This window comes from Pseudomonas sp. WS 5410, assembly GCF_012985645.1.
Lineage (GTDB): Bacteria > Pseudomonadota > Gammaproteobacteria > Pseudomonadales > Pseudomonadaceae > Aquipseudomonas > Aquipseudomonas shahriarae.
Window position 1 is genome coordinate 1 of the sequence record NZ_JAAQWS010000002.1, and the last position, 55456, is coordinate 55456.

Consider the following 55456-nt stretch of genomic DNA (forward strand, 5'->3'; position numbering starts at 1 on the left):
CCGATGGTAGTGTGGGGTTTCCCCATGTGAGAGTAGGTCATCGTCAAGATTAAATTCCGAAACCCCAATTGCGAAAGCAGTTGGGGTTTTGTTTTGGGCGGTCGAAAAGGTTCTGGCCTATCGCCATTGCATAGAAAGCAAGCTGTCCCTGCGCTCTCGCCATAAGCCAGCTTGCTTTCTATGCAATGGCTCTGCGCATGGCTATCATGCGTGCCTCATTGTGAGGCGAGACTTGCATGCTGACGTTGTTAAAACTTCTGAAAGATGGCCGATTCCACTCGGGTGAAGCGCTAGGCGCCGCCCTGGGCGTCAGTCGTAGTGCTGTGTGGAAGCAACTCCAGCATCTGGAGATCGAGCTGGATCTGACAATTCACAAGGTCAGGGGGAGGGGCTATCAATTGGCGTCCCCGCTGGTTCTATTGAGCGCTGATGAGATCGCCCTCAAGTCGCAGGTCTGCGCAGGTTCAGTTTTTATATCCGAGACCATCGGCTCCACTAATGCCGAGGCTTTGCGCCTTATTGAGGCGGGGCAGGTGGCGCCGTTCCTTGTTCTCTCAGAACAGCAGACCGCAGGAAGGGGGCGTCGAGGGCGTAAATGGGTTAGTCCATTTGCACAGAATGTTTACTACAGCCTTGTGCTTCGTATCGATGGCGGTTTACGACAGCTAGAAGGGCTGAGTCTCGTCGTGGGCTTGGCGGTGATGCAAACGTTGCGCGACTTTGGTGTCCACGGTTCGGGTTTGAAGTGGCCTAATGACGTGCTCGTTGGTTCGAAGAAGATAGCTGGCATCCTTCTTGAATTGGTAGGGGACCCTGCTGACGTATGCCATGTAGTGCTCGGTATTGGTATCAATGCGAACATGCAGAGCGCCGCGGAAGTGGATCAGCAGTGGACATCAATACAGCTCGAAACAGGTCGTGCGGTAGACCGAAATCATCTGGTCGCACACCTGAGTCAGGCGTTACAAGGTTATCTCGATCATCATAGAGATTCCGGCTTTTCGGTAATTCGCCAGGAGTGGGAGCAAAACCATCTATGGCAGGGAAAGGCGGTGTCATTGATCGCAGGTGTTAACCAGGTGGACGGGGTTGTGCTGGGTATTGATGATCAAGGCGCTCTACGTCTCGAAGTAAACGGTGTTGAGAAAATATACAGTGGTGGTGAGTTAAGCCTGAGGTTGCGTGATGATTCTTGAGCTCGACTGTGGGAATAGTTTCATCAAATGGCGAGTACTCGAGGCAAGCCACGCAGCCGTTTTTGCTGAAGGGGTTGTTGATTCCGATGTGGCGTTGCTGGGTAGCCTTCATTCGTTGACTGGACTGTCGCTGCAGCATTGCAGATTGGTCAGCGTTCGCGCCCAGGAAGAGACGAACCGCCTGGCGGGTGTGTTGGTTGCGGCCTTTGGTGTTTCTATCAGCTGTGCTGCGCCGTCGCGTGAAATGGCCGGCGTGCGCAATGGGTATGAAGACTACGCCCGTCTAGGGCTGGATCGTTGGCTGGCGATGCTTGGAGGCTTCCAGCTAGCCTCGGGAGCATGCCTGGTGCTTGATTTTGGTACGGCGGCCACTGCCGATTTCATCACGGCTGATGGCGAGCATCTTGGAGGATTTATCTGCCCGGGCATGCCCCTGATGCGCAATCAGCTGCGAACCCATACCCGTAAAATACGGTATGACGATGTTGCTGCTGAGCGTGCGTTGGAAAGCCTGGTGCCTGGCCGTACCACTGCCCAAGCCGTTGAACGAGGTTGCACGCTCATGCTCCGCGGTTTTGCTCAGTCACAACTGGAACTGGCCCGCAGTTATTGGGGGGAAGACTTCTCGGTGTTTCTTACGGGGGGGGATGCGGAGTTGGTCGCTGACGCCTTGCCGGGCGCTCGCTTCGTTCCGGACCTGGTATTTGTTGGCTTGGCGATGGCGTGCCCTTTGTCCTGAGGTTTTTATGCGTTGGTTGTTTCTGTTGCTGCTGGTCCTCAATGTTTTTTATTACGTCTGGCACCAGCAAGAGGCTCCGCTGCGTGCGAAGGATGTCACTCCGTTGGCGCTGTACCGGGGCTCCCAGCAGGATATTCAGCTGCTGAGCGAGTCGGCGGACTCTGTGTCGCGGCGTGACAAGGCCAGGGCTCCGGAGGCGCCTGCTGGCTGCTTGTATATCGGAGGGTTTTCGAGTCATGAGCAAGCGCAGTTCCTGGAGCAGCGGCTTATCAGTCTGGATATCAGGGTCCGGATCCAGTCGTTGGTCTCAGCGGGTGCGCCTTCTTTCTGGTTGCGTGTAGCGCCTGAAAGCCGCCGTCTGGCTGACGATCTGCCTTTTGAAAGCCTTGCTAATGAATTCAATGAGTTAAAACATAAAATAATGCCGTGCGAAGGCATTGCAACTGTCGAATAGTTTGCATAGAATGGCGCCCGCTCCACAGTGATGACCCTCTTGGGAAGTTGGTGTGAAGCGATCGTCACGCAGCTAACCTCATATTTTTAATGAGAAAATGCTTGACAGAAGGTCGGCGTAATGTAAAATGCCGGCTCGCTTAGGAGGGGTTCCCGAGCGGCCAAAGGGATCAGACTGTAAATCTGACGTCTACGACTTCGAAGGTTCGAATCCTTCCCCCTCCACCATTTTTAGCGTGAGCTGCAAGCTCCGCGGGTATAGTTTAGTGGTAGAACCTCAGCCTTCCAAGCTGATGATGCGGGTTCGATTCCCGCTACCCGCTCCAAGTTTGCAGGTTGTGCAAGGTGTTTCGCTCTTGTAGCTCAGTTGGTAGAGCACACCCTTGGTAAGGGTGAGGTCAGCGGTTCAAATCCGCTCAAGAGCTCCATATAACAAGGCAGATATGAAAATATCTGCCTTTGTTTTAACAGCTGCCTCGGCTTGATCTTGTTTTGCCTGGTGTTATCGGGTTGTTTCAAGTCTATTGGGGTTGGTTGTTGTAAAGTCTTTTTCAGGCCTGCATAATGGTCGGCCTGATTTTGTTTTAGGTCAGTAGCTCAATTGGCAGAGCGACGGTCTCCAAAACCGTAGGTTGGGGGTTCGATTCCCTCCTGACCTGCCAGATTCACGTGGTGTATCTGGCTTTCTTTTCACAGGATCTTCATAGATGACTCCTAAGGCTGAAGCTCAAAGCTCTCGTTTCGATCTGGTTAAGTGGCTCGCTGTCGTCGCTTTGGTGGTCGTAGGCGTTGTTGGCAATCAGTATTATTCTGCTTCGCCGATCCTGTACCGCGTACTCGTATTGCTTGCTCTTGCTGCTGTGGCCGTTTTCATTGGTCTGCAGACAGTAAAGGGTAAGTCTTTCGCTGTGCTGGTAAAGGAAGCTCGCACCGAAATACGTAAAGTCGTTTGGCCAACTCGCCAAGAAACCACGCAGACCACGCTGATTGTTGTGGCTGTTGTTCTGGTTATGGCGTTGCTGTTGTGGGGTCTTGATTCCCTGCTCGGCTGGCTTGTTTCCTTGATTGTTGGCTAAGGGTGTCCCGTGGCTAAGCGTTGGTACGTTGTGCATGCTTACTCGGGTTACGAGAAGCATGTTATGCGCTCTTTGCTAGAGCGCGTAAAGCTGGCAGGCATGGAAGATGGCTTCGGCGAAATTCTGGTTCCCACTGAAGAAGTGGTTGAAATGCGTAATGGCCAGAAACGCAAAAGCGAGCGCAAGTTCTTCCCTGGCTACGTGCTGGTACAGATGGACATGAATGAGGGTACTTGGCACTTGGTCAAGGACACTCCTCGCGTCATGGGCTTCATCGGCGGTACCGCTGATAAGCCTGCACCGATCACTGACAAGGAGGCAGAAGCGATTCTGCGTCGTGTTGCTGACGGTAGCGACAAGCCGAAGCCGAAGACGTTGTTCGAGCCGGGTGAGGTTGTTCGTGTCACTGATGGTCCGTTTGCTGATTTCAACGGTACTGTCGAAGAAGTTAACTACGAAAAGAGCCGGATCCAAGTGGCGGTGCTCATTTTCGGTCGCTCTACTCCGGTAGAGTTGGAGTTCAGCCAGGTCGAAAAGGTCTAGCTGACAAAGCATCCCAACCCCGCAGCCTTAGGCTGTGGGGTTTTGTCGTCACTGGGATAAACGCGCAAGTAACCGGGGAGCCTTTCGAGGCGCTTGAACCCGTAATTGGAGTGCCTCATGGCCAAGAAGATTACCGCTTACATCAAGCTGCAAGTGAAGGCCGCTCAGGCCAACCCTAGCCCACCCGTCGGTCCAGCTCTGGGTCAGCACGGCGTGAACATCATGGAATTCTGCAAGGCCTTCAACGCCCGTACCCAGGGTATTGAGCCAGGTCTGCCGACTCCAGTGATCATCACTGTATACAGCGACCGTAGCTTCACTTTCGAAACCAAGTCGACCCCGGCTTCGGTTCTGTTGAAGAAAGCTGCTGGTCTGACTAGCGGTTCCGCTCGTCCGAACACCGTTAAGGTTGGCACCGTAACTCGTGCTCAGCTGGAAGAAATCGCGAAAACCAAAAACGCGGATCTGACTGCAGCTGATATGGATGCAGCCGTGCGTACCATCGCCGGTTCTGCTCGTAGCATGGGCCTTAACGTGGAGGGTGTGTAATGGCTAAGCTGACCAAGCGCCAAAAGGCTATCGCCGGCAAAATCGAAGCGGGCAAGTCCTACAACTTTGTAGATGCTGCTGCTCTGCTGACCGAGCTGTCGACTGTCAAGTTCAGCGAGTCCGTTGACGTTGCTGTAAACCTGGGTGTTGACCCACGTAAATCCGACCAGGTCGTTCGTAGCGCTACTGTGCTGCCACACGGTACTGGCAAGACTGTACGTGTTGCTGTCTTCACCCAAGGCCCGGCAGCTGAAGCTGCTCTGGCCGCTGGCGCTGATCGCGTTGGCATGGACGACCTGGCTGCCGAAATGAAAGGCGGCGACCTGAACTACGACGTAGTTATTGCTTCCCCGGATGCAATGCGCGTTGTAGGTCAGTTGGGTCAGATCCTGGGTCCACGTGGTCTGATGCCTAACCCGAAAGTCGGTACCGTAACTCCAGACGTAGCTACCGCGGTTAAAAACGCCAAGGCTGGTCAGGTTCGTTATCGCACCGACAAAAACGGCATCATTCACACTTCCGTTGGCAAGGTCGGCTTCGACGCCGTCAAGCTGAAGGAAAACGTTGAAGCCCTGATCGCTGATCTGAAGCGTATCAAGCCAGCTTCTTCGAAAGGTATCTACGTCAAGCGCGTTACCCTGAGCACCACTATGGGCCCAGGTCTGGTCATCGACCAGGGTTCGCTGGACGTATAAGACACAGGTTGGCGCAAGTGATTGCGCCAATTGAAAAATTGGGGTCCCTGCCTGGCGGGGGCTATCCAAGACCGTAGGCGACGCAAGTCTTAAACCATCAAGCCTACGCAGATGGTGCTCCCGGTTCCTTACCGAATCAGACACCAAAACGACATCCGGCCTAGGCCAGATGAAACGGTAACAAGCAGGAGTTAAACCCGTGGCAATTAATCTCGAAGACAAGAAGGCCATCGTCGCTGAAGTCAACGAGGCTGCCAAAGCTGCTCTGTCCGCTGTCGTGGCTGATGCCCGTGGTGTGACAGTAGGCGCTATGACCGGACTCCGTAAAGAGGCTCGTGAAGCTGGCGTATACGTACGTGTTGTACGTAACACCCTGCTCAAGCGCGCTGTTGCTGACACTGAATACAGTGTCCTCAACGACGTGTTCACCGGCCCGACTCTGATCGCGTTCTCCAAGGACCATCCAGGCGCTGCTGCCCGTTTGTTCAAGGAATTCGCCAAGAGTCAGGATAAGTTCGAGATCAAGGCAGCTGCGTTCGAGGGCAAGTTCCTCGCAGCTAACCAAATCGACGTACTGGCAACACTGCCGACCCGTAACGAAGCTATTTCGCAGCTGATGAGCGTGATTCAAGGCGCTACCAGCAAGCTGGCTCGTACTCTGGCCGCAGTTCGCGAGCAAAAAGAAGCTGCAGCAGCCTAAGGCTGAGCAACGTCTCTCGCGTTTTTTTGTTTATTTCGATGGCCGCGTAGGCCGTCCCCCAATTCAGGAAATACAGCAATGTCTATCTCCCAAGACGATATCCTCAACGCCGTAGCTGAAATGTCGGTTCTGCAGGTTGTTGAGCTGATCAAAGCTTTCGAAGAAAAATTCGGCGTTTCCGCTGCCGCTGCTTCCGCTGGCCCAGCTGTTGCTGCTGTTGCTGCTGAAGAGCAAACCGAATTCAACGTCATGCTGCTGGAAGCTGGCGAGAAGAAAGTAAACGTGATCAAGGCAGTACGTGAACTGACCGGTCTGGGCCTGAAAGAAGCCAAGGCTGTAGTTGACGGCGCTCCTGCCCAGGTTCTGGAAGCTGTGTCCAAAGACGCTGCTGACAAAGCCAAAGCAGTACTGGAAGAAGCAGGCGCTAAAGTCGAGCTGAAGTAAGCATCGACCTTGCGTTTCCAGCCCAAGCGTTAAGCTGAAGGCTGATGGCTGGTGGCTCTTGCCACCGGCCTTTTTCCGTTCTTGGCTGTCGACTCGGTCGCCGCCACTAACGCGCTGTAGCCACCCGATGCGGTGGTGCAAACCAAGGGGTTTGCAAGATTTTCTGGCTGCTCCCGTCGGGGGGGCCAAACAAGCAGGTGACCAAGCTGGGGAACGCTGATGGCTTACTCATATACTGAGAAAAAACGTATCCGCAAGGACTTTAGCAAGTTGCCGGACGTCATGGATGTCCCGTACCTTCTGGCTATCCAGCTGGATTCGTATCGTGAATTCTTGCAGGCGGGAGCGACCAAAGATCAGTTCCGCGACGTGGGCCTGCATGCGGCCTTCAAATCCGTTTTCCCGATCATCAGCTACTCCGGCAATGCTGCGCTGGAGTACGTCGGTTATCGCCTGGGCGAACCGGCATTTGATGTCAAAGAATGCGTGTTGCGCGGTGTTACGTACGCCGTACCTTTGCGGGTAAAAGTTCGTCTGATCATTTTCGACAAAGAATCGTCGAACAAAGCGATCAAGGACATCAAAGAGCAAGAAGTCTACATGGGCGAAATCCCATTGATGACTGAGAACGGTACCTTCGTTATCAACGGTACCGAGCGTGTAATCGTTTCCCAGCTGCACCGTTCCCCGGGCGTGTTCTTCGACCACGACCGCGGCAAGACGCACAGCTCCGGTAAGCTCCTGTACTCCGCGCGGATCATTCCGTACCGTGGTTCGTGGTTGGACTTCGAGTTCGACCCTAAAGACTGCGTGTTCGTGCGTATCGACCGTCGTCGAAAGCTGCCGGCCTCGGTACTGCTGCGCGCGCTCGGCTATACCACTGAGCAAGTGCTGGACGCTTTCTACACCACCAACGTATTCAGCCTGAAGGATGAAACCCTCAGCCTGGAACTGATTGCTTCGCGTCTGCGTGGTGAAATTGCCGTCCTGGACATCCAGGATGAGAAGGGCAAGGTCATTGTTGAGGCTGGCCGTCGTATTACTGCGCGCCACATCAACCAGATCGAAAAAGCCGGTATCAAGTCGCTGGACGTGCCTCTGGACTACGTCCTGGGCCGCACTACCGCCAAGGTTATCGTTCACCCGGCGACAGGCGAGATCCTGGCTGAGTGCAACACCGAGCTGAACACCGAGATCCTGGCAAAAATCGCCAAGGCCCAGGTTGTTCGCATCGAGACCCTGTACACCAACGATATCGACTGCGGTCCGTTCGTCTCCGACACCCTGAAGATCGACTCCACCAGCAACCAATTGGAAGCGCTGGTCGAAATCTATCGCATGATGCGTCCTGGCGAGCCACCAACCAAAGACGCTGCCGAAACCCTGTTCAACAACCTGTTCTTCAGCCCTGAGCGCTATGACCTGTCTGCGGTCGGCCGGATGAAGTTCAACCGTCGTATCGGTCGTACCGAGATCGAAGGTTCGGGCGTGCTGTGCAAGGAAGACATCGTTGCGGTCCTGAAGACTCTGGTCGACATCCGTAACGGTAAAGGCATCGTCGATGACATCGACCACCTGGGTAACCGTCGTGTTCGCTGCGTAGGCGAAATGGCCGAGAACCAGTTCCGCGTTGGCCTGGTACGTGTTGAGCGTGCGGTCAAAGAGCGTCTGTCGATGGCCGAAAGCGAAGGCCTGATGCCGCAAGACCTGATCAACGCCAAGCCAGTGGCTGCGGCGGTGAAAGAGTTCTTCGGCTCCAGCCAGCTCTCGCAGTTCATGGACCAGAACAACCCGCTCTCCGAGATCACCCACAAGCGCCGTGTTTCTGCACTGGGCCCGGGCGGTCTGACCCGTGAGCGTGCTGGCTTTGAGGTTCGTGACGTACACCCGACGCACTACGGTCGTGTTTGCCCGATCGAAACGCCGGAAGGTCCGAACATCGGTCTGATCAACTCCCTGGCTGCCTATGCGCGCACCAACCAGTATGGCTTCCTCGAGAGCCCGTACCGCGTGGTGAAAGACGCCCTGGTCACCGACGAGATCGTCTTCCTGTCCGCCATCGAAGAAGCTGATCACGTGATCGCTCAGGCTTCGGCCACGATGAACGACAAGAAAGTCCTGATCGACGAGCTGGTAGCTGTTCGTCACTTGAACGAGTTCACCGTCAAGGCGCCGGAAGACGTCACCTTGATGGACGTATCGCCCAAGCAGGTAGTTTCGGTTGCAGCATCGCTGATCCCGTTCCTGGAACACGATGACGCCAACCGTGCGTTGATGGGTTCCAACATGCAGCGTCAAGCTGTACCGACCCTGCGCGCTGACAAGCCGCTGGTAGGTACCGGCATGGAGCGTAACGTAGCCCGTGACTCCGGCGTTTGCGTCGTGGCTCGTCGTGGCGGCGTGATCGACTCTGTTGATGCCAGCCGTATCGTGGTTCGTGTTGCCGATGACGAAGTTGAAACTGGCGAAGCCGGTGTCGACATCTACAACCTGACCAAATACACCCGCTCGAACCAGAACACCTGCATCAACCAGCGTCCGCTGGTGCGTAAGGGTGATCGCGTTCAGCGTAGCGACATCATGGCCGACGGTCCGTCCACCGATATGGGTGAGTTGGCTCTGGGTCAGAACATGCGCATCGCGTTCATGGCGTGGAACGGCTTCAACTTCGAAGACTCCATCTGCCTGTCCGAGCGTGTTGTTCAAGAAGACCGTTTCACCACGATCCACATCCAGGAACTGACCTGTGTGGCACGTGACACCAAGCTTGGGCCAGAGGAAATCACTGCAGACATCCCGAACGTGGGTGAAGCTGCGCTGAACAAGCTGGACGAAGCCGGTATCGTTTACGTAGGTGCTGAAGTTGGCGCTGGCGACATCCTGGTCGGTAAGGTCACTCCGAAAGGCGAGACCCAACTGACTCCGGAAGAGAAGCTGCTGCGTGCCATCTTCGGCGAAAAAGCCAGCGACGTTAAAGACACCTCCCTGCGCGTACCTACTGGTACCAAGGGTACTGTCATCGACGTACAGGTCTTCACCCGTGACGGCGTCGAGCGTGATGCTCGTGCACTGTCCATCGAGAAGACTCAACTCGACGAAATCCGCAAGGATTTGAACGAAGAGTTCCGTATCGTTGAAGGCGCGACCTTCGAACGTCTGCGTTCTGCCCTGGTAGGCCACAAGGCTGAAGGCGGCGCAGGTCTGAAGAAAGGTCAGGATATCACCGACGAAATCCTCGACGGTCTTGAGCACGGCCAGTGGTTCAAACTGCGCATGGCTGAAGATGCTCTGAACGAGCAGCTCGAGAAGGCCCAGGCCTACATCGTTGATCGCCGCCGTCTGCTGGACGACAAGTTCGAAGACAAGAAGCGCAAACTGCAGCAGGGCGATGACCTGGCTCCAGGCGTGCTGAAAATCGTCAAGGTTTACCTGGCAATCCGTCGTCGCATTCAGCCGGGCGACAAGATGGCCGGTCGTCACGGTAACAAAGGTGTGGTCTCCGTGATCATGCCGGTTGAAGACATGCCGCACGATGCCAATGGCACCCCGGTCGACGTCGTCCTCAACCCGTTGGGCGTACCTTCGCGTATGAACGTTGGTCAGATCCTTGAAACCCACCTGGGCCTCGCGGCTAAAGGTCTGGGCGAGAAGATCAACCGTATGATCGAAGAGCAGCGCAAGGTCGCAGACCTGCGTAAGTTCCTGCACGAGATCTACAACGAGATCGGCGGCCGCAAAGAAGAGCTGGACACTTTCTCCGACCAGGAAATCCTGGATCTGGCGAAAAACCTGCGCGGCGGCGTTCCAATGGCTACCCCGGTGTTCGACGGTGCCAAGGAAAGCGAGATCAAGGCCATGCTGAAACTGGCAGACCTGCCAGAAAGCGGCCAGATGCAGCTGTTCGACGGCCGTACCGGCAACAAGTTCGAGCGCCCGGTTACTGTTGGCTACATGTACATGCTGAAGCTGAACCACTTGGTAGACGACAAGATGCACGCTCGTTCTACCGGTTCGTACAGCCTGGTTACCCAGCAGCCGCTGGGTGGTAAGGCTCAGTTCGGTGGTCAGCGTTTCGGGGAGATGGAGGTGTGGGCACTGGAAGCATACGGTGCTGCATACACTCTGCAAGAAATGCTCACAGTGAAGTCGGACGATGTGAACGGTCGTACCAAGATGTACAAAAACATCGTGGACGGCGATCACCGTATGGAGCCGGGCATGCCCGAGTCTTTCAACGTGTTGATCAAAGAAATTCGTTCCCTCGGCATCGATATCGATCTGGAAACCGAATAACACGTGACGCGAATCGAGAGCGGGGCAGTGATGCCCGCTCTCTGCTCCGCCAGGAGGAAAGGCCTTGAAAGACCTACTGAATTTGCTGAAAAACCAGGGTCAAGTCGAAGAGTTCGACGCCATCCGTATTGGATTGGCATCGCCTGAGATGATCCGTTCGTGGTCGTTCGGTGAAGTTAAAAAGCCGGAAACCATCAACTACCGTACGTTCAAACCTGAGCGTGACGGCCTGTTCTGCGCCAAGATCTTTGGCCCGGTAAAGGATTACGAGTGCCTGTGCGGTAAGTACAAGCGCTTGAAGCACCGTGGTGTGATCTGCGAGAAGTGCGGCGTTGAAGTTGCACTGGCCAAGGTTCGTCGTGAGCGCATGGCGCACATCGAGCTGGCTTCGCCGGTTGCCCACATCTGGTTCCTGAAATCGCTGCCGTCCCGTATCGGCTTGCTGATGGACATGACCCTGCGTGATATCGAACGCGTTCTCTACTTCGAGAGCTATGTCGTTATCGACCCAGGCATGACCACCCTTGAAAAAGGTCAGCTGCTCAACGACGAGCAGTACTTCGAAGCGCTGGAAGAGTTCGGCGACGATTTCGATGCCCGCATGGGTGCCGAAGCTGTCCGCGAACTGCTGCACGCTATCGACCTGGAGCACGAGATTGGCCGCCTGCGTGAAGAAATTCCGCAAACCAACTCCGAAACCAAGATCAAGAAGCTGTCCAAGCGTCTGAAGTTGATGGAAGCCTTCCAGGGTTCCGGCAACCTGCCAGAGTGGATGGTGCTGACCGTTCTGCCGGTTCTGCCGCCAGACCTGCGTCCGCTGGTACCGTTGGACGGTGGTCGTTTCGCGACGTCCGACCTCAACGACCTGTACCGCCGCGTGATCAACCGTAACAACCGCTTGAAGCGCCTGCTTGATCTGTCCGCTCCGGACATCATCGTGCGCAACGAAAAGCGTATGTTGCAAGAAGCGGTCGACGCCTTGCTCGACAACGGTCGTCGTGGCCGCGCTATTACCGGTTCCAACAAGCGTCCTCTGAAATCCCTGGCTGACATGATCAAGGGTAAGCAAGGTCGTTTCCGTCAGAACTTGCTCGGTAAGCGTGTTGACTACTCCGGTCGTTCGGTAATTACCGTAGGCCCGACCCTGCGTCTGCACCAGTGCGGTCTGCCTAAGAAGATGGCGCTTGAGCTGTTCAAGCCTTTCATCTTCGGCAAGCTGGAAATGCGCGGTCTCGCGACCACCATCAAAGCGGCCAAGAAAATGGTCGAGCGCGAACTGCCAGAGGTTTGGGACGTTCTCGCTGAAGTGATTCGCGAACACCCGGTCCTCCTCAACCGTGCACCGACCCTTCACCGTCTGGGTATCCAGGCGTTTGAACCGGTACTGATCGAAGGTAAGGCTATCCAGCTGCACCCTCTGGTCTGTGCTGCGTACAACGCCGACTTCGACGGCGACCAAATGGCCGTGCACGTACCGCTGACACTGGAAGCCCAGTTGGAAGCGCGTGCGTTGATGATGTCGACCAACAACATTCTGTCGCCAGCCAACGGTGAGCCAATCATCGTTCCGTCGCAGGACGTTGTATTGGGTCTGTACTACATGACCCGTGAAGCGATCAACGCCAAGGGCGAAGGTCGTGTGTTCGCTGACCTGCAAGAAGTTGACCGTGTGTTCCGTGCCGGCGAAGCCGCACTGCACGCCAAGGTCAAAGTGCGCATTCACGAAACCGTCAACGACCGTGACGGCGGCAGCGTGAGCAACACCCGTATCGTCGACACCACTGTCGGCCGTGCGCTGTTGTACCAGGTTGTGCCAAAAGGTCTGTCGTACGACGTCGTCAACCTGCCGATGAAGAAAAAGGCGATCTCCAAGCTGATCAACCAGTGCTACCGCGTGGTTGGTCTGAAAGAGACCGTGATCTTCGCTGACCAGTTGATGTACACCGGTTTTGCTTATTCGACCATTTCCGGCGTTTCCATCGGTGTTAACGACTTCGTTATCCCGGATGAAAAAGCCCGCATCATCAGTGCTGCTACTGACGAAGTGAAAGAGATCGAGAGCCAGTACGCCTCCGGCCTGGTAACCCAGGGCGAGAAGTACAACAAAGTGATCGACCTTTGGTCCAAGGCCAACGACGAAGTGTCCAAGGCAATGATGGCCAACCTCTCGAAAGAGAAGGTTATCGACCGTCATGGCGTGGAAGTCGATCAAGAGTCTTTCAACTCGATGTACATGATGGCCGACTCGGGCGCACGGGGTTCTGCTGCGCAGATCCGTCAGCTCGCCGGTATGCGTGGCCTGATGGCCAAGCCGGACGGTTCCATCATCGAAACGCCGATTACTGCGAACTTCCGTGAAGGTTTGAGCGTACTTCAGTACTTCATCTCTACTCACGGTGCTCGTAAAGGTCTGGCGGATACCGCGTTGAAAACCGCTAACTCCGGTTACCTGACTCGTCGTCTGGTAGACGTTGCACAAGATCTGGTTGTAACCGAGATCGATTGCGGCACCGAGCACGGCCTGCTGATGACTCCGCACATTGAAGGCGGTGACGTTGTAGAGCCGCTGGGTGAGCGCGTATTGGGTCGTGTTATTGCCCGTGACGTGTTCAAGCCAGGTACCGAGGAAGTTATCGTTCCTGCCGGCACCCTGGTGGATGAGAAGTGGGTCGAGTTCATCGAACTCAACAGCATCGACGAAGTGATTGTTCGCTCGCCGATCAGCTGCGAAACCCGCTACGGTATCTGCGCCAAGTGCTACGGCCGTGACTTGGCTCGTGGCCACCAGGTGAACATCGGTGAAGCGGTCGGCGTTATCGCTGCCCAGTCCATCGGTGAGCCGGGTACCCAGCTGACCATGCGTACGTTCCACATCGGTGGTGCGGCAAGCCGGACCTCCGCAGCCGACAGCGTTCAGGTGAAGAATGGCGGTACTGTCCGTCTGCACAACCTGAAACACGTTGAGCGAGTGGATGGCCACCTGGTTGCTGTGTCCCGTTCCGGTGAGCTGGCGATTGCTGATGACTTCGGTCGTGAGCGTGAGCGTTACAAGCTGCCGTACGGTGCTGTGATTTCGGTTAAAGAAGGTGACAAGGTCGACGCTGGCGCAATCGTGGCCAAGTGGGATCCGCACACTCACCCAATCGTTACCGAAATGAAAGGTACCGTGACCTACGTGGGCATGGAAGAAGGCATCACGATCAAGCGTCAGACTGACGAATTGACCGGTATGACCAACATTGAAGTACTCGACGCCAAAGATCGTCCAGCTGCCGGTAAAGACATCCGTCCTGCCGTGAAGATGGTCGATGACAACGGCAAGGATCTGTTGCTGCCAGGCACTGACGTTATCGCTCAGTACTTCCTGCCAGCCAACGCCCTGGTCGGTGTAGCGGATGGTGCGAAGATCGCGATCGGTGATGTTATCGCGCGTATCCCGCAAGAAACTTCGAAGACCCGTGACATCACCGGTGGTCTGCCGCGTGTTGCCGACTTGTTCGAAGCTCGTCGTCCGAAAGAAGCGTCGATCCTGGCTGAAGTCAGCGGCACCATCGCGTTCGGTAAAGAGACCAAGGGCAAGCGCCGTCTGGTCATTACCCCGAACGACGGTAGCGATCCGTATGAAGAGCTGATTCCGAAGTGGCGTCACCTGAACGTGTTCGAAGGCGAACAGGTAAACCGCGGCGAAGTTATCTCCGACGGTCCGAGCGATCCACACGACATCCTGCGTCTGCTGGGTGTGAGTGCGCTGGCCAAGTACATCGTTAACGAGATCCAGGACGTTTACCGTCTGCAAGGCGTGAAGATCAACGATAAGCACATCGAGACCATCCTGCGTCAGATGCTGCGTAAAGTTGAAATCGCTGAATCCGGCGATTCGAGTTTCATCAAGGGCGACCAGATGGAACTGACTCACGTACTGGTAGAAAACGAGCGTCTGGCAACCGAAGAGAAATTTGTTTCCAAGTTCACTCGCGTGTTGCTGGGTATCACCAAGGCGTCGTTGTCCACTGAGTCGTTCATCTCGGCGGCCTCCTTCCAGGAGACCACTCGCGTACTGACCGAAGCAGCGGTAACCGGCAAGCGCGATTACCTGCGCGGCCTGAAAGAAAACGTGGTTGTGGGTCGACTGATCCCGGCCGGTACCGGCTTGGCCTACCACAGCGAGCGTAAGCGTCGCCGTGAACTCGACAAGCCGCTGCGCGTAAGCGCCAGTGAAGTGGAAGCTGCACTGACCGAAGCGCTGAACTCTAGCGGTAACTGAGTTCTGCGATAAATAAGTCCGGGCCCTGGCAGCCCCGTTCGTCGGAACAAGACAGTTTTGTCGGGTTTCGATGGAGGGGGAGGTCGGGGCCTTGCCTTGACTGGGGGCAAGATCCTCTTTAGACTCTTGTACCCCTAAATTTGGCGGGAATTCGTTCCTGCCATTTTGCTTTTCTTGCAAGACAATAGCGTCGCAAGACAACAGTGGAGCTAGTAGATGGCAACTATCAACCAGCTGGTACGTCAGCCGCGTAAGCGTATCGTCGAGAAATCCGACGTACCTGCGCTGCAGAACTGCCCGCAACGTCGTGGCGTATGCACTCGCGTGTATACCACTACGCCGAAAAAACCTAACTCGGCACTGCGTAAAGTATGCCGTGTGCGCCTGACCAACGGTTTCGAGGTTTCCTCGTACATCGGTGGTGAAGGTCACAACCTGCAAGAGCACAGCGTGGTACTGATCCGCGGCGGTCGTGTAAAAGACTTGCCAGGTGTTCGTTACCACACCGTACGCGGCTCCTTGGATACTTCCGGCGTTAAAGGTCGTAACCAGGGTCGTTCGAAGTACGGTACCAAGAAGCCTAAGTAGTAGCGGCTTTTTGTAAACTGAATCATCTTATTTTCTGAGTCGATAAGAGTAAGGTCGGAGGCGTCCCGCAAGGGCACCGATTCCGAACGAACCTGAAGACCGTTTGAGGGCTTATCCATGCCAAGAAGACGCGTAGCAGCCAAGCGCGAAGTGCTTGACGATCCAAAATACGGAAGCCAAATTCTGGCCAAGTTCATGAACCACGTGATGGAAAGCGGCAAGAAAGCCGTTGCCGAGCGTATCGTTTATGGCGCGCTGGAAAAGGTTAAAGAACGCAAGAACAGCGACCCCCTGGAAATCTTCGAGAAAGCTCTCGACGCCATCGCTCCGCTGGTCGAAGTGAAGTCGCGCCGTGTAGGCGGTGCTACTTACCAGGTTCCGGTCGAAGTTCGTCCGTCCCGTCGTAACGCCCTGGCAATGCGCTGGTTGGTAGACTTCGCCCGTAAGCGCGGCGAGAAGTCTATGGCTCTGCGTTTGGCCGGCGAGCTGTTGGACGCTGCTGAAGGTAAAGGTGCTGCTGTTAAGAAGCGTGAAGACGTGCACCGTATGGCTGAAGCTAACAAAGCTTTCTCGCACTACCGCTTCTAATCTTAGCTTCACTAATTTTGCGAGGGCTTTATGGCTCGTACTACTCCGATTAGCCGCTACCGTAACATCGGTATCGTTGCTCACGTGGATGCTGGTAAAACCACCACCACCGAGCGCGTACTGTTTTACACCGGCAAAAGTCACAAAATGGGCGAGGTGCATGATGGCGCCGCGACCACAGACTGGATGGTTCAGGAGCAGGAGCGTGGTATTACCATTACTTCTGCTGCTATTACCGCCTTCTGGAAAGGTTCTGCCAAGCAGTACAAGGACGAGCACCGCTTCAACGTAATCGATACCCCGGGCCACGTAGACTTCACCATTGAAGTTGAGCGTTCCCTGCGTGTACTCGACGGCGCGGTCGTTGTGTTCTGCGGTACTTCGGGCGTTGAGCCTCAGTCGGAAACCGTATGGCGTCAAGCCAACAAGTACGGTGTTCCACGTCTTGTTTACGTAAACAAGATGGACCGTGCTGGTGCGAACTTCCTGCGCGTGATCGGTCAGATCAAGCAGCGTCTGGGTCACACTCCGGTGCCAATCCAATTGGCTATCGGTTCCGAAGACAACTTCCAGGGCCAGATCGATCTGATCACCATGGAAGCCGTCTACTGGAATGACGCCGACAAAGGTATGGTTCCTGTTCGTAAGCCTATCCCTGCAGAATTGCAGGAGCTGGCTGACGAGTGGCGCAATAACCTGGTTGAGGCTGCTGCCGAAGCCAGCGAAGAGCTGATGAACAAGTACCTCGAAGGTGAAGAACTCACCAACGTGGAAATCAAGGCTGCTCTGCGTCAGCGTACTATCGCTGGTGAGATCGTCTTGGCTGTTTGCGGTTCTTCCTTCAAGAACAAGGGTGTTCCCCTGGTTCTCGACGCCGTTATCGACTACCTGCCTGCTCCAACTGACATTCCTGCTATCAAGGGTACTAACCCTGATAACGAGGAAGAAGAGATGGAGCGTCACGCTGACGACAGCGAGCCGTTCTCGGCTCTGGCGTTCAAGATCGCTACCGACCCATTCGTGGGTACCCTGACTTTCGTCCGCGTTTACTCGGGCGTGTTGGCCTCCGGCGACGGCGTGATCAACTCGGTCAAGGGCAAGAAAGAGCGTGTGGGTCGTATGGTGCAAATGCACGCAAACGCCCGTGAAGAGATCAAGGAAGTACGCGCTGGCGACATCGCGGCCTTGATCGGCATGAAGGATGTCACCACTGGTGAGACCTTGTGCGACGCTGCTAAGCCAATCATCCTGGTTCGCATGGACTTCCCGGAGCCGGTTATCTCGGTTGCCGTAGAGCCTAAGACCAAGGATGACCAGGAAAAAATGGGTATTGCGCTGGGCAAACTTGCTCAGGAAGATCCATCTTTCCGCGTCAAGACTGATGAAGAGACTGGTCAAACGATCATCTCCGGCATGGGCGAGTTGCACCTGGACATCCTGGTTGACCGGATGCGCCGTGAGTTCAACGTCGAAGCCAACATCGGTAAGCCTCAGGTTTCCTATCGTGAGCGCATCACGAAGAACTGTGAAATCGAAGGCAAGTTCGTTCGTCAGTCCGGCGGTCGTGGTCAGTTCGGTCACTGCTGGATCCGTTTTGCTCCTGCTGACGAAGGTCAGGAAGGTCTGCAATTCGTGAACGAAGTAGTAGGTGGTGTTGTTCCTAAGGAATACATCCCTGCTATCCAGAAGGGTATCGAAGAGCAGATGAAGAACGGTGTTGTTGCCGGCTATCCGCTGATCGGCCTGAAAGCAACCGTTTTTGACGGTTCTTACCACGACGTCGACTCCAACGAGATGGCGTTTAAGGTGGCTGCTTCCATGGCAACCAAGCAACTGGCCCAGAAGGGCGGTGGTGAGTTGCTTGAGCCAATCATGGCGGTAGAAGTTGTTACACCTGAAGACTATATGGGTGATGTCATGGGCGACCTTAACCGTCGTCGCGGCATGATCTTGGGTATGGAAGACACGGTTTCCGGCAAAGTGATTCGCGCCGAGGTTCCGTTGGGTGAGATGTTCGGTTACGCGACCGACGTTCGCTCCATGTCCCAGGGTCGCGCAAGCTACTCTATGGAATTCAAAAAATACAACACAGCTCCGGCGCACATCGCTGAAACTGTATCCAAAAAACAAGGCTGATTCAGTCCTTTAGGCAAGGAGTTAATTGTCGTGGCTAAAGAAAAATTTGATCGTTCCCTACCGCACGTCAACGTTGGCACTATCGGTCACGTTGACCATGGTAAAACCACTCTGACTGCTGCTCTGACTCGCGTTTGCTCCGAAGTATTCGGTTCCGCAATCGTTGATTTCGATAAAATCGACAGCGCACCAGAAGAAAAAGCTCGTGGTATCACCATCAACACCGCGCACGTTGAATACAACTCGCTGATCCGTCACTACGCTCACGTTGACTGCCCAGGTCACGCTGACTATGTGAAGAACATGATCACCGGTGCTGCCCAGATGGACGGCGCAATCCTGGTTTGCTCGGCCGCTGATGGTCCGATGCCACAAACCCGTGAGCACATCCTGCTGTCCCGTCAGGTAGGCGTTCCGTACATCGTGGTTTACCTGAACAAGGCCGACCTGGTAGACGACGCTGAGCTGCTGGAACTGGTTGAGATGGAAGTGCGCGATCTGCTGAGCACTTACGACTTCCCAGGCGACGACACTCCGATCATCATCGGTTCTGCTCGTATGGCTCTGGAAGGCAAAGACGATAACGAAATGGGCACCACGTCCGTTCGTAAACTGGTTGAGACTCTGGACAGCTACATCCCAGATCCAGTTCGTGTTATCGACAAGCCGTTCCTGATGCCAATCGAAGACGTATTCTCGATCTCCGGTCGCGGTACTGTTGTAACTGGTCGTATCGAGCGCGGTATCGTCAAGGTTCAGGATCCACTGGAAATCGTTGGTCTGCGTGACACTACCGTCACCACCTGCACCGGTGTTGAAATGTTCCGTAAGCTGCTCGACGAAGGTCGTGCTGGCGAGAACTGCGGCGTTCTGCTGCGTGGTACCAAGCGTGACGACGTTGAGCGTGGCCAGGTTCTGGTTAAGCCAGGTTCGGTTAAGCCGCACACCAAGTTCGAAGCTGAAGTGTACGTGCTGAGCAAAGAAGAAGGCGGTCGTCACACTCCGTTCTTCAAAGGCTACCGTCCACAGTTCTACTTCCGTACTACTGACGTGACTGGTAACTGCGAACTGCCGGAAGGCGTTGAAATGGTAATGCCAGGCGACAACATCAAAATGGTTGTCACCCTGATCAAAACCATCGCAATGGAAGACGGTCTGCGCTTCGCAATCCGTGAAGGCGGCCGTACCGTTGGTGCTGGCGTTGTAGCTAAAATCATCGAGTAAGCATCTCTTCTGAGATAGCTTCGATGCTTTGAAAAGCCCCCGCTCAGCGGGGGCTTTTTTATTGGGTTGACACCTATCTGGGGCGTCTATAGAATTGCGCCTCCTTTTAACGGGCGCAGTGCGCTCGGTGGGAATAGCAGCCGGAGTCTGAAATCCAATGCAAAATCAGCAAATCCGTATCAGGTTGAAGGCTTTTGACCATCGCCTGATCGACCAATCCACCCAGGAAATCGTGGAAACCGCGAAACGTACTGGGGCACAAGTGCGTGGTCCTATTCCACTGCCTACCCGCAAAGAGCGGTTCACCGTTCTGGTCTCCCCGCACGTCAACAAAGACGCGCGTGACCAGTACGAGATCCGTACTCATAAGCGCGTTCTGGACATCGTCCAGCCAACGGATAAAACCGTTGATGCACTTATGAAGCTTGATCTGGCGGCCGGTGTGGAAGTACAGATCAGCCTCGGCTAAGACTCGGGTCTTAGTCGTGTAACGCTCTGAAATGGGCGGCCATAGCGGGTGAAAGCCCCGTACACTCATGAGGTTTACAACATGACTATTGGTGTAGTCGGTCGTAAATGCGGTATGACCCGTATTTTCACCGAAGAAGGTGTCTCCATTCCGGTCACGGTCATTGAGATCGAGCCGAATCGCGTCACCCAGTTCAAAACTGAAGAAACCGATGGCTATCGTGCAGTGCAAGTCACTGTCGGCGAGCGTCGTGCTTCGCGCGTGACTGCTGCTCAAGCAGGTCACTTCGCTAAAGCAAACGTTGCAGCTGGTCGTACTGTTATGGAGTTCCGTCTTGAAGATGGTGACTACCAGGCTGGCGATCTGATCAACGCTGAAATCTTCGCCGCTGGTCAACTGGTTGATGTAACCGGTCAGTCCAAGGGTAAAGGCTTCCAGGGTACGATCAAGCGTTGGAATTTCCGTGGCCAAGACAACACTCACGGTAACTCCGTTTCCCACCGCGTCCCGGGCTCTATTGGCCAGTGCCAGACTCCTGGTCGTGTATTCAAGGGCAAAAAAATGTCCGGTCATATGGGCGCTGAGCGCGTGACCGTGCAGTCCCTCGAAGTAGTGCGCGTCGACGCTGAACGCAATCTGTTGTTGGTCAAGGGTGCTGTTCCTGGCGCTACTGGCGGCAACCTGGTTGTACGTCCAGCGGCCAAGGCTCGCGGTTAAGGGGAAGCTGACATGCAATTAAATGTAAATGACGCTCAAGCGATCGAAGTTTCCGAACTGACATTTGGCGGCGAATTCAACGAGACGCTCGTTCACCAAGCAGTCGTGGCCTACATGGCCGGCGGCCGTCAAGGTAGCAAGCAGCAAAAGACCCGTTCCGACGTTCGTGGTGGCGGTAAGCGCCCTTGGCGTCAGAAAGGTACTGGCCGTGCTCGTGCCGGTACTATCCGTAGCCCAATCTGGCGTGGCGGCGGTACCACTTTCGCAGCTCGTCCACAGGATCACTCTCAGAAGCTCAACAAGAAGATGTATCGCGCAGCACTGCGCTCCATCCTTGCTGAACTCGTGCGTACTGATCGTCTGGTCGTGGTTCAGGACTTCGCTGTTGAAGCGCCGAAAACCAAAGATCTGCTGAACAAGCTGAACGGCATGGGTCTGACTGATGTCCTGATCGTGTCTGAAGCTGTTGATCAGAACCTGTACCTGGCTGCTCGCAACCTGCCACACGTTGATGTACGTGACGTGCAAGGTTCCGATCCAGTTAGTCTGATCGCATACGACAAGGTGTTGATCACCGTGTCGGCCGTGAAGAAATTCGAGGAGCTGCTGGGATGAACCAGGAACGCGTATTTAAAGTTCTGCTTGGCCCGCACGTTTCCGAAAAGGCTACGGTTCTGGCTGACAAGAAAGGCCAGTTCGTTTTCAAGGTTGCAACTGACGCAACCAAGCTGGAAATCAAGAAGGCCGTCGAAAGCCTGTTCAGCGTGAAAGTAGAGCGTGTTACTACCCTGAATGTTCTGGGTAAGAGCAAGCGCACTGCTCGCGGTCTGGGCAAGCGTAATGACTGGAAGAAGGCAGTTATCTCCCTTCAGCCAGGCCAAGATCTCGATTTCAGCAGCAGTGCTGAGTAAGGAAGGGGTGCATCATGGCAATCGTTAAATGCAAACCGACTTCCCCTGGCCGCCGTTTTGTGGTCAAGGTGGTCAACCAGGAGCTGCATAAAGGCGCTCCTCACGCACCGCTGCTCGAGAAGAAATCGAAGACTGGTGGTCGTAACAACAATGGTCGCATTACCACTCGTCACATCGGTGGTGGCCATAAGCAGCATTATCGTCTGGTCGATTTCCGTCGCAACGACAAAGATGGCATCTCTGCCACTGTCGAGCGTATCGAATACGATCCAAACCGTACTGCTCACATCGCTCTGCTGCTGTACGCAGATGGCGAGCGTCGCTACATCATCGCGCCTAAAGGCGTGAGTGCTGGCGACCAGCTGATCGCAGGTGCCCTGGCACCGATCAAGCCGGGCAACGCTCTGCAACTGCGTAACATTCCAGTTGGTAGCACCGTACACGGCATCGAATTGAAGCCAGGTAAAGGCGCACAGATCGCTCGTTCCGCTGGTGCTTCGGCTCAGCTGATCGCTCGTGAAGGTGTCTACGTGACCCTGCGTCTGCGTTCTGGTGAGATGCGTAAAGTGCTGGCTGAATGCCGTGCGACCCTGGGCGAAGTCTCGAACTCCGAGCACAGCCTGCGTTCGCTGGGTAAAGCTGGTGCCAAACGCTGGCGTGGCGTTCGCCCAACCGTTCGTGGTGTTGCCATGAACCCGGTTGACCACCCACACGGTGGTGGTGAAGGTCGTACCTCTGGTGGTCGTCATCCGGTATCGCCATGGGGCTTCCCGACTAAGGGCGCGAAGACTCGTGGTAATAAGCGTACCGACAAAATGATCGTCCGTCGTCGCAAGTAAATAGAGGGATACGACAGTGCCACGTTCTCTGAAAAAAGGTCCTTTTATTGATCTTCACCTACTGAAGAAGATCGAAGTGGCGGCGGAAAAGAACGATCGCAAACCAGTTAAGACCTGGTCGCGCCGTTCTATGATCCTGCCACAAATGGTCGGTTTGACCATCGCAGTACACAACGGTCGTCAGCACGTCCCAGTTCTCGTTAACGAAGACATGGTCGGCCACAAACTGGGCGAGTTTGCCGGTACCCGCACTTATCGTGGGCACGTGGCAGACAAGAAAGCCAAGCGTTAAGGGGTTAGGAAATGGAAGTAGCCGCTAAGTTGTCGGGCGCTCGAATCTCCGCCCAGAAAGCCCGCTTGGTCGCCGACCAGATCCGCGGGAAGAAGGTGGGCGAAGCGCTCAACCTGTTGGCTTTCAGCAGTAAGAAAGCCGCCGAGATCATGAAGAAAGTGCTGGAGTCGGCCGTAGCCAACGCCGAGCATAACGAAGGCGCAGACGTTGATGACCTGAAGGTCAGCACCGTTTTCGTCAACGAAGGGCGTTCGCTGAAGCGTATCATGCCGCGTGCCAAAGGCCGTGCTGATCGCATCGTCAAGCGGTCTTGCCATATCACTGTCAAGGTTGCTGACAAGTAACGGAGTCGAAGAGATGGGTCAGAAAGTACATCCCATTGGCATTCGCCTGGGAATCGTCAAGGAGCACACCTCCGTCTGGTACGCAGACGGTCGGACTTATGCGGACTATTTGTTCGCTGATCTGAAGGTGCGTGAGTATCTCCAAGACAAACTAAAAAGCGCGTCCGTAAGCCGTATCGATATCCATCGTCCGGCGCAAACTGCACGTATCACCATCCACACCGCTCGTCCAGGTATCGTTATCGGGAAGAAAGGTGAAGATGTTGAGAAACTGCGTCAGGACCTGACCAAGCAAATGGGTGTGCCTGTGCACATCAATATCGAAGAGATCCGCAAGCCGGAGCTCGACGGTATGCTGGTTGCGCAGAGCGTAGCTCAGCAGCTGGAGCGCCGCGTAATGTTCCGTCGTGCTATGAAGCGCGCTGTACAGAACGCCATGCGCATTGGTGCCAAAGGCATCAAAATCCAAGTGAGCGGTCGTCTCGGCGGTGCTGAAATCGCACGTACTGAATGGTATCGCGAAGGTCGTGTGCCATTGCACACCCTGCGTGCCGACATCGACTATGCCAACTACGAAGCTCACACCACTTACGGTGTGATCGGTGTAAAGGTTTGGATCTTCAAGGGCGAAGTAATTGGTGGTCGCCAAGAAGAACTGAAACCACAAGCACCAGCGCCTCGTAAAAAAGCTGCTAAGTAAGGGGTACGCCAAATGTTGCAACCTAAGCGTACGAAGTTCCGCAAGCAGATGACAGGCCACAACCGTGGTCTGGCTCAGCGCGGTAGCAAAGTCAGCTTCGGCGAGTTCGCGCTGAAGTCTGTAGCTCGTGGTCGTCTCACCGCTCGTCAGATCGAGTCAGCGCGTCGTGCTCTGACCCGTCACGTTAAACGTGGCGGCAAGATCTGGATCCGTGTATTCCCGGACAAGCCGATCTCCAAAAAGCCTCTCGAGGTTCGGATGGGTAAAGGTAAGGGTAACGTGGAATACTGGGTAGCCCAGATTCAGCCAGGCAAAGTCCTGTATGAAATCGAGGGTGTAACTGAAGAGCTGGCGCGTGAGGCTTTTGCCCTGGCTGCTGCAAAGCTGCCGCTCGCCACCGCCTTTGTTAAACGGACGGTGATGTGATGAAAGCGAATGAACTTCGTGAAAAATCCGCACAGCAGCTGAACGAGCAACTGCTCGGCCTGCTGCGCGACCAGTTCAATCTGCGTATGCAGAAAGCAACTGGCCAGTTGGGGCAGTCTCATCTGCTCTCGCAAGTTAAGCGTGACATCGCTCGCGTGAAGACTGTGCTCAACCAGCAGGCAGGTAAGTGATCATGGCTGAAGCCGAAAAGACTGTCCGTACGCTGACTGGCCGTGTTGTCAGCGACAAGATGGACAAAACCATCACCGTTTTGATCGAGCGTCGCGTTAAGCACCCGATCTACGGTAAATATGTTAAGCGTTCGACTAAGCTGCACGCGCACGACGAAACCAATCAGTGCCACATCGGCGACAAAGTCACTATTCGTGAAACTCGTCCGCTGGCCAAGACCAAGTCTTGGGCACTGGTTGATGTTCTCGAACGCGCTGTGGAAGTCTAAGGACTAGGGGTCGGAGAAATTATATGATTCAGACTCAATCCATGCTCGATGTGGCCGATAACAGCGGCGCTCGCCGTGTTATGTGCATCAAGGTGCTGGGTGGCTCCCATCGTCGTTACGCTGGTATCGGTGACATCATCAAAGTTACCGTGAAGGAAGCAATTCCTCGCGGTAAAGTGAAAAAAGGCCAAGTGATGACTGCTGTTGTAGTCCGCACTCGTCACGGCGTACGTCGTGCTGATGGCTCCATTATCCGCTTTGATGGCAACGCTGCTGTTCTTCTGAACAACAAGCAAGAGCCGATCGGCACCCGTATCTTTGGGCCAGTGACCCGTGAACTTCGTACTGAGAAGTTCATGAAGATCGTCTCGCTCGCCCCAGAAGTGCTGTAAGGAGATCCGACATGCAAAAGATTCGTCGTGACGACGAGATCATCGTGATCGCCGGCAAAGACAAAGGTAAGCGCGGTAAGGTGCTGAAGGTTCTTGCTGATGACCGTCTGGTCATTGGTGGTCTGAACCTGGTCAAGCGTCATACCAAGCCTAACCCCGCGTCGGGCGTACAGGGCGGTATCGTCGAGAAAGAAGCGCCATTGCACGCTTCTAACGTCGCCATCTTCAACGGCGAAACCAACAAGGCTGACCGCGTTGGTTTCAAAGTAGAAGACGGTAAGAAAATTCGTGTCTTCAAGTCGACCCAAAAAGCGGTTGATGCTTGAACACTGCTAGGTAGATAAGACCATGGCACGACTAAAAGAGATTTACCGGAAGGAAATCGCTCCGAAGCTTAAGGAAGAACTTAAGCTTTCGAACGTGATGGAAGTTCCGCGCGTTACCAAAATCACCCTGAACATGGGTCTGGGCGAAGCGATCGGTGACAAAAAAGTCATCGAGCACGCTGTTGCTGACCTGGAAAAGATCACCGGTCAAAAAGTCGTTGTGACTTACGCTCGGAAATCCATCGCTGGCTTTAAAGTCCGTGAAGGTTGGCCGATCGGTGTCAAAGTGACTCTGCGCCGTGAGCGTATGTACGAGTTCCTGGATCGTCTGCTGTCGATCTCCCTGCCTCGGGTTCGCGACTTCCGCGGCCTGAATGCCAAGTCCTTCGATGGTCGTGGTAACTACAGCATGGGCGTGAAAGAGCAGATCATCTTCCCGGAAATCGACTACGACAAGATCGATGCTCTCCGCGGTCTGGACATCACCCTGACCACCACTGCCAAGAACGATGATGAAGGCCGCGCTCTGCTGCGTGCGTTCAAATTCCCGTTCCGCAACTGATTGGAGTAGGACCATGGCCAAGATGAGCATGAAAAACCGCGAGCTGAAGCGTCAGCTCACGGTTGCCAAGTACGCCAAGAAGCGTGCAGCACTGAAAGCTATCATCGTTGATCTGAACGCAAGTCCAGAAGCGCGTTGGGAAGCTACAGTAGCTCTGCAGAAGCAGCCACGTGACGCAAGCGCTTCGCGCATGCGTAACCGCTGCCGCCTGACCGGTCGTCCACACGGCGTTTACCGCAAGTTCGGCCTCGGCCGTAACAAACTGCGTGAAGCGGCAATGCGTGGTGACGTACCTGGTCTGGTTAAAGCCAGCTGGTAAGTACTTTCGAAGTCTCGATGGCCAGGATCGCAAGATACTGACCGCCGGTGGCCTAGAATCTGGAACAAGCCCCTTTTGGGGCTTGTTTCATTTCCGGAGTGTGTCTAAAATACGCGGCTCGCCTGAGCCCGTGTGTTTTATGCCCGGAGATTCTCGGTGACATATGTAGCCGCAAGGCTAATTTTTTTGTATTAGGAGCGTCTAGCCCATGAGTATGCAGGACCCGTTAGCGGACATGCTAACTCGTATCCGTAATGCCCAGATGGCTGAAAAGTCCGTCGTAAGCATGCCATCTTCCACGTTGAAGGTAGCTGTTGCCAAAGTCCTGAAAGACGAAGGCTACATTGCGGGTTATCAGATCAGCAGCGAAATCAAGCCACTGCTGTCCATCGAGCTGAAGTACTTCGAAGGCCGTCCGGTCATCGAGGAAGTGAAGCGCGTTAGCCGTCCAGGCCTGCGTCAGTACAAGTCCGTTGAAGATCTGCCGAAAGTTCGTGGCGGTCTTGGCGTGTCTATCGTCTCCACCAACAAAGGTGTGATGACGGATCGTGCTGCGCGCGCTGCCGGTGTCGGCGGCGAAGTTCTTTGCACTGTGTTCTAAGGGGGGATAAGCATGTCTCGCGTCGCTAAGAACCCCGTTAAGCTGCCAGCCGGTGTCGAAGTAAAATTCGCAGGCCAACAGCTTTCGGTGAAGGGTGCCAAGGGTACTCTTGAACTGAACATCCATTCGTCCGTTGAGATCGTTGAAGAAGCTGGTGAGCTGCGTTTCGCTGCTCGCAATGGCGATCAACAAACTCGCGCAATGGCCGGTACCACGCGTGCGTTGGTAAATAACATGGTCCAAGGCGTAAGCCAAGGCTTCGAGCGTAAGCTCCAGCTGGTCGGTGTTGGTTACAAAGCGCAAGCAAAAGGCACGGTTTTGAACCTGGCCCTTGGCTTCTCGCACCCAGTGGATTACGAACTGCCGGAAGGCATCACCGCTGAAACTCCTAGCCAGACCGATATCCTGATCAAGGGCATCGACAAGCAGCTGGTAGGTCAAGTGGCTGCCGAGATCCGCGACTTCCGTCCACCAGAGCCGTACAAAGGCAAAGGTGTGCGCTACGCGGACGAAGTCGTCCGTCGTAAAGAAGCCAAGAAGAAGTAGGGCATAGCAAATGACCGACAAAAAAGTTACTCGACTGCGTCGCGCTCGCAAAGCACGCCTGAAAATGCACGAACTCGAAGTCGTGCGTCTCTGCGTGTTCCGCTCGTCGCAGCACATCTACGCCCAGGTCATCTCGGCCGACGGCAACAAAGTCCTGGCAAGCGCCTCGACTTTGGATAAAGAACTGCGTGATGGTGCCACTGGCAACATCGACGCGGCCACTAAGGTTGGCCAGCTGGTCGCTACGCGTGCTAAGGCCGCTGGCGTCTCGCAAGTGGCTTTCGACCGCTCTGGCTTCAAGTACCACGGCCGCGTTAAAGCGCTGGCTGATGCTGCTCGTGAAGCTGGGCTGGAGTTCTAAGTTATGTCAAATAACGACCAAAAGCGCGACGAAGGCTACATTGAGAAGCTGGTTCAAGTTAACCGCGTAGCCAAAACCGTTAAAGGCGGCCGTATCTTCACCTTCACCGCGTTGACCGTGGTTGGTGATGGTAAGGGCCGTGTTGGCTTCGGCCGTGGCAAGTCGCGTGAAGTGCCTGCTGCGATCCAGAAGGCAATGGAAGCTGCTCGTCGCAACATGATCCAAGTTGACCTGAACGGCACCACTCTGCAGTACGCAATGAAGTCCGCTCACGGCGCTTCGAAGGTGTACATGCAGCCTGCTTCTGAAGGTACCGGTATCATCGCTGGCGGCGCTATGCGTGCTGTCCTCGAGGTTGCTGGTGTTCAGAACGTTCTGGCCAAGTGCTACGGCTCGACTAACCCGGTAAACGTGGTTCACGCCACTTTCAAAGGTTTGAAAGCTATGCAATCTCCTGAATCCATTGCCGCCAAGCGTGGCAAAAGTGTCAAGGAGATCTTCTGATCATGGCTACCGTTAAAGTAACGCTGATCAAAAGCATGACCGGCCGCATCCCTAACCACAAATTGTGCGTTAAGGGTTTGGGTCTGCGTCGCATCGGTCACACTGTAGAAGTCCAGGATACTCCCGAGAATCGCGGGATGATCAACAAGGCTTACTACATGCTGCGTGTCGAGGGTTAATCGATGAAACTCAATGATCTGAGTCCAGCGCCGGGTTCCCGTCGCGAAAAGCATCGTCCGGGCCGTGGTATCGGTAGCGGTTTGGGTAAGACTGGTGGCCGTGGCCACAAAGGTCAAACCTCCCGCTCCGGTGGCACCATCGCTCCAGGCTTTGAAGGCGGTCAACAGCCGCTGCATCGTCGCCTGCCGAAGTTCGGTTTCGTTTCCCTGAAGGCCATGGACCGCGCAGAAGTGCGTCTGTCCGAGCTGGCTAAAGTGGAAGGCGACATCGTTACCGTGCAGACCCTGAAAGATGCCAACGTGATCAACGTCAACGTACAGCGTGTGAAAATCATGCTGTCCGGTGAAGTGACTCGCGCTGTCACTATCGGCAAGGGAATCGGCGCCACCAAAGGTGCGCGTTCGGCTATCGAAGCAGCTGGCGGCAAGTTCGAGGAATAAATGGCTAAGCAAGGTGCTCTCTCAGCGCTCGGCAAAGGCGGTATGTCTGAACTTTGGGCTCGTCTGCGTTTTCTGTTCCTGGCGATTATCGTCTACCGAATAGGCGCACACATCCCGGTTCCAGGTATCAACCCGGACCGACTCGCAGACCTGTTTCGACAGAATGAGGGGACCATTCTTAGCTTGTTCAACATGTTTTCCGGCGGCGCGCTGGAGCGGATGAGCATCTTTGCACTGGGGATCATGCCGTACATTTCGGCATCGATCATCATGCAGTTGATGAGCGCCGTCAGCCCGCAGCTGGAGCAGTTGAAGAAGGAAGGTGAAGCTGGTCGTCGCAAGATAAGCCAGTACACCCGCTACCTCACTGTCGCTCTTGCTCTTGTCCAGGCTATTGGCATGTCCATTGGTCTGGCAGGGCAGGGCGTAGCGTTCACTGGTGACTTTGGCTTCCATTTCGTCGCGGTAACCACATTTGTGGCTGGTGCGATGTTCATGATGTGGCTGGGTGAGCAGATTACTGAGCGTGGTGTTGGCAACGGTATCTCGATGTTGATTTTCGCAGGTATCGTCGCCGGTCTTCCGAGGGCAATCGGGCAGTCTTTCGAGTCTGCACGTCAGGGTGATATCAATATCTTCGCCTTGGTTGCCATCGGTTTGCTGGCAGTAGCGATTATCGGTTTTGTGGTGTTCATTGAGCGTGGCCAGCGTCGTATTGCTGTTCACTACGCCAAGCGTCAGCAGGGCCGTAAGGTCTTCGCTGCGCAGACCAGCCACTTGCCGCTGAAAGTGAATATGGCCGGTGTTATTCCTGCTATCTTCGCGAGCAGCATTTTGCTGTTCCCGGCTTCGCTGGGTGCCTGGTTTGGTCAGTCTGAAGGTATGGGCTGGTTGCAGGACATCTCGCAGTCGATCGCTCCTGGTCAGCCGTTGAATATTCTGCTGTTTAGTGCAGGGATTATTTTCTTCTGCTTCTTCTATACGGCGTTGATGTTCAATCCGAAAGACGTAGCGGAAAACCTGAAGAAGTCCGGTGCCTTTATTCCGGGTATTCGTCCAGGCGAGCAGTCGGCGCGCTACATTGATGGCGTTCTGACCCGTTTGACCCTGTTCGGTGCTCTATATATGACGGCCGTATGCTTGTTGCCCCAGTTCCTGGTGGTTGCAGCAAACGTTCCGTTCTACCTTGGCGGGACCTCGTTGCTGATCGTGGTCGTGGTTGTGATGGACTTCATGTCCCAAGTACAATCGCACCTCGTTTCGCACCAGTACGAATCCCTGATGAAGAAAGCCAACCTGAAGGGCTACGGCAGCGGCATGTTGCGCTGAGTACCCCATAAGGTTCGAGGAGTTGGTGATGAAAGTTCGTGCATCGGTGAAAAAGCTGTGCCGTAACTGCAAGATTATTCGCCGCGAAGGTGTTGTTCGAGTAATTTGCAGCGCGGAACCGCGTCACAAACAGCGCCAAGGCTGAGTGTGATCCGCTTGAAGCCCGGCAGCTAGTGCGCTGCCGGGTTGATTATTTGTTATTACAGCGATATTATCTCGCGCCCTATTTCTTGGCTTCCGGGGCGTAGGTAGCTGTCAATTGGAGTCCCACTGAATGGCCCGTATTGCAGGCGTTAACATTCCAGATAACAAGCACACTGTTATCTCGCTGACCTACATCTATGGTGTTGGTCGCACTACTGCGCAGAAAATTTGCGCAGTTGCTGGGGTAAACCCAGCCGCTAAGATCAAGGATCTGAGCGACGAGCAGATTGAATTGCTGCGTGGCGAAGTGGCGAAGTTCACCACTGAAGGTGACCTGCGTCGCGAAATCAACATGAAAATCAAGCGTTTGATGGACCTCGGTTGCTATCGCGGTCTGCGTCATCGTCGTGGTCTTCCAGTGCGCGGTCAGCGTACCAAGACTAACGCGCGTACCCGTAAAGGTCCGCGTAAGCCGATCCGCAAGTAATCGCCCCAGCGAATCGACAGGAAAATTATCATGGCAAAACCTGCTGCTCGTCCTCGTAAAAAAGTTAAAAAGACAGTGGTTGATGGCATCGCCCACATCCATGCATCTTTTAACAACACCATCGTGACCATCACCGACCGTCAAGGTAACGCGCTTTCTTGGGCTACCTCCGGTGGTTCGGGTTTCCGCGGTTCCCGCAAGTCCACCCCGTTTGCTGCTCAAGTAGCTGCTGAACGTGCTGGTCAAGCTGCGCTGGAATATGGCCTGAAAAACCTCGACGTTAACGTCAAGGGTCCAGGTCCAGGTCGTGAGTCTGCTGTCCGTGCTTTGAACGGCTGTGGCTATAAGATCGCCAGCATCACCGACGTGACGCCAATCCCGCACAACGGGTGCCGTCCGCCGAAGAAGCGCCGCGTGTAATCCAGGAGATTGTAAAGAATGGCTCGTTACATTGGTCCAAAATGCAAACTCGCTCGTCGCGAAGGCACCGATCTCTTCCTGAAGAGCGGCGTGCGCGCGATCGAATCGAAGTGCAACATTGAAGCAGCACCTGGTATCCACGGCCAACGCCGCGGTCGCCAGTCCGATTACGGCACCCAACTGCGTGAAAAGCAGAAGGTCCGTCGTATCTACGGCGTTCTCGAGCGTCAGTTCAGCGGCTACTACAAAGAAGCTGCTGGCAAGAAAGGTGCAACCGGTGAAAACCTGCTGCAACTGCTCGAATGCCGTCTGGACAACGTTGTATACCGTATGGGCTTTGGTTCGACTCGTGCCGAATCCCGTCAGCTGGTATCGCACAAATCCGTCAGCGTAAACGGCCAAACCGTTAACGTTCCGTCCTACCAGGTTCGTGCTGGTGACGTGGTCGCGATTCGCGAGAAAGCAAAAAACCAACTTCGCATTGTCCAAGCTCTCGATCTGTGTGCCCAACGTGGCCGCGTAGAATGGGTAGAAGTAGACACTGAGAAGAAGTCGGGCGTTTTCAAGAACGTTCCTGCTCGCAGTGATCTGTCCGCCGACATCAACGAAAGCCTGATTGTCGAGCTCTACTCCAAGTAAGGGCTAGAAAATAGGTGCATCCATGCAGATTTCGGTAAATGAGTTCCTGACACCCCGCCACATTGATGTGCAGGTTGTCAGTCCAACCCGCGCCAAGATCACTCTCGAGCCTCTCGAGCGTGGTTTTGGCCACACCCTGGGCAACGCGCTGCGCCGCATCCTGTTGTCCTCAATGCCCGGCTGTGCAGTAGTCGAGGCCGAGATTGACGGTGTGCTCCACGAGTACAGCGCCATCGAAGGTGTACAGGAAGACGTAATTGAAATCCTGTTGAACCTTAAAGGTCTGGCTATCAAGCTGCACGGCCGTGACGAAGTTACGCTGACCTTGTCGAAGAAGGGTTCGGGGGTGGTTACCGCTGCCGATATTCAGCTGGATCATGATGTCGAGATCGTTAACCCCGATCACGTAATCGCTAACCTGGCGTCTAACGGCGCTTTGAACATGAAGCTCACCGTAGCTCGTGGTCGTGGTTATGAACCGGCCGACTCGCGTCAGAGCGATGAAGACGAAAGCCGCAGCATTGGTCGCTTGCAGCTTGACTCTTCGTTCAGCCCGGTTCGCCGTATCGCATACGTGGTGGAAAACGCCCGTGTCGAGCAGCGTACTAACCTGGACAAGCTGGTTATTGATCTGGAAACCAACGGTACTCTGGATCCTGAAGAGGCTATTCGCCGCGCTGCAACCATTCTGCAACAGCAGTTGGCTGCGTTCGTCGACCTCAAAGGTGACAGCGAACCAGTGGTAATCGAGCAGGAAGACGAGATCGATCCGATCCTGCTTCGCCCGGTTGACGATCTGGAACTGACTGTACGTTCGGCTAACTGCCTTAAGGCGGAAAACATTTACTACATCGGTGACCTGATTCAGCGTACCGAAGTAGAACTGTTGAAGACTCCGAACCTGGGCAAGAAATCCTTGACTGAAATCAAGGACGTTCTGGCCTCCCGCGGTCTGTCCCTCGGCATGCGCCTCGACAACTGGCCGCCTGCAAGTCTTAAGAAGGACGACAAGGCGACTGCCTGATCGTCGTAATCACCGAACGTGAGTTTGGTAAGGAATGAACCATGCGTCATCGTAAAAGTGGTCGTCACCTGAGCCGTACCAGCTCGCACCGCAAGGCCATGTTTCAAAACATGGCGGTGTCGCTGTTCGAGCACGAGCTGATTAAAACTACACTGCCGAAAGCCAAAGAACTGCGTCGCGTTGCTGAGCCGCTGATCACTTTGGCCAAGACAGACAGCCTGGCTAACCGCCGTCTGGCTTTCGACCGTACTCGTTCGAAAGCTATCGTTGGTAAGCTCTTCAACGACCTGGGCAAGCGTTATGCTACCCGTGAGGGTGGCTACCTGCGCATCCTCAAGTGCGGTTTCCGCACTGGCGACAACGCGCCTATGGCGTACGTCGAGTTGGTTGATCGTGCTACTGCTGGCGAAGCTGTATCCGCCGAGTAAGACGACAGTCTGCTACGAAAAACCGGGCCTAGTGCCCGGTTTTTTGTGGGCGATTGAAAAGCAACGTGATGTTCACTCATTGCCCTTTGGCTATGCCGGTCGATTGGGTGTTAGTAAAAATCTATTGAGTGGCATGATTTAATACATTTGAAGGTGTCATCTTCCTGGTCAATACTGCCTCCAAGCCGATTAGCCGGCAGTTCCAAGACTGACCTGAGGAGATTGAGCATGAGCCAGAATAAAACCCTTACAACCGCCAGCGGTGCTCCCGTTGCGGATAACCAGAATTCCCGTTCCGCCGGCCCGCGTGGCCCGCTGCTGCTCGACGACTTTCACCTGATCGAGAAGCTTGCCCACTTCAACCGTGAAAACATCCCAGAGCGCCGCGTACACGCCAAAGGCTCGGGGGCGTATGGGACCTTCACGGTTACCAAAGACATCACCCAATACACCAGTGCCAAACTGTTTGACGCTGTCGGCAAGCAGACTCCGACCTTTCTGCGCTTCTCTACCGTAGGTGGTGAACGCGGCTCGGCAGACACCGAGCGCGACCCACGTGGCTTCGCGCTGAAGTTCTACACCGAAGAAGGCAACTGGGACATCGTTGGTAACAACACCCCGGTGTTCTTTATCCGTGACCCGCTGAAGTTCCCCGACTTTATCCACACTCAAAAGCGCCTGCCGCAAAGCAACCTGAAAAGTGCACAGATGATGTGGGACTTCTGGTCGCACTCGCCTGAGGCGCTGCACCAGGTCACCATCCTGTTTTCGGACCGTGGCATCCCTGACGGCTACCGTCATATGCACGGCTTTGGTAGCCACACCTACAGCTTGATCAACGCCAATGGCGAGCGTCATTGGGTGAAGTGGCACTACAAGACCAAACAAGGCATCAAGAACCTGGCGCCTGCCGATGCAGCGCGTCTGGCCGGTACCGATCCGGATTACGCCCAGCGCGATCTGTTTGGGGCCATTGAGCGCGGTGACTTCCCTAAATGGCGTGTGTGCATCCAGATCATGACTGAGGCCCAGGCCAACGCTCACTACGAGAACCCCTTCGACGTAACCAAAACCTGGTCGCAGAAAGAGTTCCCGCTGATTGAGGTGGGTGAGCTGGAGTTGAACCGCAACCCGCAGAACTTCTTCGCCGAAGTGGAGCAGGCCGCGTTCGGCCCAAGCAACATGGTGCCAGGCGTCGGTTTGTCGCCGGATCGCATGCTGCAGGGCCGTGTATTCGCTTACGCCGATGCGCACCGCTACCGTATCGGCACTAACCATCAGCACCTGCCAGTGAATGCTCCACGCAGTCCGGTCAACACCTATCAGCGTGACGGGTCCATGGCGTTCGGCAGCAACGGCGGCGCGGCTCCCAACTACGAGCCAAACAGTTACGCCGATGCGCCAAAACAGGCACCGCAGTACGCAGAACCAGCCTTGGCGCTCAGTGGTGCGGCCGATCGTTACGACCACCGCGAAGACACTGATTACTACAGCCACGCCGGTGCGCTGTTCCGCCTGATGAACGCTGAGCAAAAAGCGCTGTTGATTAACAACATCGCCGGCGCGATGGCCGGGGTTTCCAGTGATGTGGTTCAGCGTCAACTGCAGCACTTCTTCAAAGCTGATCCAGCTTATGGAGAAGGAATCGCAACAGCGCTGGGTGTATCGCTTAACTGACTCTAAGTGATAAGCAGAACCGCCCTCATTTGGGCGGTTTTTGCGTTATTTCAGCTACTTTTCTCTGAAAATCTTCACTTTTCTGCCGTTCGTCTCGTGACCTGCAGGTCAGCATGGTTCAAACTAGGGCCTTTCAAGCAGGGAGATGTAGGGCGATGCAAGGTCACCCCGACGTAATCGATTACCTCAACACGTTGCTGACGGGCGAACTGGCAGCTCGTGACCAATATTTCATTCACTCGCGGATGTACGAAGACTGGGGCTTTACCGAGCTCTACGAGCGTATCAATCACGAAATGGAAGAAGAGGCACAGCACGCCGACGCGCTGATGCGCCGTATCCTGATGCTCGAAGGCACGCCGCGTATGCGTCCTGACGACCTGGATACCGGTACCACCGTGCCTGAGATGCTCGCCAGCGACTTGCGCCTGGAATACAAGGTCCGCGCTGCGCTGTGCAAAGGCATCGAGCTTTGCGAGAAGCACAACGACTACGTGACCCGGGAAATCCTGCGCGTACAGTTGAACGACACTGAAGAGGATCACACCTACTGGCTGGAAAAGCAGCTGGGTCTGATCAAGTTGATCGGTCTGGAAAACTACCTGCAATCGCAGTTCTGATTTCGCCGGCATAAAAAAGCCCCTGTCACCGTAGCGGTGACAGGGGCTTTTTGTTGGGCCCGAAAACTCAGGCCCGGTCGCGCGCCAGCAACGGCTTCAGATAGTAGCCAGTGTGGGACTGCGGCATCTCGGAAACCTGCTCCGGCGTACCCACCGCAATAATCTGCCCACCCTTGGAGCCGCCTTCCGGCCCAAGGTCCACCAGCCAGTCGGCCGTCTTGATTACATCCAGGTTGTGCTCGATCACGACTACCGTGTTGCCGTGGTCGCGCAGGCGGTGCAGTACGTCGAGCAACTGCTGAATATCCGCAAAGTGCAAGCCGGTGGTCGGCTCATCGAGGATATACAAGGTCTTGCCGGTATCGCGCTTGGACAGCTCGCGAGACAGCTTCACCCGCTGCGCCTCACCACCGGACAGCGTAGTCGCCGACTGTCCTAGCTTGATATACGACAAGCCCACGTCCATCAGGGTCTGGAGTTTGCGTGCCAGGGCCGGCACTGCGTCAAAGAACACCCGCGCCTCCTCGATGGTCATCTCGAGGGTTTCATGGATGTTCTTGCCCTTGTACTTGATCTCCAGGGTTTCGCGGTTGTAACGCTTGCTCTTGCACACATCGCACGGCACGTAGATGTCCGGGAGGAAGTGCATCTCGACCTTGATCAGGCCATCGCCCTGGCACGCCTCGCAGCGCCCGCCCTTGACGTTGAAGGAGAAGCGCCCTGGCCCATAACCCCGCGAGCGGGACTCCGGCACACCGGCGAACAGTTCGCGAATCGGCGTGAACAGCCCGGTATAGGTTGCAGGGTTGGAGCGGGGCGTGCGACCGATCGGGCTCTGGTCGATATCCACCACTTTATCCAGCAGCTCCAGGCCCTTGATGCTGTCATGGGCGGCAGCTTCCAGGGTGGTGGCACCGTTCAGTGCCGTGGCACTGAGGGGGAACAGCGTGTTGTTGATCAGCGTCGACTTGCCAGAGCCGGATACACCGGTCACGCAGGTCAGCAGGCCCAGGGGGATTTCCAGGTCGACATTGCGCAGGTTGTTGCCGCGCGCGCCCTTGAGGTGCAGCGCCTGTTTTTTGTTGCGTGGCGTACGTTTGGCCGGCACTTCGATTTTTACCCGGCCAGACAGGTATTTCCCTGTCAATGAGTCCGGATGGGCCATGACTTCCGCGGGAGTGCCCTGGGCCACAATATGGCCGCCATGCACGCCGGCACCAGGGCCGATATCGACCACATAGTCCGCCAGGCGAATGGCATCCTCATCGTGTTCGACCACGATCACCGTGTTGCCGATGTCCCGAAGGTGCTTGAGCGTGCCCAGCAGACGATCGTTGTCACGCTGGTGCAGGCCGATGGACGGCTCGTCGAGAATGTACAGCACGCCCACCAGGCCGGCGCCGATCTGGCTGGCCAGGCGTATACGCTGTGCCTCGCCGCCAGACAGGGTGTCGGCACTGCGATCCAGGGACAGGTAATCCAACCCCACATTGACCAGGAACTGCAGACGCTCGCGAATTTCCTTGAGGATCTTGTCGGCAATTTCGCCGCGTCGCCCGGTCAGCTTCAATACGCCGAAGTATTCGCAGGCATCGCCGATGGGCAGGTTGGTCACGGCCGGCAGGGTTTTCTCGCCGACCCAGACGTGGCGGGCCTCGCGACGCAAACGGGTGCCGCGGCAATCCGGGCAGGGCTGGGTGCTGAGGAACTTGGCCAGCTCCTCGCGCACACTGGCCGACTCGGTTTCCCGGTAGCGCCGTTCCAGGTTAGGCACGATGCCTTCGAACGGGTGGGAGCGCTTGACGATGTCGCCACGATCATTCAGGTACTTGAAGTCGACGTTCTGCGAGCCGCTGCCGTGCAGGATGACTTTTTGTTGCTCGGCCGGCAGCTCGTTGAAAGGCACTTCCAGACTGAATTTATAGTGGGCAGCCAACGACCCGAGCATCTGGAAGTAGTACACATTGCGCCGGTCCCAACCACGTATCGCGCCCTCCGCCAGCGTCAGGTCGCCATTGACCAGGCGCTTGATATCGAAGAACTGCTTGACCCCCAGCCCATCACAGGTCGGACAGGCGCCAGCCGGGTTGTTGAAGGAGAACAGCTTGGGTTCCAGCTCACTGATGGCGTGGCCGCAGATCGGGCAGGCGAAGCGCGCGGAGAAGATGATTTCTTCGCCCGGCTCGTCGTCCATCGGCGCCACCAGGACAATACCGTCTGCCAGCTTCAGTGCGGTCTCGAACGACTCCGCCAGGCGTTGCTGCAGATCGGCACGCACCTTGAAACGGTCGACCACCACATCAATGGTGTGCTTCTTCTGTTTATCCAGCTTCGGCGCTTCATCCAGCTCATACAGCTTGCCGTTGATCCGGGCGCGGACAAAGCCCTGGGCGCGCAACTCTTCGAAGACCGACAGGTGCTCGCCTTTGCGCTCACGAATCACCGGCGCCAGCAGCATCAGCTTGGCGCCTTCCGGCTGGGCCAGCACCAGGTCGACCATCTGGCTGACGGTTTGGGCTTCCAGCGGGATATCGTGATCCGGGCAGCGCGGAATACCGACGCGTGCATACAGCAAGCGCAGGTAATCGTAGATTTCGGTAATGGTGCCCACGGTGGAGCGTGGGTTGTGGGAGGTCGACTTCTGTTCGATGGAAATGGCTGGCGACAGGCCTTCGATGGTGTCGACATCAGGCTTTTCCATCATCGACAGGAACTGCCGGGCATAGGCCGACAGCGACTCCACATAACGACGCTGGCCTTCGGCATACAGCGTGTCGAACGCCAGCGATGATTTGCCGGACCCGGACAAGCCGGTGATGACAATCAGTTTGTCCCGGGGCAGGGTCAGGTCGATGTTCTTCAGGTTGTGGGTTCTAGCCCCACGAATCAGGATCTTGTCCAAGATGGCCTCGCACGGCGGGCGTATAAATAATGCAGGAGTATACGGTTAAAGACTGGATGAATATACACTGTCAGTTTGCCCATTTCAGCCTTACATGAAAGCTGCGCGGCAAAGCGCCGCATATACCCTCTCAAACGATGGGACTGGTAGAATCGCCGCCGGTTCACACGAGGTTTTTCCATGCACGATCCCCACAGCGAACGCATGAGTAGCGGCGAGACCCGAGCAGCAAGCGGTCTGGCCCTGGTGTTCGCCTTCCGTATGCTGGGCATGTTTATGGTGTTGCCGGTACTGGCGACCTATGGCATGGACCTCGCAGGCGCGACCCCGGCCCTGATCGGCCTGGCGATTGGCGCCTATGGCCTGACCCAGGCGATTTTCCAGATTCCGTTCGGGATCATTTCCGACCGCATTGGCCGCCGACCGGTGATCTACCTGGGGCTGATCATCTTTGCCCTGGGCAGTGTGCTGGCGGCCAATGCCGATTCGATCTGGGGCGTGATCGCCGGACGTATCCTGCAGGGCGCCGGGGCGATTTCTGCGGCGGTGATGGCGCTGCTGTCGGACCTGACCCGCGAACAACATCGCACCAAGGCCATGGCCATGATCGGCATGACCATCGGCCTGTCGTTTGCCGTGGCCATGGTGGTGGGCCCCTTGCTGACCCGCGCCTTTGGCTTGCACGGCCTGTTCCTGGCCACTGGCGGCATGGCCCTGTTGGGTATCGTGATCGTGGCCTTTATGGTGCCGCGCTCCACCGGGCCGCTGCAGCACCGTGAATCGGGCGTGGCGAAGCAGGCGCTGCTACCGACCCTCAAGCACCCGGATCTGCTGCGCCTGGATTTAGGTATCTTCGTATTGCACGCGATGTTGATGTGCAGCTTCGTCGCCTTGCCCCTGGCGCTGGTGGAAAAGGCCGGGTTGCCCAAGGAGGAGCACTGGTGGGTGTACCTGACCGCATTGCTGATTTCGTTCTTCGCCATGATCCCGTTCATCATCTATGGCGAGAAGAAACGCAAAATGAAACGAGTTTTGCTCGGCGCCGTCGCGACATTGATGCTCACTGAACTATTCTTCTGGCAGTTCGGCGACAGCCTACGGGCACTGGTTATCGGCACGGTGGTGTTTTTCACCGCGTTCAACCTGCTGGAGGCGTCACTGCCTTCGCTGATCAGTAAAGTGTCACCGGCAGGCGGCAAAGGCACGGCAATGGGGGTGTATTCCACCAGCCAGTTCCTCGGTTCGGCGCTGGGCGGCATCATGGGCGGCTGGATGTTCCAGCATGGCGGTTTGTCGGTTGTGTTCCTCGGATGCGCCGGGCTGGCTGCACTTTGGCTGGTCTTTGCTGTTACCATGCGCGAACCTCCCTACGTCACAAGTCTGCGTTTGCCGCTATCGCCCGAGGCGATCCGTGAAAGCGGTCTGGTAGAACGCCTGAAGGCCGTCGTAGGGGTAACAGATGCAGTCGTGGTCGCGGAAGAAGCGGCCATTTACATCAAATTGGACACCGAACTATTGGATCGCGCGACGCTCGAGCAACTGGTCAACCCAGTGCCGACAGCGCGCCCAGCCTAGGAGAACGTTATGGCCCGTGGGGTTAACAAAGTCATATTGGTCGGTACATGCGGCCAGGATCCCGAAGTTCGCTACTTGCCTAACGGTAACGCCGTGACCAACCTGAGTCTGGCGACCAGCGAACAGTGGACCGACAAGCAGACCGGCCAGAAGGTCGAGAAAACCGAATGGCACCGTGTGTCGATGTTCGGCAAGGTTGCAGAGATCGCCGGTGAATACCTGCGCAAGGGTTCGCAGGTCTACATCGAAGGCAAACTGCAGACCCGCGAGTGGGAAAAAGACGGCATCAAGCGATACACCACAGAAATCGTGGTCGACATGCAAGGCACCATGCAACTGCTGGGCGGCCGTCCACAGGGCGACCAACAGGGCCAGGGCGGCATGTCCAACTCGGCACCGCGTCCACAGCAGTCCCGTCCGCAGCCAAGCCAGCAGCCACAGCGTGAGTCGCGTCCAGCGCCACAGCAGGCGGCACCACAGCCAGCCGCTGACTTCGACAGTTTTGATGACGATATTCCGTTCTAAGGCCACCTTGGCCCGGACTATCCCGTAACACCAGGAACCCCCGCTGGCATTTGCCTCGGGGGTTTCTTGTTTTTAGGTAGGGAAACTCCCCGGCTCTGGCATTTGTCCCTAGGCGTCACAAGATTTAGGCTGTAGCGCACTCCCTTACCCAAGAAGGAAGCCCCGATGACCTGGTCTGCCCAGCAGTATTCGATGTTTGAACAACAGCGCACCCGTCCCGTCCGGGATCTGGTTGCCGCCATTCCCGCAGGCGACGTACGAACTGCAGTCGACCTGGGGTGTGGCCCCGGCAACTCCACCGAGGTATTGGCCCAGCGTTTCCCCCAGGCGACGATTACTGGCTTGGACAGCTCGCAGGACATGCTGGTCAGCGCCCGTGAGCGGCTGCCGGCACTCAACTTTGAATTGGCCGATATCGGCGCCTGGAAGCCTGCGCGACAGTTTGATGTGATCCTCGCCAACGCCTCGCTGCAGTGGGTACCGGACCACGCCACCCTCTATCCGCACCTGGTGGCGCACTTGACGCCGGGCGGGACGCTGGCGGTGCAAACCCCGGACAACCTCAACGAGCCCGCCCACCGCCTGGCCCGTGAAGTGGCAGCGCAAGGGCCGTGGGCGGACAAGATCGGTGCGGTCAAGCACAACGAGCGCCACGGGGCACGTGATTACTACGAGATGCTGAACAAGCATTGCAGCACCGTCGATGTATGGCACACCACCTATTACCATCCGCTGAGCGGCCATGAGGCGGTGGTGGAATGGTTCAAGGGCACGGGTCTGCGGCCATTTCTGGCGCCGCTGGATGAGGCCGAGCAAGGTGCTTTTCTCGACGTCTATCTGGCGCGTATCCGCGAGGCTTACCCGGCCCTGGCCGATGGCACGGTGTTGCTGCCATTTCCACGGCTGTTCGTCCTCGCGACACGCTGACAGTCAGCCTTCAGGCCTTCAGGAACTCGTCCGCCGACACCACGCTGGCGTAGGCGAAGGCCAGTGACGCCATGTAGGCATCATGCACCTGCGCCGCCGGAACGGTCTTGCCATTGAATTCCTGATCGCGGGTAGCACAGGCGTCGTGGATCACCGTCACGTTGTAGCCATAGTCCGCCGCTGCGCGAACCACGGCGTCGATGCACATGTGGCTCATGCTACCGACGACCACCAGGTCGGTGATGCTGTGTTGTTCGAGCAACTCGCGCAGGTTGGTTTGGCGAAAAGCGTTTACGAAGTGCTTGAGCACCACCGGCTCGTCGTTTTCGTTCTGCACCTTGGCATGTATATGGGCGCCTTCAGAGCCTGGGGTGAAGAAGGGCGCATCTGCCGAGGTGAACTCATGGCGCACGTGGATCACTGCATCGCCGGCCTGACGAAATGCGTGGAGCACTTGTTGCGCCTTGTCGGCCGCCGCTTCCACGCCGGCTAATGGCCACTTGCCTTGGGGGAAGTAGTCGTTCTGGATATCAATTAGGATAAGTGCTTGCTTGGCCATGTGTGTTTTCTCGTGAGGGGTTGATGCGCCCAGTATCGTAGCTGGCGCATGGCGCGGGGATTGGCTCTACCGACAATAACAGGGGGAAAACTGACAATGGCTGTGGAACGCGCGATCGTCGAGCTCGGCGTGCTGATCTACCGTGGCGCGCAGATGGCGGCAGTACACGGTTTGACCGACCTGTTCGGCGTCGCCAATCGTATCGCCGCCGAGCATCAGAGCCAGCAGCTACCCTTGCTGCGTGTCAGCCACTGGCAGGTCAATGCCGAGGGTACGCCTGTTCGGGCATTTGACAGCCAGACGGGTCCCGATCAACCGTTGATGGCTGTGCTGGTGCCGCCGTCGATTGGCGAGTTTTGCGAAGAACAGGCGCCGCCCGCGCTGTTGCACTGGCTGCGCCAGCAACATGCGGCAGGCACCGTGCTGGGAGGTGTGTGCATCGGTTCGATCATGCTGGCGCGCAGCGGCTTGCTCGATGGGCGTAGCGCCACTGCCCACTGGTCTTCTTCCAGCGCCTTCGCCAGTCGTTTTCCTGCGGTGCGCCTGGAGGCCGACAAGCCTATCGTCGATGATGGCGACCTGATTACCACTGCCGGGCTGATGGCCTGGTCCGAGCTGGGCCTGCGCCTCGTCGACCGCCTCATGGGTCCGAGCATCGCCGCCGACACCGCGCGCTTTCTGGTGATTGAGCACAGTGACAGCGCCAGCCAGTGCGGCAGCAATTTTGCGCCGATCCTCGGCCATGGCGACGCGGCCATTCTCAAGGTCCAGCACGCGTTACAGGCCAGTGGCGCGGTGGATGTCTCCCTCGCGGCGATGGCCCAGGCCGCCGGCCTGGAAGAGCGCACCTTCCTGCGCCGGTTTCGCACTGCCACCGGCCTGAAACCCACCGAGTACTGTCAGCACCTGCGGGTGGGCAAGGCGCGACAGATGCTGGAGTTCACCACTACCACCATTGATCAGATTGCCTGGACCGTGGGCTATCAGGACCCCAGCGCCTTTCGCGGGATCTTCAAAAAAATCACCGGCCTTGCGCCCAGTGATTACCGCAACCGATTCGGCGTCAGGGCCCCGACCTGAATCCCGAACACGCCAACCCCCTATGTGCGAGCGGGCTTGCCCTAATGCCGATCAGTTAAGCGAACGCAATGCTCAAAGCAGTGAGGATCAAATGTGGGAGCGGGCTTGTCGGATCGCCGCATCGCCGCGAAGACGTCGGCCCAGCCAACATTGATGTTGACTGACCCACTGCTTTCGCGAGCAAGCCCGCTCCCACAGGGGATCTGCGCTTAGCTGACTGGCATTAGGGCTTGCCCGCGATAGCGGTGGACCAGTCAGAGCGGTACTCACTGATAGACCGCTATCGCGGACAAGCCCATATTTTTAATCGCCCCGCGCCCTGGATCGTGCAGAACGCCGGACCCTCCTCGGCCCGTCGTGCAGAATGATGCAGGCCAAATGCTACTGCTTGCCCCCTAACCACTTGATCCGCCAACCCTTTGCCCCGACTGCGCCTTGGCCTGATCCCTGCAACCCTTGCACTACACACCTGCAAGCCTTGCCCAAGGGGGACGCATGACCCCGACCAACCGCAAAAAAGCCGTGGTGGCGCACTCGGTCCGGCCCGATGCACCGTTGCACGAAGTGGAAACCAACCGCGCCCTGGCCCGTTGGCTGGCGCAGATCCTCGGGCTCGACTACGGCGCCAGCTACAGCGCCGACCTGCATGCCCCCGCCGATCTTTACCTGCTGCCAACCCAGACCCTGATAGGCGCGGCCCAGGCACTGAGCCTGGGCGTGAAGGGGCCGGAGGACTTGTGGGGTGGTTATGTGGACCACGATTTTATCTGCACCAAAGCCATCACCCATGGCCTGCACGCCCCTGATGCAGTGGCCCCCGAGGGCTGGTCGCCGCTGTTTGCCGAGCGGGTACGCGGGGTAGTTCTCGATGGCTTGAGCGTGTTTGCCATGGAGGATGCCCGCATCGCCGCCACACAGTTGCTGGACAGTGGGCCGATTCGCCTGAAGCCGGTGCATGCCTGTGCCGGTCGTGGTCAGGAGGTGATCGAAAGCCTCAAGCAATTGGAGCTGATCCTCGCCCGCCCGGCCATGCCAGAGCTGTTCGCTCAAGGCGTAGTACTGGAGCAGGATCTACAGGAGGTCGTCACCCACAGTGTCGGCCAGAGCTTTATTGGCGGTCGTGTATTCAGTTACTGCGGCGAGCAATACCTGACCCAAGACGGGCAGGGCGAAGCGGTCTATGGCGGCTCCAACCTGCTGGTGGTACCGGGGTATTACGACGCGTTGCTGGCCCTGGCGCTGGACGATGACGTGCGCCTGGCCATCGAGCAGGCACAAGTGTTCGATAACGCCGCCGATGAAGCCTATCCTGGGTTTTATGCCTCGCGGCGCAATTACGATATCGCCCAGGGCCTGGACAGCCAAGGCACGCGCCGCAGCGGGGTGCTGGAGCAGTCCTGGCGCATGGGCGGTGCCAGTAGCGCCGAGGTCGCGGCGCTGCAGAGTTTTATCAATGATCCCGGCCTGCGCGCGATTCGTGTGTCGTCCGTCGAAACCTATATCGACCAGCCACTGCCCGCCCATGCGATCGAGATCTATCGCGGCCCGGCAGAGCACGGCGACTTTCTTCTCAAGTACGTAACGGTCCAACCTTATGACGGCTAGAAGCGAAACCATCACCATTGATATCGACGACGAGCAGATGAGCGGGACCTTCCTCAGCCCCAAATCAAAAGTGCCGGGTGTGTTGTTTGTGCATGGCTGGGGCGGTAGCCAGGAACGGGACCTGGAACGGGCCAAAGGTATCGCCGGCCTAGGCTGCGTGTGCCTGACCTTTGATCTGCGCGGGCACGCGGGCAACGGCATCCCCTTGTCGAGGGTCACCCGCGAAGACAACCTGCGGGACTTGCTGGCGGCCTATGATCGACTGCTGGCGCACCCGGCCATCGACACCTCGGCGGTGGCGGTGGTGGGCACCAGTTATGGCGGCTACCTGGCGGCGATCCTCACGTCATTGCGCCCGGTGCGCTGGCTGGCGCTGCGGGTACCGGCGCTGTACCGCGACCAGGAATGGCACACGCCCAAGCGCGACCTGGATAAAGTCGACTTGATGGATTACCGCAGCACCCTGGTACACGCCCAGAGCAATCGCGCATTGCACGCCTGTGCGGCGTTTACCGGTGATGTGTTGATTGTCGAATCGGAAACCGATGACCACGTGCCCCACGCCACCATCATGAGCTACCGGGCTGCATGCCAGCAGACCCATTCGCTGACCCACCGGATCATCGACGGTGGCGATCACTCCTTGAGCGACCCGGTGTCCCAGCAGGTCTACACCTCGATCCTGGTGGACTGGATCACCGAGATGGTGGTGGGCGAGCGCTTGAGCATCATCCAATCCTGATGACGGGTTTCACGCGGGTGTTTTCTTCACCCGCAAGGCCTTGGCCTTCGCCTCCACCGTGAGGTACATCAGCAGCGCTACCAGCAGTGGCAAAATAAAATAGATCGCCCGGTAAGCAATCAATCCGGCGAGCAGGCTGCCCCGCGACGCTTCATGTTGCAGCAGCGCGATAAACACCGCTTCCAGCACGCCAAGGCCGGCCGGAATATGCGTCAGCACCCCGGCGATCGCGCTGATCAGCAACACCCCCAGCACCAGCGGGTAGTCCAGCTTCGCCGGCAGCAAGGTGAAAATCACGGCCGCCATCAGCGACCAGTTCAACGCGCCGAGCGCCAGTTGCAGACACGCCATGCGCAGCGACGGCAGGTTGATCTCGATCCCGCGAATCGACCAGGCGCGCTTCTTCGAGAACTGACACGCAGCCAGATAGCCGAGGCTCGCAACGATCAGCAACACGCCAACCCCTTGCAGCGCGCCACTACTGAGCTTCCAGCCCGGCGGCATCGTCACCAGGCCGCTGCTGAACACCACGCCGGCCAGGGCCATATAGCCAAACCAATTGGTGGCCAGGCTCAAGCCGAGGATTTTGGCGATATTGCCGTTGCTCACCCCCAGCCGCGAATACAGCCGATAGCGCATGGCAATCCCGCCGACCCAGGCGCTGAGGTTGAGGTTGAACGCATAGCTGATGATGCCCACCGGCAGGATCTGCTTCCAGCGCAAGGGTTGGCGGATGTAGGTGCGGCCGATCAGGTCAAAGCACGCATACACCAGGAAACTGCACAGAGTCAGCCCGGCGGCCATCCACAAGGTGCGCAGCTTGAAGTCGCCGAGGGTGTCGAACACCTCGCTCCAGTCGATACGCCGGGCGAGCATGGTGAAGAGCACGATCAGCAACAGAAAGAACGCGATGGTCAGCGGTTTCTTCCAGCGCTTGAAACCGCGGGGGCTGGCATCAGCCGTGTGGGCTTGGCTCATGGTCCTGGCTCCGGTCATGGACAAAGGGTTTCAAGCGCGGTTTATGGGCAGGCAACCAGCCGGTCCAGGCCGGGAAATGCCGCAGCACATGGAACACCACAAACCCCACGGTCACCCGCCATAACCAGCCGCGTGGGGTACGGTTTTCCGGCATGGTCTTGCAGTGGTTGCGGCTCAAGTCTTCCAGGCGCTCGAACAACTGTTGATTGAACCCCCGGTCATGAATCAGCACGTTGGCTTCCAGGTTCAACGACAGGCTCAACGGGTCGAGGTTGCTCGAGCCCACGGTGCTCCAGGCTTCGTCCACCAGGGCTACCTTGCCGTGCAACGGGCGCTGGCAATATTCGTGGATCACCACGCCTTCCTTGAGCAGGTAGTCGTAGAGCATGCGAGCCGCCAGCTTGGCCAGCAGCACATCGGGCTGGCCCTGCATGATCAGTTGCACCTGCACCCCACGCCGCGCGGCATTGCGCAGTTCGCGCAGCAGACGATAGCCGGGAAAGAAATAGGCATTGGCGATCACCACGCGCTGGCGGGCGTGGCGCAGGGCGTGCAGGTAGGCTTCTTCGATATCGGAGCGGTGTTGCAGGTTGTCGCGGTAGATCAGGCGTACCAGGCCATCACCTTCCTCTGTAGCCCAGGCAGGCCGTTGCTGACGTCGCCAGCCACGCCGCGTACGCACCGGGCGCCCGCTTTGTGCCAGGGCAAAATGATGCAGGTCGGCCACAGCCGGCCCGATCACTTGCACCGCATAATCCTGCTTGGCCTCGGGCCCGAAGTCCGCCAGGTGGTCGGCGGAAAAATTGATCCCGCCGATAAACCCCACCGTGGCATCTACCACCACGATCTTGCGGTGCAAGCGGCGAAACCAGTTGGTGCGAAACCCCAGGGTCTTGGGCGCCGGGTCAAACATCTGCACCGTGACCCCGGCCTGGGCCAATTCGCCGAGAAACCCCGGGCTCAGTTCGCCACAGCCAAAGCCATCAAGGCTGACCACCACCTTCACCCCGCGCTGTGCGGCCTCGATCAGAATCCCGTGCAATTCATGACCGACCTTGTCCTCGAACAGAATAAAGGTCTCCAGGAGGATTTCCTGGCGGGCCTGGCGCAGGGCCTCGAACACCTTGGGGAAGTACGCCTCACCGTTTTCCAGCAACTCCACCTGGTTGCCGGGCTGCCAGGCGTAGTCCAGATCCCTGGCCCTGGTGTCATCTGGTGGCTGATCGGTGGCGATGTGTTCCACGGCGCCGTTCATAACTCAATCTCCACCGACAGCGGCGCGTGATCGGACAAGTGCGACCAGGGGCGAGTTGTCAGCACTTGCGGCTGATGGACCTTGAGGTTGCGCACATAAATGCGGTCCAGTGCCAGCAGTGGCAGGCGCGCCGGAAACGTACGGGCCGGTTTGCCGTGGGCTTGCACGAACACTTCTTGCAGGCCGCTGTGGCTCAGGTCGGCCTGCTGGCGCCAGTCATTGAAGTCGCCGGCGACGATCAACGGTGCTTCGCCGGGGATCTCGGCGACCCGCTGCGCCAGCAGTTTCAGCTGCTGTTGGCGGTGAACCTCGCGCAGCCCCAGGTGTACGCAAATGGCATGCACCTCCCGGCCGGTGCCGGGCAGGCGCAACACACAATGCAACAGCCCGCGGCTTTCGTGACCGCTCTGGGAGATGTCGAGGTTGTCATAGCGAATGATCTGGAATTTCGACAGCAATGCATTGCCGTGGTCGCCATGGGGGTACACCGCGTTGCGCCCGTAGGCGAACTGCGGCCAGATACTGTCGGCGAGAAACTCGTACTGCGGCATGCTTGGCCAGTTGCTGTAGCGCCGCGGGTGGTGCTCATGGGTGCCATGCACCTCCTGCAGGAACACCACATCGGCAGCCACGCCGCGCACCGCCTCGCGCAATTCCGGCAGGATGAAGCGTCGATTGAGGGCAGTGAAGCCCTTATGAGTATTGACCGTCAGCACCTTGAAGCGGGTGATGGCAGCGCTGGGCGTGACAGGCACCCATTCTGGAATCACAGCCATGGTGGCTCCCGTGGGTTGGCGAGGCAGTGGCCTCCGTTCGTTAATGGCTGACTGTGGTGTTCGAAGGAAAGTTTCGACGGTCCTACAAACGGCACATCCATGGCGTGAACGGCGCTGCGCAGGATTTTCATGGCCCACTGCGCAGGATTGGTTACAAGCCAAACCGAACTTGCCCGGCATATATCCGTCAGTTCCTTACAGACCCTTCTGAAAGGAGCCCGGAGTTTTGCTGAATTTTAAGACTGCACTGCTACTCGGCGCGCTGCTGATGGGTGGCAATGGCGCGCTATTGGCCGCCGACCCCGCCCCCGAGCCGCAAGCACCGGCCAAGCCGGAACTGCTGGTCGAGGGCGGCCTGTTGGGGGCGATCAGTTCCAGCATTGATGACGTCCAGGAAAAGCTCGACCTCAACCAGAACCTGGTGGCTGCCTGGCGCCTGCGGGCCGATCGGGCCGCCGCTGAGGTAGGGCGTCTGGTCGACCAGACGTCGGAACGCTCGCCGTGGAGCGTGGCCGGGGACTTCCTGATGTTGTCCGGCGTGTGGATCGGCGCCTTCGCCCTTCTGACCCTGGCAGGACGCTGGTTGGTCGCCCGCTTGAGTCGACAGCGCTTTATCCAGCCGCGTCAGCGCCTCCAGGCGTTATTGGGCTATGTGATTCCCTACACGGTTCCGGCGCTGATCTGTCTGCCGCTGACTCTGTACTTTAGTCATTTCCTGCAAGCTTCCGTGGGCCGCGCGCTGGCGCTGTGTTTTGCCTACGCCACCAGTAGCGGTATTTTCTCCACTTCCGTTTTGCTGTGCGTAATCGTCATGTTCAACGTCGGACACAAGCGCCCAGCGGTACGCATAATTCGTCAGTACTGCCCCGCGCCACTGTTTCTGATCGGCTTCCTGGCCGCCCTCAGCGATGCCCTGACCAGCCCGCAGATCGCCCGCCAGTTGGGCGGCAATATCACCAGCAGCATCGCGGTGTTTACCGGTTTGGTGGCGTCGGTGATTTTTGGCCTGATGGTGGTGCGTCTCCGCCGGCCCGTGGCGCACCTGATCCGCAATCGGCCGTTGGCCCAGCGTTTGAAGCAGCCGGCGTTGCAGGAGTCGCTGCGGATTTTTTCCGGGTTGTGGTTCTGGCCGATCCTGCTGATGGTGCTGGTCTCGGCGATCAACCTGATCGGCGCCGGTGAAGACAGCCAGAAAGCCCTGCGTTGCGCACTGTTCACCACTGTTTTGCTGATTGGCACAGTGTTTCTCAGCACCGTGTTGCAGCATTTGTTTAAGTCCCGCAGCGCGACGACGATCCAGCGCAGCAGTGCCTACAAGGAACGCTTCCTCAGCTTGCTGCACGCACTGTTGCGCATGGTGATGGCCATCGCGTTTATCGAGATCCTCGGGCGCATCTGGGGCGTGTCGCTGTTCGAGTTTGCTCAACGCAACGCCGTGGGCCGGGCGATCAGCGACTCCCTGAGCAGCATCGGCCTGATCCTGTTGATGACCTGGTTGTTCTGGGTGGTGCTCGACACCGCTATCCAGGAAGCACTGAAGCCACCAGCCAGCAAACGCTCCAGCCGCCAACCGAGCACGCGGGTCAAGACCATCCTGCCGCTGTTGCGCAATGCGGTGAAGATCATCCTGGTGGTGATTTGCGCCATCACCACCATGGCCAACCTGGGGATCAACGTCGCGCCCCTGCTGGCCGGTGCCGGAGTGGTCGGGCTGGCCATCGGTTTTGGCTCCCAGCAACTGGTGCAGGATGTGATCACCGGGTTGTTCATCATCATCGAAGACACCTTGTCCATCGGCGACTGGGTAGTGCTCGACTCCGGCCACGCCGGTACGGTGGAGGGCCTGACCATCCGCACCCTGCGCCTGCGCGACGGCAAGGGCTTTGTGCATTCGGTGCCGTTTGGCCAGATCAAGGCGGTCACCAACCAGTCGCGGCAATTTGCCTATGCGTTCTTCTCGGTGCAGTTCACCTATGACACCGACGTGGACGAGGCCGTGGAACTGATCCGCGAAGCCGGGCAGTCGATTCGCGACGATGTGTTCCTCAAGTACAACCTGCAAGGCCCGCTGGAAGTGTTTGGGGTCGATAAGATGGACCTCAATGGCGTGGTCCTGACGGCGCAGTTCCGTACGGTGTCCGGTGGGCAGTACGCGGTCAGTCGCGCTTTCAATCAGCGTCTGAAAAAGCTTGTGGATAACTGCCCCGCGGTACACTTCGCGCAAACTTATCCACAGCCGGTGCTTTTGCCGCAGCGTGTGGCGCAGATTGAGGAGGAGGGCGCGCTGCCCAAAGCCACTTAGTAAGTGACGGTTGCGCTACAAACCCGCAAAATGCAACGATTCTGGTAAACACCTACGGCATGGCATCACCGCCTGTCGATACTAGCCATCGTTCCAAACAGACCGGGCCTGCTCAATCTATGCGAATGCGCCTTATGTTACTGGGCGGCGGGAATGCTCTCGGGCAAGCGCTGATTCGCCTCGGTGCGGAGGAAGATATCGGTTTCCTCGCCCCGCGCCCGCCCCAAGACGGCTGGGATGCCGCCAGCCTTACCCAGTTGCTCGACGACACCCGTCCCGATGCCTTGATCAACCTCGCCTATTATTTCGACTGGTTCCAGGCCGAGAGCGTGAACGAGGTTCGCCTGGCCGGGCAGGAATCCGCCGTCGAGCGCCTGGCGGAATTGTGCCAGCACCACAGCATCACGCTGCTGCAACCTTCCAGCTACCGGGTGTTTGATGGCTCGCGCGCCACCGCCTACAGCGAAAAAGACGAGCCGGTGCCCCTGGGCCTGCGTGGCCAGGCGCTATGGCGCATTGAACAGAGTGTGCGCGCTACCTGCCCGCAGCATGTGCTGCTGCGTTTTGGCTGGTTGCTCGATGACAGCGTCGACGGCACGCTGGGACGTTTTCTGGCGCGTGCCGAGAAAACCGAGGAGTTGTTGCTGGCCGACGATCGACGGGGTAACCCGACACCGGTGGACGATGCGGCACGGGTGATCATCTCGGTGCTCAAGCAACTCGATTGTGCGGCACCGTTGTGGGGCACCTACCACTATGCGGGGCAAGAAGCGACCACGCCTGTGGCCCTCGGCCAGGCGATCCTCAGCGAAGCGCGTAACTTCCATGCGCTGGCGGTCGAAGCGCCGACGGCCCAAGCCCATGCCGCGCGGCCGGATGCCGCCGACGAACCGCAACATGCGGTGCTGGCCTGCAAGAAGATCCTGCATACATTCGGCATCAAGCCACGGGCGTGGCGTGCGGGACTGCCGGCGTTGCTCGATCGCTTCTACCGGCATCACTAGCTGACTGAACACAAAAAAATGTGGGAGCCCGGCTTATGTAGGAACTGGCTTGCCTGCGATGCAGACACCTCGGTCTATCAAAGACACTGAGGTGATGCTGTCGCAGGCAAGCCAGCTCCCATACAAGCCTGCTCCCACATTGTTGTGTGGCGTTTGTTACGTCGGGTTAGAACTTGTAGCCGATACCGACCATGTAGACCATCGGATCCACGTCCACATTGACCTTGGCGCGGGTACCCGCTGGCAGAGCACTGTTCTCTACGGTGGCCTTGGTGCTGATGTCGATATAGCGCACCTGACCGTTGATCATCCACTTGTCGTTGATCATGTAGTCCATGCCGACCTGCGCGGCCCAACCCCAGGAGTTCTCGGCCTTGAAGTTGTTGAAACCTTGGCCCTGGGCGCTGCTGCCAACGTGTTCGTCATAGATCCAGGTGTAGTTGATACCGGCACCGACGTAAGGCTGGAACGCCGACTTGCTGTCCAGCGGGTAGTACACCACGCTCAGGGTTGGTGGCAGGTGCTTGAGGGTACCGAGCTTGCCGTTGGCAGCGTCGAGGCCGGTGTTCTTGATCTTCACATCGTGCTCGAACGGGGTGGCGGCCAGCAGCTCGATACCGACGTGGTTGGTCACCATGTAGGCGAAGTTCAGACCCAACTGCGTGTCGCTGCTCATGGTCGCCTTGCCACCCAGGTTGGTGCCGGCCAATGGGCCCTGGTCAACCTTGACGCTGCCGCTGTCGGCCTTTGGGTTAACGGTGATAGCACCGGCGCGAACGAGGATGTCGCCAGCCTCGTGGGCGTGGGCGATAGGGGCGGCGAGTGCAAGCGCGAAGAGGGAAGCGCTGAGCAGTGACTTGTGCATGAGTGGCTCCAAAGGACGTTTTTAGTTGGCTGTGTCCAATGGTAAAGATCGTTGCGGCCGGGCCTTTGACTCAGCTCAATGAAACGGCGATCAGCCAAATACACCGCGCCCACATTGCAATAGCGGTGCTATTGAGGGCGGGGTTTAGTTCGGCAACTCGTAGATGTAGATCTTCTCGGCGTCCATCTGATAGCCAGCATCCGCCAGTTCGCTGGTAGACGGCTTGACCTGCATCTGGCCTTCGATCCAGTACGGCTGGTACAACTCTTCCAGCTTCACGCCGATCTCACTGCGCACATGCACGATCTGGTTCGACGGCGGGGGCGGCACGTGGATGCAGGCGCCGAAGTACGGCACCAGCAGAAACTCAGTGGTGCGGCCTTCCTCGCTGACCTCCAGCGGCACGATGTAGCCCGGCAGGCGGATATGCTGGCCGTTGAGGGTGGCTACCACCGGCGCGTTGGGCAAATCCTGTTTGGCCGCTGGCGCAGCTTCCGCCGCCAGGGCGTCGGCCATGTTCGACAGGTTGTGCAGCGGTGTCATGTTCGGCACTTCCACCGGGGCATCCGGCGGAATCATTTCTTGCCATGACAAGTCTCGGGGCGCCTCGGCCCAGGCGGGCAGGGCCACCATCAGTAACAGCGCAAGCAGGGCACGGCGCATCAAAGCCTTCCTTATAAACGGATCGACAGACCATCGGCCAACGATTGGCGATAGGCGCGCCAGGCCGGCACGCTGCCCATCAGCAGGGCGGCGACCAGAATACCGGCGAGCAGCGTCCATTCATACGGGCTGGGCAGCGCGAGCGGCAGATCCAGGCCGTAATTGGCCTGCAAATAGCCACGGGACGCGGCGATGCACACATACAGCAGGCCAACCCCCGCGACCACTCCGGCCAGCGCCAGGGCGAAGGCCTCGAAAATCAGCAGGCTCGCAATGTGCCACGGTCGTGCGCCCACCGAGCGCAGGATCGCCATTTCCCGGCGGCGCTCATTGAGGCTGGTGAGGATCGCGGTGAGCATGCCGATCAATCCGGTCAGCACCACAAACAGCGAGATCACGAACAGCGCCTTTTCTGCGGTGCCCATCATGCTCCACAACTCTTGCAAGGCCACGCCGGGGAGGATCGCCAGCATCGGCTCGCCGCGAAATTCGTTGATCTGCCGTTGCAGGGCAAAGGTCGAGATCTTGTTATTCAAACCCAGCATAAACGCGGTAATGGCTTGCGGCGTGAGGTCCATATTGCGCGCCTGGTCGGCACTGATCCGGCCTTTGCCCTGGGCGGGCACGCCGTTGTGCCAGTCGATATGGATCGCTTCCATGCCGCCCAGGCTAATGTGCAGCGTGCGGTCCACCGGGGTGCCGGTGCGTTGCAGGATACCGACCACGGTGAAGGGTTTGTCATCGTGCTTGACCAGGCTGACCACTGCCACGCCGTGGGCCAGTACCAGCTTGTCGCCGAGCTTGTAATGCAGGGCGTCGGCCACTTCGGCGCCGAGCACCACTTCAAACGGGTCGGTATCAAACGCGCGGCCACTGGCCAGTTGCAGGTTCTGTTTGCGGCCGTACTGGTAGTGTTCGAAGTAGGCTTGGGTGGTGCCCATCACCCGGTAACCGCGATGGGAGTCGCCCAGGGACATGGGGATCGCCCATTTCACCTGCGGGCTGGCGGCAAAGTGCTCGAAGCTGTCCCAGCGGATGTTGTTAGTCGCGTTGCCAATGCGAAACACCGAATACAGCAGCAGGTTGACCGAGCCGGAGCGGGCGCCGACGATCAGGTCGGTGCCGCTGATGGTGCTGGCAAAGCTGGCGCGGGCCTCGGTACGCACACGCTCTACCGCCAACAGCAGGCACACCGACAGGGCGATGGCGAATGCCGTCAGGATCGCGGTAAAGCGGCGGTTTGCCAGGCTGGCCATGGCTAGACGGAACAAATACATCTCAAACCTCGAGCGGCGTGGCGGCGCGATTAAGCTCGGCCAACGACAGGTTGCGGTCAAACAGCGAAGCCAGGCTCTGGTCATGGCTGACGAACAACAGGCTGGCGCCCGCTTCGCGGCATTCGGCGAACAACAATTGAAGAAAGGCTTCCCGGGCGTCGTGGTCCAGGGCCGAGGTCGGTTCGTCGGCGATCACCAGTTCCGGCTGGCCGATCAATGCCCGGGCGGCGGCCACCCGTTGTTGCTGGCCGATCGACAGCGCATCGGCGCGTCGTCCAAGCAAATCAGGGTCCTTGAGGCCCAGGTGTGCGAGCAAGGTAGCGGCGGCCTGGTCGACACTGCCGTGGCGCTGGATCGCCCGCTGTGCGCGTAGCTTGGAGAAATGGCAGGGCAGTTCGACGTTCTCGCGGACCGAGAGAAACGGCAGCAGATTGAACTGCTGGAAGATATAGCCGGTGTGGTCGACCCGAAACCGATCGCGGGCGCCGGCCGACAAGTCGGTCAACTCCTGGCCCAGCAGGCGAATGCTGCCGCGATTGGGGATCTGCACTCCACCCAGCAGGCCGAGCAAGGTGGTTTTGCCACTGCCGCTGGGGCCTTTGAGAAACAGGGTTTCCCCTGGCTCCAGGCGAAATGCCGGGATGTCCAGCAACTGGGGGTGACCGGGCCAGTTAAAGCCCAGGTCGGACAGTTCGATCAGTGCTTGGGTCATGGGAACTCAGTATCACCTGCAGAGCGCGGTCAACTGTGGAGGCGGGCTTGCCTGCGATGGTATC

62 protein-coding genes and 4 tRNA genes are annotated in these 55456 nt (G+C 57.4%); 57 read left to right on the plus strand and 9 right to left on the minus strand.

Annotated features, from left to right (window positions below; translation table 11 throughout):
• Nucleotides 1-236 precede the first annotated feature (236 nt).
• The 49 genes from birA (at nt 237) to bfr (ending at nt 35645) form a co-directional block, all read left to right on the plus strand.
• Nucleotides 237-1196 (plus strand): bifunctional biotin--[acetyl-CoA-carboxylase] ligase/biotin operon repressor BirA, encoded by a 960-nt coding sequence (gene birA, locus HBO24_RS03350; protein WP_057438742.1) that lies wholly within the window; start codon nt 237-239, stop codon nt 1194-1196.
• Nucleotides 1186-1935 (plus strand): pantothenate kinase, encoded by a 750-nt coding sequence (locus HBO24_RS03355; RefSeq protein WP_169959840.1) that lies wholly within the window; start codon nt 1186-1188, stop codon nt 1933-1935. Before birA ends, HBO24_RS03355 begins: the two co-directional genes overlap by 11 nt.
• Before the next feature lie 7 nt (nt 1936-1942).
• A complete protein-coding gene (locus HBO24_RS03360) occupies nt 1943-2389 on the plus strand; it encodes a hypothetical protein (protein WP_115129114.1) in 447 nt (148 codons plus the stop codon).
• A gap of 142 nt (nt 2390-2531) precedes the next feature.
• A tRNA-Tyr gene (locus HBO24_RS03365) sits at nt 2532-2616 on the plus strand.
• 24 nt (nt 2617-2640) lie between these two features.
• Nucleotides 2641-2714: transfer RNA gene (locus tag HBO24_RS03370), tRNA-Gly, on the plus strand.
• A gap of 26 nt (nt 2715-2740) precedes the next feature.
• Nucleotides 2741-2816, plus strand: a tRNA-Thr gene (locus tag HBO24_RS03375).
• 158 nt (nt 2817-2974) lie between these two features.
• Nucleotides 2975-3050 (plus strand) — tRNA-Trp (locus tag HBO24_RS03380).
• 45 nt (nt 3051-3095) lie between these two features.
• Nucleotides 3096-3464 (plus strand): preprotein translocase subunit SecE, encoded by a 369-nt coding sequence (secE, locus tag HBO24_RS03385; protein ID WP_029299242.1) that lies wholly within the window; start codon nt 3096-3098, stop codon nt 3462-3464.
• Between the two features lie 9 nt (nt 3465-3473).
• Nucleotides 3474-4007 carry a transcription termination/antitermination protein NusG gene (nusG, locus tag HBO24_RS03390; RefSeq protein ID WP_003176436.1) on the plus strand — a complete coding sequence of 178 codons (534 nt, stop codon included), beginning with the start codon at nt 3474-3476 and terminating at the stop codon, nt 4005-4007.
• A 117-nt stretch (nt 4008-4124) separates the two neighbouring features.
• Entirely contained in the window at nt 4125-4556 is a 432-nt protein-coding gene (gene rplK / locus HBO24_RS03395; RefSeq protein ID WP_003210097.1) for a 50S ribosomal protein L11, read from the plus strand.
• The gene (gene rplA / locus HBO24_RS03400) at nt 4556-5251 is read left to right on the plus strand and encodes a 50S ribosomal protein L1 (protein WP_003176434.1); all 696 of its coding nucleotides are present in this window, start codon (nt 4556-4558) and stop codon (nt 5249-5251) included. The genes rplK and rplA overlap by 1 nt, the downstream gene beginning before the upstream one ends.
• Nucleotides 5252-5450: 199 nt before the next feature.
• The gene (rplJ, locus tag HBO24_RS03405) at nt 5451-5951 is read left to right on the plus strand and encodes a 50S ribosomal protein L10 (RefSeq protein ID WP_003176433.1); all 501 of its coding nucleotides are present in this window, start codon (nt 5451-5453) and stop codon (nt 5949-5951) included.
• Between the two features lie 78 nt (nt 5952-6029).
• Nucleotides 6030-6395, plus strand: coding sequence for a 50S ribosomal protein L7/L12 (gene rplL / locus HBO24_RS03410; protein WP_003210093.1), 366 nt, complete (start codon nt 6030-6032; stop codon nt 6393-6395).
• Between the two features lie 219 nt (nt 6396-6614).
• A complete protein-coding gene (gene rpoB / locus HBO24_RS03415; RefSeq protein ID WP_053138310.1) occupies nt 6615-10688 on the plus strand; it encodes a DNA-directed RNA polymerase subunit beta in 4074 nt (1357 codons plus the stop codon).
• A 64-nt stretch (nt 10689-10752) separates the two neighbouring features.
• A complete protein-coding gene (gene rpoC, locus HBO24_RS03420) occupies nt 10753-14952 on the plus strand; it encodes a DNA-directed RNA polymerase subunit beta' (protein WP_057960765.1) in 4200 nt (1399 codons plus the stop codon).
• A 216-nt stretch (nt 14953-15168) separates the two neighbouring features.
• A complete protein-coding gene (gene rpsL / locus HBO24_RS03425; RefSeq protein WP_002555494.1) occupies nt 15169-15540 on the plus strand; it encodes a 30S ribosomal protein S12 in 372 nt (123 codons plus the stop codon).
• Nucleotides 15541-15657: 117 nt separating this feature from the next.
• Nucleotides 15658-16128, plus strand: a complete 471-nt coding sequence (rpsG, locus tag HBO24_RS03430) for a 30S ribosomal protein S7 (protein ID WP_002555493.1) — start codon at nt 15658-15660, stop codon at nt 16126-16128.
• Nucleotides 16129-16158: 30 nt separating this feature from the next.
• The gene (gene fusA, locus HBO24_RS03435) at nt 16159-18264 is read left to right on the plus strand and encodes an elongation factor G (RefSeq protein ID WP_029299268.1); all 2106 of its coding nucleotides are present in this window, start codon (nt 16159-16161) and stop codon (nt 18262-18264) included.
• Nucleotides 18265-18294: 30 nt separating this feature from the next.
• On the plus strand, nt 18295-19488 hold the full coding sequence (gene tuf / locus HBO24_RS03440) for an elongation factor Tu (protein WP_003176426.1): 1194 nt from the start codon (nt 18295-18297) through the stop codon (nt 19486-19488).
• Between the two features lie 157 nt (nt 19489-19645).
• A complete protein-coding gene (rpsJ, locus tag HBO24_RS03445) occupies nt 19646-19957 on the plus strand; it encodes a 30S ribosomal protein S10 (protein WP_003186070.1) in 312 nt (103 codons plus the stop codon).
• An 81-nt stretch (nt 19958-20038) separates the two neighbouring features.
• On the plus strand, nt 20039-20674 hold the full coding sequence (gene rplC / locus HBO24_RS03450) for a 50S ribosomal protein L3 (protein ID WP_003194649.1): 636 nt from the start codon (nt 20039-20041) through the stop codon (nt 20672-20674).
• Between the two features lie 12 nt (nt 20675-20686).
• Nucleotides 20687-21289, plus strand: a complete 603-nt coding sequence (rplD, locus tag HBO24_RS03455; RefSeq protein ID WP_057438746.1) for a 50S ribosomal protein L4 — start codon at nt 20687-20689, stop codon at nt 21287-21289.
• Nucleotides 21286-21585 carry a 50S ribosomal protein L23 gene (gene rplW, locus HBO24_RS03460; protein ID WP_002555488.1) on the plus strand — a complete coding sequence of 100 codons (300 nt, stop codon included), beginning with the start codon at nt 21286-21288 and terminating at the stop codon, nt 21583-21585. Before rplD ends, rplW begins: the two co-directional genes overlap by 4 nt.
• 14 nt (nt 21586-21599) lie before the next feature.
• The gene (gene rplB, locus HBO24_RS03465; RefSeq protein WP_003176423.1) at nt 21600-22424 is read left to right on the plus strand and encodes a 50S ribosomal protein L2; all 825 of its coding nucleotides are present in this window, start codon (nt 21600-21602) and stop codon (nt 22422-22424) included.
• A gap of 16 nt (nt 22425-22440) precedes the next feature.
• Nucleotides 22441-22716, plus strand: a complete 276-nt coding sequence (gene rpsS / locus HBO24_RS03470; RefSeq protein ID WP_002555486.1) for a 30S ribosomal protein S19 — start codon at nt 22441-22443, stop codon at nt 22714-22716.
• Nucleotides 22717-22727: 11 nt separating this feature from the next.
• Nucleotides 22728-23060, plus strand: a complete 333-nt coding sequence (rplV, locus tag HBO24_RS03475; protein WP_003103908.1) for a 50S ribosomal protein L22 — start codon at nt 22728-22730, stop codon at nt 23058-23060.
• Nucleotides 23061-23073: 13 nt separating this feature from the next.
• Entirely contained in the window at nt 23074-23760 is a 687-nt protein-coding gene (gene rpsC / locus HBO24_RS03480) for a 30S ribosomal protein S3 (RefSeq protein ID WP_003176422.1), read from the plus strand.
• A gap of 12 nt (nt 23761-23772) precedes the next feature.
• The gene (rplP, locus tag HBO24_RS03485; protein ID WP_003232424.1) at nt 23773-24186 is read left to right on the plus strand and encodes a 50S ribosomal protein L16; all 414 of its coding nucleotides are present in this window, start codon (nt 23773-23775) and stop codon (nt 24184-24186) included.
• A complete protein-coding gene (rpmC, locus tag HBO24_RS03490) occupies nt 24186-24377 on the plus strand; it encodes a 50S ribosomal protein L29 (protein ID WP_002555481.1) in 192 nt (63 codons plus the stop codon). The genes rplP and rpmC overlap by 1 nt, the downstream gene beginning before the upstream one ends.
• A 2-nt stretch (nt 24378-24379) precedes the next feature.
• Complete coding sequence (gene rpsQ / locus HBO24_RS03495) at nt 24380-24646, plus strand: 30S ribosomal protein S17 (RefSeq protein WP_003176419.1); 267 nt, start codon at nt 24380-24382, stop codon at nt 24644-24646.
• Between the two features lie 23 nt (nt 24647-24669).
• The gene (gene rplN / locus HBO24_RS03500) at nt 24670-25038 is read left to right on the plus strand and encodes a 50S ribosomal protein L14 (protein ID WP_002555479.1); all 369 of its coding nucleotides are present in this window, start codon (nt 24670-24672) and stop codon (nt 25036-25038) included.
• Between the two features lie 11 nt (nt 25039-25049).
• Nucleotides 25050-25364, plus strand: coding sequence for a 50S ribosomal protein L24 (rplX, locus tag HBO24_RS03505; protein WP_029299388.1), 315 nt, complete (start codon nt 25050-25052; stop codon nt 25362-25364).
• A 22-nt stretch (nt 25365-25386) separates the two neighbouring features.
• Nucleotides 25387-25926 carry a 50S ribosomal protein L5 gene (gene rplE, locus HBO24_RS03510; protein WP_003210069.1) on the plus strand — a complete coding sequence of 180 codons (540 nt, stop codon included), beginning with the start codon at nt 25387-25389 and terminating at the stop codon, nt 25924-25926.
• Nucleotides 25927-25939: 13 nt separating this feature from the next.
• The gene (rpsN, locus tag HBO24_RS03515) at nt 25940-26245 is read left to right on the plus strand and encodes a 30S ribosomal protein S14 (protein WP_003176414.1); all 306 of its coding nucleotides are present in this window, start codon (nt 25940-25942) and stop codon (nt 26243-26245) included.
• Nucleotides 26246-26453: 208 nt separating this feature from the next.
• Nucleotides 26454-26846: a 30S ribosomal protein S8 gene (gene rpsH / locus HBO24_RS03520; RefSeq protein ID WP_017848802.1), complete on the plus strand. Its 393-nt coding sequence runs from the start codon at nt 26454-26456 to the stop codon at nt 26844-26846.
• Between the two features lie 12 nt (nt 26847-26858).
• Nucleotides 26859-27392: a 50S ribosomal protein L6 gene (gene rplF / locus HBO24_RS03525; protein ID WP_003176412.1), complete on the plus strand. Its 534-nt coding sequence runs from the start codon at nt 26859-26861 to the stop codon at nt 27390-27392.
• Between the two features lie 10 nt (nt 27393-27402).
• A complete protein-coding gene (gene rplR, locus HBO24_RS03530; protein ID WP_003186037.1) occupies nt 27403-27753 on the plus strand; it encodes a 50S ribosomal protein L18 in 351 nt (116 codons plus the stop codon).
• 3 nt (nt 27754-27756) lie between these two features.
• A complete protein-coding gene (gene rpsE, locus HBO24_RS03535; protein WP_003186035.1) occupies nt 27757-28257 on the plus strand; it encodes a 30S ribosomal protein S5 in 501 nt (166 codons plus the stop codon).
• A gap of 2 nt (nt 28258-28259) precedes the next feature.
• The gene (gene rpmD, locus HBO24_RS03540) at nt 28260-28436 is read left to right on the plus strand and encodes a 50S ribosomal protein L30 (protein ID WP_003176408.1); all 177 of its coding nucleotides are present in this window, start codon (nt 28260-28262) and stop codon (nt 28434-28436) included.
• A 3-nt stretch (nt 28437-28439) separates the two neighbouring features.
• Nucleotides 28440-28877 carry a 50S ribosomal protein L15 gene (gene rplO, locus HBO24_RS03545; RefSeq protein WP_003176407.1) on the plus strand — a complete coding sequence of 146 codons (438 nt, stop codon included), beginning with the start codon at nt 28440-28442 and terminating at the stop codon, nt 28875-28877.
• On the plus strand, nt 28878-30206 hold the full coding sequence (gene secY, locus HBO24_RS03550; protein WP_038443739.1) for a preprotein translocase subunit SecY: 1329 nt from the start codon (nt 28878-28880) through the stop codon (nt 30204-30206).
• A gap of 28 nt (nt 30207-30234) precedes the next feature.
• Nucleotides 30235-30351, plus strand: coding sequence for a 50S ribosomal protein L36 (gene rpmJ / locus HBO24_RS03555; RefSeq protein ID WP_002555468.1), 117 nt, complete (start codon nt 30235-30237; stop codon nt 30349-30351).
• Between the two features lie 129 nt (nt 30352-30480).
• Nucleotides 30481-30837, plus strand: a complete 357-nt coding sequence (gene rpsM, locus HBO24_RS03560; RefSeq protein ID WP_024077676.1) for a 30S ribosomal protein S13 — start codon at nt 30481-30483, stop codon at nt 30835-30837.
• A 30-nt stretch (nt 30838-30867) separates the two neighbouring features.
• A complete protein-coding gene (gene rpsK / locus HBO24_RS03565; RefSeq protein WP_002555466.1) occupies nt 30868-31257 on the plus strand; it encodes a 30S ribosomal protein S11 in 390 nt (129 codons plus the stop codon).
• Between the two features lie 18 nt (nt 31258-31275).
• Nucleotides 31276-31896: a 30S ribosomal protein S4 gene (rpsD, locus tag HBO24_RS03570; RefSeq protein WP_003210056.1), complete on the plus strand. Its 621-nt coding sequence runs from the start codon at nt 31276-31278 to the stop codon at nt 31894-31896.
• A gap of 22 nt (nt 31897-31918) precedes the next feature.
• A complete protein-coding gene (gene rpoA, locus HBO24_RS03575) occupies nt 31919-32920 on the plus strand; it encodes a DNA-directed RNA polymerase subunit alpha (protein ID WP_003176403.1) in 1002 nt (333 codons plus the stop codon).
• A 41-nt stretch (nt 32921-32961) separates the two neighbouring features.
• Nucleotides 32962-33348, plus strand: a complete 387-nt coding sequence (gene rplQ, locus HBO24_RS03580) for a 50S ribosomal protein L17 (RefSeq protein ID WP_007918448.1) — start codon at nt 32962-32964, stop codon at nt 33346-33348.
• Between the two features lie 228 nt (nt 33349-33576).
• Nucleotides 33577-35025 carry a catalase gene (locus HBO24_RS03585; RefSeq protein WP_170059314.1) on the plus strand — a complete coding sequence of 483 codons (1449 nt, stop codon included), beginning with the start codon at nt 33577-33579 and terminating at the stop codon, nt 35023-35025.
• A 155-nt stretch (nt 35026-35180) separates the two neighbouring features.
• Nucleotides 35181-35645: a bacterioferritin gene (gene bfr, locus HBO24_RS03590; protein ID WP_029299402.1), complete on the plus strand. Its 465-nt coding sequence runs from the start codon at nt 35181-35183 to the stop codon at nt 35643-35645.
• A 67-nt stretch (nt 35646-35712) separates the two neighbouring features.
• Here bfr and uvrA read toward each other — a convergent pair whose 3' ends face one another.
• Entirely contained in the window at nt 35713-38547 is a 2835-nt protein-coding gene (gene uvrA, locus HBO24_RS03595; RefSeq protein WP_170059315.1) for an excinuclease ABC subunit UvrA, read from the minus strand.
• 180 nt (nt 38548-38727) lie between these two features.
• Between uvrA and HBO24_RS03600 the strand changes: the two genes are divergently transcribed.
• The 3 genes from HBO24_RS03600 to tam all read left to right on the plus strand — a co-directional run bounded on the left by HBO24_RS03600 (nt 38728) and on the right by tam (nt 41574).
• Nucleotides 38728-40122 (plus strand): MFS transporter, encoded by a 1395-nt coding sequence (locus tag HBO24_RS03600; RefSeq protein WP_057960763.1) that lies wholly within the window; start codon nt 38728-38730, stop codon nt 40120-40122.
• A gap of 9 nt (nt 40123-40131) precedes the next feature.
• Nucleotides 40132-40647: a single-stranded DNA-binding protein gene (locus tag HBO24_RS03605; RefSeq protein ID WP_017849542.1), complete on the plus strand. Its 516-nt coding sequence runs from the start codon at nt 40132-40134 to the stop codon at nt 40645-40647.
• Between the two features lie 165 nt (nt 40648-40812).
• On the plus strand, nt 40813-41574 hold the full coding sequence (tam, locus tag HBO24_RS03610; protein ID WP_170043979.1) for a trans-aconitate 2-methyltransferase: 762 nt from the start codon (nt 40813-40815) through the stop codon (nt 41572-41574).
• Between the two features lie 10 nt (nt 41575-41584).
• Here tam and HBO24_RS03615 read toward each other — a convergent pair whose 3' ends face one another.
• The gene (locus tag HBO24_RS03615) at nt 41585-42133 is read right to left on the minus strand and encodes a cysteine hydrolase family protein (RefSeq protein ID WP_057438953.1); all 549 of its coding nucleotides are present in this window, start codon (nt 42131-42133) and stop codon (nt 41585-41587) included.
• Nucleotides 42134-42229: 96 nt separating this feature from the next.
• Here HBO24_RS03615 and HBO24_RS03620 point away from each other — a divergent pair, with 96 nt between their 5' ends.
• The 3 genes from HBO24_RS03620 to HBO24_RS03630 all read left to right on the plus strand — a co-directional run bounded on the left by HBO24_RS03620 (nt 42230) and on the right by HBO24_RS03630 (nt 45560).
• Entirely contained in the window at nt 42230-43213 is a 984-nt protein-coding gene (locus tag HBO24_RS03620; RefSeq protein WP_170059316.1) for a helix-turn-helix domain-containing protein, read from the plus strand.
• A 495-nt stretch (nt 43214-43708) separates the two neighbouring features.
• A complete protein-coding gene (locus HBO24_RS03625; protein ID WP_057438955.1) occupies nt 43709-44818 on the plus strand; it encodes a DUF3182 family protein in 1110 nt (369 codons plus the stop codon).
• On the plus strand, nt 44808-45560 hold the full coding sequence (locus HBO24_RS03630; protein ID WP_057438956.1) for an alpha/beta fold hydrolase: 753 nt from the start codon (nt 44808-44810) through the stop codon (nt 45558-45560). The genes HBO24_RS03625 and HBO24_RS03630 overlap by 11 nt, the downstream gene beginning before the upstream one ends.
• 9 nt (nt 45561-45569) lie before the next feature.
• On the opposite strand, the gene HBO24_RS03635 is transcribed toward HBO24_RS03630, so the two are convergent.
• Genes HBO24_RS03635 through HBO24_RS03645 form a run of 3 tightly spaced genes read right to left on the minus strand, consistent with a single transcriptional unit; the run spans nt 45570 to nt 48569 of the window.
• Nucleotides 45570-46538, minus strand: coding sequence for a lysylphosphatidylglycerol synthase domain-containing protein (locus HBO24_RS03635; RefSeq protein ID WP_170059317.1), 969 nt, complete (start codon nt 46536-46538; stop codon nt 45570-45572).
• Nucleotides 46516-47793 (minus strand): cardiolipin synthase ClsB, encoded by a 1278-nt coding sequence (gene clsB, locus HBO24_RS03640; protein ID WP_057438958.1) that lies wholly within the window; start codon nt 47791-47793, stop codon nt 46516-46518. Before clsB ends, HBO24_RS03635 begins: the two co-directional genes overlap by 23 nt.
• The gene (locus HBO24_RS03645) at nt 47790-48569 is read right to left on the minus strand and encodes an endonuclease/exonuclease/phosphatase family protein (RefSeq protein WP_057438959.1); all 780 of its coding nucleotides are present in this window, start codon (nt 48567-48569) and stop codon (nt 47790-47792) included. Before HBO24_RS03645 ends, clsB begins: the two co-directional genes overlap by 4 nt.
• Before the next feature lie 226 nt (nt 48570-48795).
• Between HBO24_RS03645 and HBO24_RS03650 the strand changes: the two genes are divergently transcribed.
• A complete protein-coding gene (locus HBO24_RS03650) occupies nt 48796-50871 on the plus strand; it encodes a mechanosensitive ion channel domain-containing protein (RefSeq protein ID WP_170059318.1) in 2076 nt (691 codons plus the stop codon).
• Nucleotides 50872-50990: 119 nt separating this feature from the next.
• Nucleotides 50991-51875, plus strand: coding sequence for a sugar nucleotide-binding protein (locus tag HBO24_RS03655; RefSeq protein WP_081044312.1), 885 nt, complete (start codon nt 50991-50993; stop codon nt 51873-51875).
• 166 nt (nt 51876-52041) lie between these two features.
• Here the strand turns inward: HBO24_RS03655 and HBO24_RS03660 are convergent, their stop codons facing one another.
• From HBO24_RS03660 to HBO24_RS03675, 4 genes are all read right to left on the minus strand, one after another.
• A complete protein-coding gene (locus HBO24_RS03660; RefSeq protein ID WP_115129109.1) occupies nt 52042-52740 on the minus strand; it encodes an OmpW family outer membrane protein in 699 nt (232 codons plus the stop codon).
• A 144-nt stretch (nt 52741-52884) separates the two neighbouring features.
• Complete coding sequence (locus HBO24_RS03665; RefSeq protein WP_057438962.1) at nt 52885-53403, minus strand: DUF3299 domain-containing protein; 519 nt, start codon at nt 53401-53403, stop codon at nt 52885-52887.
• A gap of 11 nt (nt 53404-53414) precedes the next feature.
• Nucleotides 53415-54680 (minus strand): ABC transporter permease, encoded by a 1266-nt coding sequence (locus HBO24_RS03670; RefSeq protein ID WP_057960753.1) that lies wholly within the window; start codon nt 54678-54680, stop codon nt 53415-53417.
• Nucleotide 54681: 1 nt separating this feature from the next.
• Nucleotides 54682-55392, minus strand: coding sequence for an ABC transporter ATP-binding protein (locus HBO24_RS03675; RefSeq protein WP_115129108.1), 711 nt, complete (start codon nt 55390-55392; stop codon nt 54682-54684).
• Nucleotides 55393-55456 lie beyond the last annotated feature (64 nt).

Coding starts and splice junctions, on each gene's coding strand:
- birA (WP_057438742.1), top strand. CDS start 237: ATGCTGACGTTGTTAAAACTTCTGAAAGATGGCCGATTCCACTCGGGT.
- HBO24_RS03355 (WP_169959840.1), top strand. CDS start 1,186: ATGATTCTTGAGCTCGACTGTGGGAATAGTTTCATCAAATGGCGAGTA.
- HBO24_RS03360 (WP_115129114.1), top strand. CDS start 1,943: ATGCGTTGGTTGTTTCTGTTGCTGCTGGTCCTCAATGTTTTTTATTAC.
- secE (WP_029299242.1), top strand. CDS start 3,096: ATGACTCCTAAGGCTGAAGCTCAAAGCTCTCGTTTCGATCTGGTTAAG.
- rplK (WP_003210097.1), top strand. CDS start 4,125: ATGGCCAAGAAGATTACCGCTTACATCAAGCTGCAAGTGAAGGCCGCT.
- rplA (WP_003176434.1), top strand. CDS start 4,556: ATGGCTAAGCTGACCAAGCGCCAAAAGGCTATCGCCGGCAAAATCGAA.
- rplL (WP_003210093.1), top strand. CDS start 6,030: ATGTCTATCTCCCAAGACGATATCCTCAACGCCGTAGCTGAAATGTCG.
- rpoB (WP_053138310.1), top strand. CDS start 6,615: ATGGCTTACTCATATACTGAGAAAAAACGTATCCGCAAGGACTTTAGC.
- rpsL (WP_002555494.1), top strand. CDS start 15,169: ATGGCAACTATCAACCAGCTGGTACGTCAGCCGCGTAAGCGTATCGTC.
- rpsG (WP_002555493.1), top strand. CDS start 15,658: ATGCCAAGAAGACGCGTAGCAGCCAAGCGCGAAGTGCTTGACGATCCA.
- fusA (WP_029299268.1), top strand. CDS start 16,159: ATGGCTCGTACTACTCCGATTAGCCGCTACCGTAACATCGGTATCGTT.
- rpsJ (WP_003186070.1), top strand. CDS start 19,646: ATGCAAAATCAGCAAATCCGTATCAGGTTGAAGGCTTTTGACCATCGC.
- rplC (WP_003194649.1), top strand. CDS start 20,039: ATGACTATTGGTGTAGTCGGTCGTAAATGCGGTATGACCCGTATTTTC.
- rplD (WP_057438746.1), top strand. CDS start 20,687: ATGCAATTAAATGTAAATGACGCTCAAGCGATCGAAGTTTCCGAACTG.
- rplW (WP_002555488.1), top strand. CDS start 21,286: ATGAACCAGGAACGCGTATTTAAAGTTCTGCTTGGCCCGCACGTTTCC.
- rplB (WP_003176423.1), top strand. CDS start 21,600: ATGGCAATCGTTAAATGCAAACCGACTTCCCCTGGCCGCCGTTTTGTG.
- rplV (WP_003103908.1), top strand. CDS start 22,728: ATGGAAGTAGCCGCTAAGTTGTCGGGCGCTCGAATCTCCGCCCAGAAA.
- rpsC (WP_003176422.1), top strand. CDS start 23,074: ATGGGTCAGAAAGTACATCCCATTGGCATTCGCCTGGGAATCGTCAAG.
- rplP (WP_003232424.1), top strand. CDS start 23,773: ATGTTGCAACCTAAGCGTACGAAGTTCCGCAAGCAGATGACAGGCCAC.
- rpmC (WP_002555481.1), top strand. CDS start 24,186: ATGAAAGCGAATGAACTTCGTGAAAAATCCGCACAGCAGCTGAACGAG.
- rpsQ (WP_003176419.1), top strand. CDS start 24,380: ATGGCTGAAGCCGAAAAGACTGTCCGTACGCTGACTGGCCGTGTTGTC.
- rplN (WP_002555479.1), top strand. CDS start 24,670: ATGATTCAGACTCAATCCATGCTCGATGTGGCCGATAACAGCGGCGCT.
- rplX (WP_029299388.1), top strand. CDS start 25,050: ATGCAAAAGATTCGTCGTGACGACGAGATCATCGTGATCGCCGGCAAA.
- rplE (WP_003210069.1), top strand. CDS start 25,387: ATGGCACGACTAAAAGAGATTTACCGGAAGGAAATCGCTCCGAAGCTT.
- rpsN (WP_003176414.1), top strand. CDS start 25,940: ATGGCCAAGATGAGCATGAAAAACCGCGAGCTGAAGCGTCAGCTCACG.
- rpsH (WP_017848802.1), top strand. CDS start 26,454: ATGAGTATGCAGGACCCGTTAGCGGACATGCTAACTCGTATCCGTAAT.
- rplF (WP_003176412.1), top strand. CDS start 26,859: ATGTCTCGCGTCGCTAAGAACCCCGTTAAGCTGCCAGCCGGTGTCGAA.
- rplR (WP_003186037.1), top strand. CDS start 27,403: ATGACCGACAAAAAAGTTACTCGACTGCGTCGCGCTCGCAAAGCACGC.
- rpsE (WP_003186035.1), top strand. CDS start 27,757: ATGTCAAATAACGACCAAAAGCGCGACGAAGGCTACATTGAGAAGCTG.
- rpmD (WP_003176408.1), top strand. CDS start 28,260: ATGGCTACCGTTAAAGTAACGCTGATCAAAAGCATGACCGGCCGCATC.
- rplO (WP_003176407.1), top strand. CDS start 28,440: ATGAAACTCAATGATCTGAGTCCAGCGCCGGGTTCCCGTCGCGAAAAG.
- secY (WP_038443739.1), top strand. CDS start 28,878: ATGGCTAAGCAAGGTGCTCTCTCAGCGCTCGGCAAAGGCGGTATGTCT.
- rpmJ (WP_002555468.1), top strand. CDS start 30,235: ATGAAAGTTCGTGCATCGGTGAAAAAGCTGTGCCGTAACTGCAAGATT.
- rpsM (WP_024077676.1), top strand. CDS start 30,481: ATGGCCCGTATTGCAGGCGTTAACATTCCAGATAACAAGCACACTGTT.
- rpsK (WP_002555466.1), top strand. CDS start 30,868: ATGGCAAAACCTGCTGCTCGTCCTCGTAAAAAAGTTAAAAAGACAGTG.
- rpsD (WP_003210056.1), top strand. CDS start 31,276: ATGGCTCGTTACATTGGTCCAAAATGCAAACTCGCTCGTCGCGAAGGC.
- rpoA (WP_003176403.1), top strand. CDS start 31,919: ATGCAGATTTCGGTAAATGAGTTCCTGACACCCCGCCACATTGATGTG.
- rplQ (WP_007918448.1), top strand. CDS start 32,962: ATGCGTCATCGTAAAAGTGGTCGTCACCTGAGCCGTACCAGCTCGCAC.
- HBO24_RS03585 (WP_170059314.1), top strand. CDS start 33,577: ATGAGCCAGAATAAAACCCTTACAACCGCCAGCGGTGCTCCCGTTGCG.
- bfr (WP_029299402.1), top strand. CDS start 35,181: ATGCAAGGTCACCCCGACGTAATCGATTACCTCAACACGTTGCTGACG.
- HBO24_RS03600 (WP_057960763.1), top strand. CDS start 38,728: ATGCACGATCCCCACAGCGAACGCATGAGTAGCGGCGAGACCCGAGCA.
- HBO24_RS03605 (WP_017849542.1), top strand. CDS start 40,132: ATGGCCCGTGGGGTTAACAAAGTCATATTGGTCGGTACATGCGGCCAG.
- tam (WP_170043979.1), top strand. CDS start 40,813: ATGACCTGGTCTGCCCAGCAGTATTCGATGTTTGAACAACAGCGCACC.
- HBO24_RS03615 (WP_057438953.1), bottom strand. CDS start 42,133: ATGGCCAAGCAAGCACTTATCCTAATTGATATCCAGAACGACTACTTC.
- HBO24_RS03620 (WP_170059316.1), top strand. CDS start 42,230: ATGGCTGTGGAACGCGCGATCGTCGAGCTCGGCGTGCTGATCTACCGT.
- HBO24_RS03625 (WP_057438955.1), top strand. CDS start 43,709: ATGACCCCGACCAACCGCAAAAAAGCCGTGGTGGCGCACTCGGTCCGG.
- HBO24_RS03630 (WP_057438956.1), top strand. CDS start 44,808: ATGACGGCTAGAAGCGAAACCATCACCATTGATATCGACGACGAGCAG.
- HBO24_RS03635 (WP_170059317.1), bottom strand. CDS start 46,538: ATGAGCCAAGCCCACACGGCTGATGCCAGCCCCCGCGGTTTCAAGCGC.
- clsB (WP_057438958.1), bottom strand. CDS start 47,793: ATGAACGGCGCCGTGGAACACATCGCCACCGATCAGCCACCAGATGAC.
- HBO24_RS03645 (WP_057438959.1), bottom strand. CDS start 48,569: ATGGCTGTGATTCCAGAATGGGTGCCTGTCACGCCCAGCGCTGCCATC.
- HBO24_RS03655 (WP_081044312.1), top strand. CDS start 50,991: ATGCGAATGCGCCTTATGTTACTGGGCGGCGGGAATGCTCTCGGGCAA.
- HBO24_RS03660 (WP_115129109.1), bottom strand. CDS start 52,740: ATGCACAAGTCACTGCTCAGCGCTTCCCTCTTCGCGCTTGCACTCGCC.
- HBO24_RS03665 (WP_057438962.1), bottom strand. CDS start 53,403: ATGCGCCGTGCCCTGCTTGCGCTGTTACTGATGGTGGCCCTGCCCGCC.
- HBO24_RS03670 (WP_057960753.1), bottom strand. CDS start 54,680: ATGTATTTGTTCCGTCTAGCCATGGCCAGCCTGGCAAACCGCCGCTTT.
- HBO24_RS03675 (WP_115129108.1), bottom strand. CDS start 55,392: ATGACCCAAGCACTGATCGAACTGTCCGACCTGGGCTTTAACTGGCCC.